Annotated in this window: 41 protein-coding genes and 1 tRNA gene (2 of these 42 running past the window's edge); 25 read left to right on the top strand and 17 right to left on the bottom strand. The window is 42.0% G+C overall.

The features are described from left to right. Both J3P43_RS11220 and J3P43_RS11215 read right to left on the bottom strand, forming a co-directional pair. Nucleotides 1-3,054 carry the 5' portion of a BamA/TamA family outer membrane protein gene (locus J3P43_RS11220; RefSeq protein ID WP_255902299.1) on the bottom strand. It extends 708 nt beyond the left edge of the window, so only the first 3,054 of its 3,762 coding nucleotides appear in the window; the start codon lies at nucleotides 3,052-3,054; its stop codon lies beyond the left edge, outside the window. Continuing rightward, complete coding sequence (locus J3P43_RS11215; protein WP_255902297.1) at nucleotides 3,044-3,943, bottom strand: SdiA-regulated domain-containing protein; 900 nt, start codon at nucleotides 3,941-3,943, stop codon at nucleotides 3,044-3,046. The genes J3P43_RS11220 and J3P43_RS11215 overlap by 11 nt, the downstream gene beginning before the upstream one ends. A 228-nt stretch (nucleotides 3,944-4,171) precedes the next feature. Between J3P43_RS11215 and J3P43_RS11210 the strand changes: the two genes are divergently transcribed. Continuing rightward, nucleotides 4,172-5,377 (top strand): Pycsar system effector family protein, encoded by a 1,206-nt coding sequence (locus J3P43_RS11210; protein ID WP_255902295.1) that lies wholly within the window; start codon nucleotides 4,172-4,174, stop codon nucleotides 5,375-5,377. Here J3P43_RS11210 and J3P43_RS11205 read toward each other — a convergent pair. After that, nucleotides 5,352-5,999 carry a DUF2652 domain-containing protein gene (locus J3P43_RS11205; RefSeq protein WP_255902293.1) on the bottom strand — a complete coding sequence of 216 codons (648 nt, stop codon included), beginning with the start codon at nucleotides 5,997-5,999 and terminating at the stop codon, nucleotides 5,352-5,354. The two genes, J3P43_RS11210 and J3P43_RS11205, sit on opposite strands and share 26 nt — an antisense overlap. 154 nt (nucleotides 6,000-6,153) lie before the next feature. On the opposite strand from J3P43_RS11205, the gene J3P43_RS11200 reads away from it, so the two are divergent. The 4 genes from J3P43_RS11200 to J3P43_RS11185 all read left to right on the top strand — a co-directional run bounded on the left by J3P43_RS11200 (nucleotide 6,154) and on the right by J3P43_RS11185 (nucleotide 10,977). Next, entirely contained in the window at nucleotides 6,154-8,121 is a 1,968-nt protein-coding gene (locus J3P43_RS11200) for a DUF1800 domain-containing protein (RefSeq protein WP_255902291.1), read from the top strand. Nucleotides 8,122-8,141: 20 nt separating this feature from the next. Further along, nucleotides 8,142-9,410 carry a DUF1501 domain-containing protein gene (locus J3P43_RS11195; protein WP_255902289.1) on the top strand — a complete coding sequence of 423 codons (1,269 nt, stop codon included), beginning with the start codon at nucleotides 8,142-8,144 and terminating at the stop codon, nucleotides 9,408-9,410. Nucleotides 9,411-9,574: 164 nt separating this feature from the next. Further along, the gene (locus tag J3P43_RS11190) at nucleotides 9,575-10,273 is read left to right on the top strand and encodes a hypothetical protein (RefSeq protein ID WP_255902287.1); all 699 of its coding nucleotides are present in this window, start codon (nucleotides 9,575-9,577) and stop codon (nucleotides 10,271-10,273) included. A 50-nt stretch (nucleotides 10,274-10,323) separates the two neighbouring features. Then, nucleotides 10,324-10,977 (top strand): YceH family protein, encoded by a 654-nt coding sequence (locus tag J3P43_RS11185; protein WP_255902285.1) that lies wholly within the window; start codon nucleotides 10,324-10,326, stop codon nucleotides 10,975-10,977. Nucleotides 10,978-11,065: 88 nt separating this feature from the next. Here J3P43_RS11185 and J3P43_RS11180 read toward each other — a convergent pair whose 3' ends face one another. The 5 genes from J3P43_RS11180 to J3P43_RS11160 all read right to left on the bottom strand — a co-directional run bounded on the left by J3P43_RS11180 (nucleotide 11,066) and on the right by J3P43_RS11160 (nucleotide 15,207). After that, nucleotides 11,066-11,326 (bottom strand): GIY-YIG nuclease family protein, encoded by a 261-nt coding sequence (locus tag J3P43_RS11180; RefSeq protein ID WP_255902283.1) that lies wholly within the window; start codon nucleotides 11,324-11,326, stop codon nucleotides 11,066-11,068. 223 nt (nucleotides 11,327-11,549) lie between these two features. Then, entirely contained in the window at nucleotides 11,550-13,214 is a 1,665-nt protein-coding gene (locus J3P43_RS11175) for an RICIN domain-containing protein (RefSeq protein ID WP_255902281.1), read from the bottom strand. Nucleotides 13,215-13,653: 439 nt separating this feature from the next. Then, the gene (locus tag J3P43_RS11170; RefSeq protein WP_255902279.1) at nucleotides 13,654-14,628 is read right to left on the bottom strand and encodes a hypothetical protein; all 975 of its coding nucleotides are present in this window, start codon (nucleotides 14,626-14,628) and stop codon (nucleotides 13,654-13,656) included. A 205-nt stretch (nucleotides 14,629-14,833) separates the two neighbouring features. Next, on the bottom strand, nucleotides 14,834-15,004 hold the full coding sequence (locus J3P43_RS11165; RefSeq protein ID WP_255902277.1) for a GIY-YIG nuclease family protein: 171 nt from the start codon (nucleotides 15,002-15,004) through the stop codon (nucleotides 14,834-14,836). Nucleotides 15,005-15,133: 129 nt separating this feature from the next. Continuing rightward, nucleotides 15,134-15,207 (bottom strand) — tRNA-Met (locus tag J3P43_RS11160). A gap of 182 nt (nucleotides 15,208-15,389) precedes the next feature. On the opposite strand from J3P43_RS11160, the gene J3P43_RS11155 reads away from it, so the two are divergent. The 3 genes from J3P43_RS11155 (at nucleotide 15,390) to J3P43_RS11145 (ending at nucleotide 18,519) form a co-directional block, all read left to right on the top strand. Continuing rightward, nucleotides 15,390-15,770, top strand: a complete 381-nt coding sequence (locus tag J3P43_RS11155) for an START-like domain-containing protein (RefSeq protein WP_255902275.1) — start codon at nucleotides 15,390-15,392, stop codon at nucleotides 15,768-15,770. A 26-nt stretch (nucleotides 15,771-15,796) separates the two neighbouring features. After that, entirely contained in the window at nucleotides 15,797-17,218 is a 1,422-nt protein-coding gene (locus J3P43_RS11150) for an LptF/LptG family permease (RefSeq protein ID WP_255902273.1), read from the top strand. A 68-nt stretch (nucleotides 17,219-17,286) separates the two neighbouring features. Then, nucleotides 17,287-18,519 carry a bifunctional 3,4-dihydroxy-2-butanone-4-phosphate synthase/GTP cyclohydrolase II gene (locus tag J3P43_RS11145; protein ID WP_255902271.1) on the top strand — a complete coding sequence of 411 codons (1,233 nt, stop codon included), beginning with the start codon at nucleotides 17,287-17,289 and terminating at the stop codon, nucleotides 18,517-18,519. Nucleotides 18,520-18,527: 8 nt separating this feature from the next. On the opposite strand, the gene J3P43_RS11140 is transcribed toward J3P43_RS11145, so the two are convergent. Continuing rightward, nucleotides 18,528-22,991 (bottom strand): translocation/assembly module TamB domain-containing protein, encoded by a 4,464-nt coding sequence (locus J3P43_RS11140; RefSeq protein ID WP_255902269.1) that lies wholly within the window; start codon nucleotides 22,989-22,991, stop codon nucleotides 18,528-18,530. A 107-nt stretch (nucleotides 22,992-23,098) separates the two neighbouring features. Here J3P43_RS11140 and tsaD point away from each other — a divergent pair, with 107 nt between their 5' ends. The 3 genes from tsaD to crtD are packed head-to-tail and all read left to right on the top strand — an operon-like array spanning nucleotide 23,099 to nucleotide 25,777. Next, entirely contained in the window at nucleotides 23,099-24,100 is a 1,002-nt protein-coding gene (gene tsaD / locus J3P43_RS11135; RefSeq protein WP_255902267.1) for a tRNA (adenosine(37)-N6)-threonylcarbamoyltransferase complex transferase subunit TsaD, read from the top strand. Between the two features lie 10 nt (nucleotides 24,101-24,110). Next, entirely contained in the window at nucleotides 24,111-24,281 is a 171-nt protein-coding gene (locus J3P43_RS11130) for a hypothetical protein (protein ID WP_255902265.1), read from the top strand. A 23-nt stretch (nucleotides 24,282-24,304) separates the two neighbouring features. After that, nucleotides 24,305-25,777 (top strand): 1-hydroxycarotenoid 3,4-desaturase CrtD, encoded by a 1,473-nt coding sequence (gene crtD / locus J3P43_RS11125; protein ID WP_255902262.1) that lies wholly within the window; start codon nucleotides 24,305-24,307, stop codon nucleotides 25,775-25,777. Nucleotides 25,778-25,786: 9 nt separating this feature from the next. Here the strand turns inward: crtD and J3P43_RS11120 are convergent, their stop codons facing one another. Then, complete coding sequence (locus tag J3P43_RS11120) at nucleotides 25,787-26,035, bottom strand: hypothetical protein (RefSeq protein WP_255902260.1); 249 nt, start codon at nucleotides 26,033-26,035, stop codon at nucleotides 25,787-25,789. Nucleotides 26,036-26,306: 271 nt separating this feature from the next. Between J3P43_RS11120 and J3P43_RS11115 the strand changes: the two genes are divergently transcribed. Beyond that, nucleotides 26,307-26,693: a nuclease A inhibitor family protein gene (locus J3P43_RS11115; protein WP_255902258.1), complete on the top strand. Its 387-nt coding sequence runs from the start codon at nucleotides 26,307-26,309 to the stop codon at nucleotides 26,691-26,693. 44 nt (nucleotides 26,694-26,737) lie between these two features. Here J3P43_RS11115 and J3P43_RS11110 read toward each other — a convergent pair whose 3' ends face one another. The 3 genes from J3P43_RS11110 to J3P43_RS11100 form a co-directional block, all read right to left on the bottom strand. After that, entirely contained in the window at nucleotides 26,738-27,262 is a 525-nt protein-coding gene (locus J3P43_RS11110; RefSeq protein WP_255902256.1) for a hypothetical protein, read from the bottom strand. A gap of 564 nt (nucleotides 27,263-27,826) precedes the next feature. Next, nucleotides 27,827-30,706, bottom strand: a complete 2,880-nt coding sequence (locus tag J3P43_RS11105; RefSeq protein ID WP_255902254.1) for a T9SS type A sorting domain-containing protein — start codon at nucleotides 30,704-30,706, stop codon at nucleotides 27,827-27,829. 22 nt (nucleotides 30,707-30,728) lie between these two features. Next, a complete protein-coding gene (locus tag J3P43_RS11100) occupies nucleotides 30,729-31,358 on the bottom strand; it encodes a hypothetical protein (protein ID WP_255902252.1) in 630 nt (209 codons plus the stop codon). Between the two features lie 204 nt (nucleotides 31,359-31,562). Here J3P43_RS11100 and J3P43_RS11095 point away from each other — a divergent pair, with 204 nt between their 5' ends. Next, the gene (locus J3P43_RS11095) at nucleotides 31,563-32,249 is read left to right on the top strand and encodes a response regulator transcription factor (protein WP_255902250.1); all 687 of its coding nucleotides are present in this window, start codon (nucleotides 31,563-31,565) and stop codon (nucleotides 32,247-32,249) included. 59 nt (nucleotides 32,250-32,308) lie between these two features. On the opposite strand, the gene J3P43_RS11090 is transcribed toward J3P43_RS11095, so the two are convergent. After that, nucleotides 32,309-33,307, bottom strand: coding sequence for a glycosyltransferase family protein (locus J3P43_RS11090; RefSeq protein ID WP_255902248.1), 999 nt, complete (start codon nucleotides 33,305-33,307; stop codon nucleotides 32,309-32,311). Between the two features lie 279 nt (nucleotides 33,308-33,586). On the opposite strand from J3P43_RS11090, the gene J3P43_RS11085 reads away from it, so the two are divergent. Then, entirely contained in the window at nucleotides 33,587-33,952 is a 366-nt protein-coding gene (locus J3P43_RS11085) for a hypothetical protein (RefSeq protein ID WP_255902246.1), read from the top strand. A gap of 164 nt (nucleotides 33,953-34,116) precedes the next feature. On the opposite strand, the gene J3P43_RS11080 is transcribed toward J3P43_RS11085, so the two are convergent. Next, nucleotides 34,117-36,462 (bottom strand): hybrid sensor histidine kinase/response regulator, encoded by a 2,346-nt coding sequence (locus J3P43_RS11080; protein ID WP_255902243.1) that lies wholly within the window; start codon nucleotides 36,460-36,462, stop codon nucleotides 34,117-34,119. Between the two features lie 315 nt (nucleotides 36,463-36,777). Here J3P43_RS11080 and J3P43_RS11075 point away from each other — a divergent pair, with 315 nt between their 5' ends. The 8 genes from J3P43_RS11075 to J3P43_RS11040 all read left to right on the top strand — a co-directional run bounded on the left by J3P43_RS11075 (nucleotide 36,778) and on the right by J3P43_RS11040 (nucleotide 49,254). Beyond that, on the top strand, nucleotides 36,778-38,394 hold the full coding sequence (locus tag J3P43_RS11075; protein WP_255902240.1) for a tetratricopeptide repeat protein: 1,617 nt from the start codon (nucleotides 36,778-36,780) through the stop codon (nucleotides 38,392-38,394). Between the two features lie 503 nt (nucleotides 38,395-38,897). Next, entirely contained in the window at nucleotides 38,898-41,924 is a 3,027-nt protein-coding gene (locus J3P43_RS11070) for a TonB-dependent receptor (RefSeq protein ID WP_255902238.1), read from the top strand. A 58-nt stretch (nucleotides 41,925-41,982) separates the two neighbouring features. Beyond that, nucleotides 41,983-43,371, top strand: a complete 1,389-nt coding sequence (locus J3P43_RS11065) for a purple acid phosphatase family protein (protein ID WP_255902236.1) — start codon at nucleotides 41,983-41,985, stop codon at nucleotides 43,369-43,371. Nucleotides 43,372-43,378: 7 nt separating this feature from the next. Beyond that, nucleotides 43,379-45,208, top strand: a complete 1,830-nt coding sequence (locus J3P43_RS19700; protein ID WP_255902234.1) for a cytochrome-c peroxidase — start codon at nucleotides 43,379-43,381, stop codon at nucleotides 45,206-45,208. Nucleotides 45,209-45,213: 5 nt separating this feature from the next. Beyond that, nucleotides 45,214-46,647, top strand: a complete 1,434-nt coding sequence (locus tag J3P43_RS11055) for a purple acid phosphatase family protein (RefSeq protein WP_255902232.1) — start codon at nucleotides 45,214-45,216, stop codon at nucleotides 46,645-46,647. Nucleotides 46,648-46,703: 56 nt separating this feature from the next. Continuing rightward, nucleotides 46,704-47,753: a phytase gene (locus J3P43_RS11050; RefSeq protein ID WP_255902230.1), complete on the top strand. Its 1,050-nt coding sequence runs from the start codon at nucleotides 46,704-46,706 to the stop codon at nucleotides 47,751-47,753. A 106-nt stretch (nucleotides 47,754-47,859) separates the two neighbouring features. After that, a complete protein-coding gene (locus J3P43_RS11045) occupies nucleotides 47,860-48,273 on the top strand; it encodes a response regulator transcription factor (protein WP_255902228.1) in 414 nt (137 codons plus the stop codon). 198 nt (nucleotides 48,274-48,471) lie between these two features. Then, nucleotides 48,472-49,254, top strand: a complete 783-nt coding sequence (locus tag J3P43_RS11040) for a hypothetical protein (RefSeq protein ID WP_255902226.1) — start codon at nucleotides 48,472-48,474, stop codon at nucleotides 49,252-49,254. A gap of 64 nt (nucleotides 49,255-49,318) precedes the next feature. On the opposite strand, the gene J3P43_RS11035 is transcribed toward J3P43_RS11040, so the two are convergent. Next, complete coding sequence (locus tag J3P43_RS11035) at nucleotides 49,319-51,085, bottom strand: cytochrome-c peroxidase (RefSeq protein WP_255902224.1); 1,767 nt, start codon at nucleotides 51,083-51,085, stop codon at nucleotides 49,319-49,321. 61 nt (nucleotides 51,086-51,146) lie between these two features. Then, a complete protein-coding gene (locus J3P43_RS11030) occupies nucleotides 51,147-52,616 on the bottom strand; it encodes a PhoX family protein (protein ID WP_255902222.1) in 1,470 nt (489 codons plus the stop codon). A 228-nt stretch (nucleotides 52,617-52,844) separates the two neighbouring features. On the opposite strand from J3P43_RS11030, the gene J3P43_RS11025 reads away from it, so the two are divergent. The 3 genes in view from J3P43_RS11025 to J3P43_RS11015 are tightly spaced (at most 41 nt apart) and all read left to right on the top strand, a layout consistent with a single transcriptional unit that may run on beyond the window. Next, the gene (locus J3P43_RS11025) at nucleotides 52,845-56,048 is read left to right on the top strand and encodes a SusC/RagA family TonB-linked outer membrane protein (RefSeq protein ID WP_255902220.1); all 3,204 of its coding nucleotides are present in this window, start codon (nucleotides 52,845-52,847) and stop codon (nucleotides 56,046-56,048) included. A 41-nt stretch (nucleotides 56,049-56,089) separates the two neighbouring features. Continuing rightward, nucleotides 56,090-57,553 (top strand): SusD/RagB family nutrient-binding outer membrane lipoprotein, encoded by a 1,464-nt coding sequence (locus J3P43_RS11020; RefSeq protein ID WP_255902218.1) that lies wholly within the window; start codon nucleotides 56,090-56,092, stop codon nucleotides 57,551-57,553. Nucleotides 57,554-57,561: 8 nt separating this feature from the next. Continuing rightward, nucleotides 57,562-57,671, top strand: the start of a protein-coding gene (locus J3P43_RS11015; protein WP_255902215.1) for a calcineurin-like phosphoesterase C-terminal domain-containing protein. The gene runs 1,384 nt beyond the window's last position; the window shows 110 of its 1,494 coding nt (coding positions 1-110); the start codon lies at nucleotides 57,562-57,564; its stop codon lies beyond the right edge, outside the window.

The raw sequence follows: 57,671 nt of genomic DNA, 5'->3' as shown, positions 1-57,671 counted from the left end.
AAAGGAAAGGTTTTTCGTTCTTATACGATAATAGTCGATATCATCTCCGACGTTTTGGGTTGAATTTCCTTGTCCGAAGTAATTGAATGTATATTTCGGACCGTTAAACTCTGCCTTTACAATAATGTCATTATTGCGGCCAAGGATGGAGTAAATATTACCTGTATAACTGATGCTGTTGGCGCCTGTTCGTGGTGCATAGTTTCCCTGAAGAAGGTGAGTATAACTGTAGGGCTCTTTTCTAAATCCGTAATGCTTAATGGAATAGCCTGCACCTATGAAAACCCCATCATCCACATTGTAATCAAAAGAGGGAATGAAATTTCGCTTGTCGTATTTAAAAGCATTCCTGTTATATTCATGAATAGTTTCGTACTTCGAGAGGTCTATTTTGGAACTGGAGCCATCGTGAATGGTGCCTGCATTATCATCCGAATCGAAAACTAATATATTTTTACCGCTTCCGGTTGTATTATCCACGAAGTAATCCGACCCTTCTCCGCCAACAATCCGAACCTTGATAGACGGGTTCTTTCCCCTAACTATAATGCTGTCGCGGCCATCTAAAGCAAAAACATTTAGTTCGCGGGTTTCGTCGCGGAAAAAGTCGCGCGAAAAAATTGGCTTCTCAATTTGACGCTCACTGTTAATCTTGTAAATAGCGAGCCTGGTATAGTCTTCACCGTTGTCTATTACCACAAATTCATGCTTATTCGTCCCGGTAACGGTAACTTCTTTGCTTAGAACTGTGTAATATTCTTCCGCTGCCTGTGTTAGTCCGTTTCGACGGGATTTTAATTTGCTGATGATTTCCTGCCCTGAAATACTAAACACTTCTGGCGGCATTTTTCTTACGGCGTCCTCAATAACCTTATCGGTTAATTTGGTTTGAACTTCAAAAGCAATTTGTAACCATTGTTCGTGAGTTAATTTATTGAGGAAATTACGGTCGAGATTTCTGGCGGCGATAGACAATTTCGCGACATCCTTAATTTCGTATTCAAACGACTGAAGATCGGGAACAACCTTGCTGATCACCCGTGGCAAAATTCCATCATATTTGGTAAAAGCCTGATCCCTGTCGCGGGGAATTGGCCTGTATATTGAGCCTTTTTCTTTCTTAAATTCAGCCCATCTCCACTGATCCTCATGCCGGTCCCAGTCGTTTATCAAAATATCAAAGAGCCGTGCTTTAAGGTACATCACCTGATCTACTTCATTGTCGTTATCCTTGTGGAGTTGCTCATACAATTTGTGGGTACTTATTGCATTTTTTGCGTTCCCGAACGATTTAAAGTCGGATACATCTTCATCTGGCCTTGCTTCAATGGTGCCGAGCTTTCCGCCCACTTGCTGTATGTAAGGCCCCAGCAAACGGGAATATGGCATATACACAAGCTGCGGGGTAACGTAATAAATTCCAATAGCTTTAGCCATGTCCGGAATCATCAATCCCCCGTAAGGGTGAGCGGACGAAATTTGATCCTGGAAAAAATCGTCAGCAAAAGTTCTGATAAAGCCTTGTGGTAAAAGCGTACTCGGATCTTTGCTAACGGTTCTGAATTGGTAAACGTTGCCATCTTTTCCTTGCAGTTGGAGGGAAGTAGTTTGTTTACCTCCTCCCATTTTTAAAGGCGTGAGACCTCCTGCAAAAGTGCTTAAATCCAGGTAGTTAACTTTTATTGGTGTTGCCCAGGTATCGCGGTAGTGTTCGCCGTACAGACTTCTCTTAAATGCGCTGGCTTCATACTGTGCACCAGCTGCCAGAACTTTAACACTGTCTTTATAGTTGATTTGTTTTTCTTCTCTTACTTCTGCGTTTCCTTTGGGGGGCAGAGCGTAAAGCGGGGTTCTATACATTAATTTGCCGGTACTACCGTCGCCTTCTGGCTCCCAAAACTCTACCCAGCTCTGACCGTTGTCGTAATAATTCACTTTTGCGAAGCCCTTTGTGCCATGGGCGAACAAGGCATCGTTACCCTTAGCCATGCTGTTAGATTTGGCTCCCGCTCCGCTGATGATGTGATTGATGTTTTCGAAGCGGTTAAATTGAAGCGCATGCTCGTGGCCTGCTGCGATCACAATATTTTTTTCTCCTTCGAGGATAGTTAAGAGCCCGCGTTTCAACTGCTGATAGTCTTTATTTGACAGGTCTTGTCTTGAGATTCCATATTGCCGCATAAAGGGGTAGATAGAGCCGATAACAGGCAAGGGAATGTAAAGTTGGTCGCGGACAAGAGTTAACGGGAAAATATAATCTTTTGCGGAGTAGTATCCACCGTGTTTGCCATTAGAGAATAGGGGATGATGCAGAGCGATGACCACGTGCTTTCCGCGATTTCTTACAATAATATCTTTAACTTGTTCCAGTATTTCCAGACGGTTTCCTGCGGTGCATCCGTTATCGGGAGCAATAGGCTTTTCATACTTATGTAACCACCATTCGCTATCTAAAACTATGACAACGAGGTCATCGTTTAGTTGCAATTCTACGGGGCCTGGACAGCCATTACTGGGAAGAAATACGTCAGCTGAATCGAGGTAATTCTCAACAAATTCCTCCTGACGGTTTACCGCTGCAAGGCCGCCAGGATAACTCTCGTTCCAGTCGTGATTTCCAGGAACGAAGATCTTTCTTCCTTTGAAATTTTTCACGATGTTCATTTGCTCGATTATCCGGCGTTCTTTTTCTTTACGGTCAGAATCGTCGGGTTCCGGTAATCCGGTGTTATAAATATTGTCTCCCAAAAACATTACAACGTCTTTAGGGCTGGAGGTATAAACTATGCTATCTTTCCCTCCGATTTTTATTTTCTTCGATTGGAAAATATGATTCTGAGCAAGTTTTAAGGTAGGCTCCTGCCGGCTGTCTTCGGGATTCCCGGCATCACCGATGAGAAATACTGTATATTTTAAATGGGATGAATCTGGTGGTACAGCTTTTTGCCAGGTTAATTCGCTTTTATCGTAATAAGGTTTCAGGGTAACACAGCCGGTTAAAAGAATAATAATAAAGCTGGTTATGGTAAATTGATTAAGTATTTTAATCTTCATATTTTAATTCTATAATATTTGCCTGCTTACCCTGACCTTCGTTTGAGACGAACAAACGACCGTCTTGTGTAAAGGCCAGACCTTCAGGTTGTATAAATTCTTTACCGTCGAGTTCAAGTACTTTGGTGATACTTCCTTTTTGATCCAGTACGGCAACGATGTTATTTAATGATGAAAGAACATAAAGTTCTCCGGTTTTAGGGTGAAATGCCAGTGCCGATGTTCTGAACACTTTGTTCAGATTTTGGTTTCCAACGGCCTTTAAAATCTTTTTCGATACTTCTTCTATTTCATCACCTTTGAAGAAAGTTTCAATCTCTGACAACCTTATAGAAAATACGGGCTGTATATTTAATGTTTTTGTTTTCAAATCAAAGGCATATATGTCTTTCTCTTTTTCATCGCCATCCATACTCAAATCTTTTACAGCGAGTAATAGCCGGTTATTTTTCTTGTCCAGAGCGAGTCCTTCAATATTGTTTTCCTCTTTTAGAACAGTTTTGAAAACATTCGGTTTTGATGGACCATTGTTGAAGTTTTTAAGTTCATATAACGCACCGGAGCTGTTTACAATCCATAAATCGTTGCCTACCACAGCCAGATCTTCGTAATCTTTTCCTTTCCAGAATTCGTATTGCCGGGTTATGGCCTCTTTATTTAAATCATAGAAAAATAATATGCCTTCTTCATCCTGCACAGCAACTAACACACTATCAGATACAAATGATATTCCGGAAATTTCTACCAACTCGGCCGGAACGGTATAAAGCTTTCCTCCTTTTGGTTCGAAAGTTTCTTTGGAAACGGTATCTTGTTTGCTTGTTTTCCTATCAGATGATCCACAAGAAATTAAAAAAATGGCTAACAAAAGCGGACTAATTCTGTTCATAGGGTGAAACCATAATTAATGTTGTAACAATCAAAGTTTTATTATAACTAAAATTGTACGTTATAGTTTGTTTCGAATATTTAACTGTGCCAGGATGAGGGGCTGTTTTTTGCAGGGGAGCACATTTATATTGATAAGAAAGATTAATCACATGCGTGAACTTGCTGCTTAAAACACCAGGAACAGCTTATGCAAGCTTCATAGCCGTTAAAAAACAATTATTCTCTAATGAAAAATGCAAACCCGATAATTAAAAGTGCAGAAGAGTACGTATTTAATTTATTCAAGGAAAAGCTACCGCCAGACCACGTATATCATAATTACAAGCATACATTTCAGACAGTCAAAGCCTGCAAAGATCTTGCAGATGCTTATAATTTAACAAGCCGGGATCTGGAGATCCTTTTACTGGCAGCCATATTTCACGATACCGGTTATATCGAAACGTATCAGGGGCATGAAGAAACCAGCATCAGGATCTTTAATGAGTTTATAAACGGCGATTACCCTTTGGAAGATATAAAAAAGGTAGAGGAACTAATACTTTCAACTAAGGCAGGAGCAGTGCCGGACGGTACTTTGCAGGAAATTTTACATGATGCGGACTATATCAATATCGGAAAGAAAAAATTTATTCAGCGTGCAGAACTGTTAAGAATTGAATGGGAGCGCTTGCTTAACAAAACTTATTCGGATCTGGAATGGGCCGAAATTCAGCTCAATTTTCTAATCTCAACCAATTTTGTTACTGAAGAAGCCATTGTGAAGCTCGATGACCAGCGCGAAGCAAATATCCGCATACAGCGCGAAAGAATTGAATTGCTACGTGTTGAACATGAGAAGTTGAGTGCTAAACTTGAGAAAAATAATCCTGATAAGCCTTTAAAAGAAGGCCGGGGTATTGAAACGCTTTATCGTTCTGTGTACGAGTATCATATAAATCTAAGCCAGATTGCTGATAATAAGGCGAATATTATGATAAGTATCAATACTATTATTGTGTCGTTGGTTATAACGTTATTTGGATCTGGTTATACGTTTTCGGGGCAGAATGAATTTGGAAGTTTGCGGTTTGTGATACCAATGGCAGTTTTGCTGGTAACGAGTTTGCTGGCAGTGGTTTTTGCTATATTGTCTTCACGTCCCAACGTAACTACAAAAGAGAGGTATGAATTATCCAAGAAAGATAGTAGCATCCTGTTTTTTGGCAATTTTGCGCAATTGCAGCTCCGTGAATTTGTAGGCCGTATTAATGAACTGAAATACAAAAAGGAGGAGCTTTATGATAGCATGTCGGTAGACATTTATCACTTAGGATCAGTTCTGGTTAAGAAATATCGCCTGTTAAGCTGGTCTTACAATATATTTATGGGTGGCCTGGTACTTTGTGCAGTGGCCTTTATAATTATTATGATGTTTTCTTATCAATCATAAGTACGTTTGAAAAGACTTCATTGATCTCGAAGGGGATGTATGAGTATTTTACTTCACCTAAATACTCATAGGTTTCTGAACCTTGCTTTACATCGCCCCAGGGAAACCAGGGGCTGATGTCCTTAACTTTAAGTTTGTTGATGTAATCTTGTGTTAACAAAACATATTCACCTTCCTGAATTTTATTTTTTAGCAGCTTATGGGCTATTATCACATTTTGCCCGATCAATTTGGTTCGCCCTTTGATATTAGCGGCCATTATCTCACCATAATGGATGATAATTTTTAAACCCATTTGTCCATCAGCAAGGTGTCTGGCAAAATTTTCCGGGTCGTCTTTTTCGACAGCCTTAAGGTAATCGTGAAAAGTTTGGAATAACAGCCTGCACTGTTTTGCAACCCTGTGTATAGAGGGGAGTCTGCCGGTTTTGTAGAAAAAGATGGCATCACCTTCAATTTCGCCTACATTCATATTGATGATGTTTGCACTTATCAGCCTTCTTAAAAGACCAGGTATAAAATCGCTACTAAATGATAAGTCGGAAGTTGCGATAAATTTTGTGAATCCAGTAATATCAGGAACACAGAAAAAAGCCCCCTGAATATCTTCGTTTTTTTCCATATCTAAGCGATAAAGATAAGCGTTTAAACAAGCTATTTGTTTGTCATTTCGAACAATAATGGTGCGGCTTAAATTTTTTATTGAGATAATTTTCGGCCGCTTTAATCCTTTAGTCTTATTTAATGTCATATCAATATCACAGTAAAAATATGGCATGAAAACTACTCGACATTTTCTCGGATTTACAACGGCAATTCTCGTCGCCGCTCTACTATTGCCTTCTTTTTTAAATGAGGCAGGGCCTTCTTATAAATTTGCCTATAAACAGGCCGGGCTAACAGAACAGCAAGCTGCAGCGCATCTTTTAAACAGGTTTAGCTACGGGCCGAAGGCAGGCGATATTGACGAAGTGGTTAAACTTGGTCTTGAAAAGTGGTTTGAGCAACAGCTCGAAGCTAATCAGCCCGACCAAATCCTTAACACTAAATTAAATAGTTATGATGCTATCAACTTATCGAATGCGGAAGTTGTAAGCAAATATCCGCAGGGAGGTTTAGTTCGCAGGATGGCGGAGAAGGAGGGGATAATGATACGTGACACTTCGGCTCAAGGAAAAAGAGATTCCAGAGAAAAGCTGCAGGCATATATGCAGCAAAAGGGATTTAAACCGCAGCAAGAGCTTTTCCGGCAATTTATAAGTCAAAAAATATTAAGAGCAGCTTATACCGAAAACCAGTTGCAGGAAGTACTTACCGATTTTTGGTTTAATCACTTTAACGTATCACTAAATAAAAATCAATGTGCAGAATTTATCCCGGCTTACGAGCGTGATGTAATCCGGCCGAACGTGCTGGGCAAATTTGAGGTTTTGCTTCTTGCTACCGCTAAGTCGCCGGCTATGCTGACCTATCTGGATAATTTCAGCAGCATGGGTACCAACGAGGAAATGCCACAGTCGATGAACGAACAGGCTATCAGGCGGATGCAGTCCCTTTCCAGTTCACGACCGGCCGATACAGCCATCAAAGCCCGTGTTCAAAAAGCTAAAAGCAGTCGCGGATTAAATGAAAATTATGCCAGGGAGGTAATGGAGCTGCATACCTTAGGAGTTGACGGAGGCTACACCCAAAATGACGTAACACAGGCCGCACGTGTTTTGACCGGCTGGACTATCAATCCGGCAATAAGAGCTTATGGTAATCAAATGCAGAAACCTGCAAAGCGAGGTCCTAAAGCAATTCTGGCGCAGAAAGGTTTTGTGCAGGAAGGGGATTTTCTTTTCGCCGCAAACCGGCACGATACAAAAGAAAAAATTGTTTTGGGTAGGAAATTTGCCGCTGGCAGAGGATATGATGAGGGTGTGGAACTTTTAACGATGCTGGCCCGGCATCCATCCACAGCAAGTTTTATCTCAAGGAAGCTTGCTGTCCGTTTTGTAAGCGACAATCCGCCTCAAAGACTGGTGGACCGGATGGCCCGCACCTTTTCGGAAACGAAGGGTGATATTAAACGGGTGCTAATTGCCATGACCGCCTCACCCGAGTTCTGGGAAAAAGAAGCTTTACGCGAAAAAACAAAGTCGCCTTTCGAATTGGCAATTAGTGCCGTAAGAGGTCTAAATGCAGAAATTGTAATGCCTTACCAGCTCTATACCTGGATCACTAAAATGGGACAGAAGATGTATTATTATCAGGCTCCAACAGGTTTCCCAGATAGAGGGCAGTATTGGATCAATACCGGCTCGCTTCTGAACCGGATGAATTTTGGCCTGGCTCTGGCCTCTCAAAGAATTCCGGGGATTCGCTTTAATCTTGCATCGTTAAACAGCAACCGCGAGCCTGAAAGTGCAGAAGCAGCCTTGCTGGTGTATAGCAAAATCATTATGCCCGAGCGCAATTTAGATGAAACCATTAAACGCCTGACACCAATGCTGAACGATCCGAATCTTTCCACAAAGATTCAGGAAGCTGCAAGCCGCGAAACTCCAAAAACGGAAATGAATTCTGGGATGATGAATGAGGACGCCCAAATTATGGATGAAACGCAATCGACTTTAGCGGCTCAAAAGCAAAAGAAAGCGAAGAATGGGCTTGCATCTATACAAAGCTCCCCTGGAAATAATACCATGCTTGCCCAGGTAGTAGGTGTGATCATTGGTTCGCCGGAGTTTCAACGTAAATAATTGACTTAAACCTTAACAACATGACAACCAGAAGAGGATTTATAAAATCAGGAGGCCTTGCACTATTCGGTATAGGTATCGGTGGGATTCCTGCCTTCCTTTCGGAAGCAGTAGCGGGTATCAAAGCTCCGGGACTTTTTCAAAGAAAGAAAATACTAGTCTGCATTTTTCAACGCGGGGCGATGGATGGCTTGATGGCCGTTACTCCATTTACCGACCAGTATTTAAAGGCTGCCAGGCCGACGTTATTCATGTCGGCGGCGAAGAACGGTAACAGAAAGCCTTTAATAGACCTGGATAACCGGTTTGGCTTGCATCCATCTATGAGCGCTTTCGAACCGATGTTTCGTGAAAAACAGCTGGCAATTGTACATGGCATAGGTTCTCCTAATAATACCCGTTCTCATTTCGATGCGCAGGATTATATGGAATCAGGTACACCATTTAAAAAGGGCACTGCCAGCGGTTGGTTAAATAGAGCAGTGGGTTTATTGGGACACGATGCCGCTACACCATTCCAGGCGGTAAGTTTAACCTCGTCTCTGCCCAGAGCTTTTTATGGGGATAATCCCGCCTTGGCGATCAGTAATTTGCAGGACTTCAATATCCAGATGCGGGGTAATCAGTCTGGCGCCAATATGGCTGCAAAAAGCTTTGAAGATCTGTATGACAAGACGTCGTCTGGTTTGCTAAAAAATACTGGAAAGGATAGTTTTGAGGCTATAAAGATGCTTCAGAAAACAGATACGAAAAATTATAAACCAACTAATGGGGCTGTTTATCCGGTAACGGCTTTAGGAAATTCATTAAAACAAATAGCCCAGCTAATTAAAATGGATGTTGGTTTAGAGGTTGCTTTCGCCGAGTCCGGCGGTTGGGATACACATTTTAATCAGGGAACAGACACGGGGATTTTTGCACGTAACGTAAACGATTTAAGTAATAGCATCATGGCATTCTGGACAGATATGGGAACTTTACAAGATGACGTAACGGTAATGACCATGACAGAATTCGGACGTACCGTGAAGCAAAATGGTACCGGCGGTACAGATCATGGCCGAGCTTCCTGCAATTTTATTTTAGGGAATGATGTGGAAGGCGGAATAGTACATGGAAAGCTGAATCCGCTGTCGGTAGAAAATCTTGAAGATGGGCGCGACCTTGCGGTAACAACTGATTTTAGGAGTGTCTTTAGTGAAGTAGCTGATAAACACCTAAAGATCAATAATGACAAGGTCTTGTTTCCCGATTGGAGGGGAGAGAAGATTGGCGTAATGAAAGGCTAATTTAGTTATCAGAGAAAGAGCGATTTATCGCGTGCAGGCGTTTATCTCTTTCGTTGTATTCCTCAAAATAAGCTTAAGACCTAAACAAATCCGGCGGTTTTTGGTATTTACTGATAAGTAAAGTGCTATTTATTTTGAAGTATAAGTTGTAAAAACATCCGACTTTGAACACGCTTAAGATTATTTATATTTCTTTCTTATATTTTTTTTTAGTGAATGATGCTGCCGGGCAGATAGTGATAAACGGCCGCAGTCCGGTACGTTATTCCTCTGCCGGACACAAAAATTCGCTAAGCATTTCTTATGGTAATATTTTCTGGGTGGACGGAAAAAATGTGCCCTTAAGCGGTTCGAGCTATTCCCTCAGATCATCTTATAACCCCGGTTTTGAAGATAATACGAACCACTCAATGGGAATAACAGTTGGTTATGAACGGACGGTCGCCAGGAGATTTACTTTGCGAACCGCTTTTTCGCGATCGAAGCTGGCAACCGGTATGAGAAACCGCGCAGATCTCATCACTACCGACAGATCACGGATCACTCAATTGGCCCTTTATTCTCAATACAGCTTAACCAGAAATATTAATCGACGGTTTCAGTTCCAATGGCTGGCCGGCCCCGAACTCATCTACGTTAAGAAAGATGTTCTGGTACATGATTACGTGGATGGCGAGGGCGATCCAAAGCACTACCGGCAGAATATAGCGATATTAGAAGGCGGTATCGTATCTGGCCTGGGTGCGTCGTTTCAGATCTCAGACTCGTTTTGTTTATTCTCCAATGCCATGGTGGGTGTCTCACTTCCCGGACGGGGCTTTACAGCAACCAGCTCGGGCCTGGGCTTGAAGTATATGTGGTAATTCAATTAGCCTGTTTGGCGGAGTTTTGTTCTGAATAATTATCTTCGTTTATGGATTCTGAACTGATACTCCCGATTCTTGATGCTACAGAGCAACGCGTCCTTGGGGCTTTAATGGAAAAATGCAAAACTACTCCCGACTATTACCCGATGACCCTGAATGCTCTTACTGCAGCATGCAACCAGAAAACCTCCCGTAAGCCGGTTGTTAATTATGATGAAGAAACGGTGGTTCTTGCACTTAACTCTTTAAAGAAGAGAGGTCTCGTTTCAACGGCAACAGGCGGCTCGAGTAGGGTTGTAAAATACAAGCATAATTTCGCTATTGCTTTTCCTGTCCTGCCTTCGGAGGTCGCACTAATTTGTTTGCTGCTATTACGGGGGCCACAAACACCGGGAGAGCTGAATACCAACTCCGGCAGGCTGCACGAGTTCGAATCGCTCGAGGAAGTTCAGGAGGTTCTGGAAAAACTGTCTGCCCCACCCATGCCTTATTTAGTACAGCTTCCGCGCCGGCCGGGTCAAAAAGAAGTTCGGTTTATGCATCTTTTGGGAGGCCTGCCCGAAATAGATGAAGAAGATTTTGCCGAAGAGCCGGCCAGAAAATCTGTCGGCGAACTTGAAGCCCGTGTTACTAGACTAGAGGAAGAGCTCGCAGAACTTAAAGAGGCGTTTGATAAATTGATGAAGGATCTAACGGGTTGACTCGGGTAGGCAGAAGCGCGAAATTAAGGCTTGGTAGATTGCCTATACCAGCGCTACGACAACCCTGCCGTAAGCGCACTCTTATGGCTTAGATAATTCTTGGCCGATTTCTGATCATGTTCCAGAGATATTCCCTCCCCTGGTCGGTTTTTAACTCCTGCTCGCGTGCGATAGCCTCTTCTTTTGTTTCGTATTCTTCGAAATAGAATAACTCCCAGGTGCGATATCTGATAGGATTTTCCTTGGTGGCTAAGGCGTTATGAGACCGCAGCCGGTTTTCCAGATCAGCCGTATGATTGATATAGATTTTTTTATATACCGTAGAATACAAAACGTATACTGTAAACATCGTCTGCTTTAAAAGTAAGGATAGCGGAGAGAAACTGCAAGTGCAGCTTCAAAAAGTAGTAAGGCGAATAGAAATACCTGGTAGCGTGAAGCGATAAATATCGATCGGGAACAAAAACGATTTTTTAACAGGAGAAGCGGGGGATGTTAATGGAAGAATATTTAGAAAAAAGAGGCTGCTAAAAAATTAAGATGCAGCCTCTTTTTTCTAAATGGCTGAAGCGTTACTCCACCACTATTTTTTCTTTATATGTTTTGGTGCCATCGTCTACGATGAGGAAGTAAAAACCTTCGCTCAGCGACTCGATATTCAATGCATGACTTGAGCCTGAAATAGACCCTTTATGAACTGTTCTTCCAGCCGCATCAAGAAGTTTAACTGCTGCTCCGTTCTTAGATTGAGAGGGTAAAGAAATGTTTAATACATTGGATGCCGGATTTGGATATGCCATCAGCTCATTATTCTCGTCAATCTGTCTTAGCGCTAGTTCTTCACTGCTATTGGAAGATGCTATACTTGATCCGGAAACGGGGATTAGTTCCCACTGGGCGTTTACATGAGTCGTGTTTGCCCACTGGCCACAGGCACTTCCGTTGGCGGTTCGCCCCATACCATCGATATATAATCCGGTACCGCGGTTCTGAATCCTGTTATAATTACCGCTGTATAGCTGTACGCTCCATTGCGAGTTTACGTGTGTTGTGTTTGCCCACTGGCCCAGATCTGCACCATTGGAGGTCGAACCCATGCCGTCCAGAAACAAACCTGTACCTCTGTTACGGAGTTGGTAATAAGTTCCTGCGGCAATCATTTCCCATTGCGAGTTTACATGGGTGGTATTTGCATATTGGCCGCAAGCGCTACCATTGGTGGTTCTTCCCATGCCATCCAGATACAATCCTGTACCTCGGTTTCGTATCTGATAATAGCTTGAACTTGTTGCGCAGCTATTACTTACATTAGCATAGCTGCCAGATCCGGAAACGGCGACTCCTGAATTGGTGCATCCGGCTTTTACGCTGCAGTTTGTAACATTCTCAAGCCAAATGCCAATATCGGTGCAATCGGTAATTTCGGCATTGTTCAGATGGTTATTGTTACTGCCTGTCAGCACAAAGTATCCTCTGCCGCATTCACGGGCAATCAGTTTTTCGGTCGTTACGTTACCGCAATTATTTGCCAATCGCAGTCCCGCGTACCCGCCGCCGTAGCTGCATCGATAGGCATCTACTGTGCCGAGTGTTCCGTTAACCGTTTTATTGAGCAGCACTCCGCATTCGCCCATGTTCCGGGCAACAATTCCATATGCTTTGAAACCGTCCACACCGTATGTCTCCAGTCCGTGGCTGCTTCCGTTCTCAAACCTGCAATCTTGTACATGTAGGTTATAGACCCACCGGCCTTCTTCATACGGACGGCTCGGATGACTGTCTACGCGGATGCCGATGCTGCCTCCGTAGATTTTGACATTCTGAATGTAAATGTCGCTCGCCCGGCTTATCCTGATCCCCATGTTTGAATTATTGTTGAAGGTCATGTCGTAGATCTTTATCGGGCCCGAACCGTCTCTGAAGAACCCATAACCGGTGTGATTCTTATTAAAAGTAACGTTATGGCAGTACATTGTGAGGCCGGGCTGAAGGTTGATCTGTTCTGAGAGAGTTCCGCCGGATAAAATATGGATCTCGCGGTTGCCGGTTCCGATACAGTTATTAATCGCGGTCGCAAGGCTGCTCGTGCTCCCCTGGTCCACATCGTTGATGCGCCAGATATAACTACTGCCAGACTGCCTAACCTCGTTGGTATAGGCTTGTGCTTTGTTTGCAAAAACTGTGTGCAGGCCGAGCGACAGCAAACTTGTGCACATAAACCAAAGAAGCTTTCTCATGAATTTTGTATTCAGATTCGAATACCTGTGTTGCGGGAATTTTTGATTGTAATTGTGTTCCATTGTGGTTAATAATTGGTGTGACAAAAATTTTATTTTCTTAAGCGAGAGCTGCAATCGTTTACTTGTCGAAAAACGTGTATCCTATTAGCATCCAATGTACCCCTTGGGGCGGCTAAACTATGCCCCTATAAATCAAAAAAATAATCGGAAACGAAAATTCCACTGAGCGTAAAACTTCTTCAAGAATCTAATTCTAATAATTGGTTGTTTTTCAAATGCCTAATATATAGTGATTTGAAAAGGTTTAATAGTCTGGCGAGAGCTGCCTGGAACGTTGACTTATTAAAATTAATAATTTTTAATTAAAAGGAGCACTAACTAAAAAAAAACCGTGGAAGGGGAGCGGATCGAACTGCTGTTTAGTATCGAACTGATTTTATTCCACACCTCTCACATTTATAAATACGATTGTCGAATGTGGCATGCCAAAGGTTTTCCCCGGTTGTGTGTCTATATAGGCAGATAGATAGCCGTTTATTATCCCTCGTATAGTGCTTTTGATGCGGTTCTCAAACTCAGGCATTATTAAGACACGGGAACGATGAAATAGTATTTTGCCTTCCTCGTTAATAACTGCGGAAAAAGAGTAACTGAACGATTTATAAGATTTTTTTATCGTGATATCATATTCCGGAATAAGGTTATCAGAATCGGAGGTTTTGTTAATGGTCAACAAGCTACTCTTGGATTTCAATATCGCTTGTTCGTGAGCAGGAAATGCTTTCGAAGTATCTGTATTGGCCACACGAATTCTATCCTTTATAAAAATTGTGTCCCGGCTGGTTGGCTTCACCAGGTCTGCAAGGTTCTTTTTTAACTTATATTTGATATAGTCATCTGAATACAACGTCATGTATATATTCGACTGTTTCCTTACAACCCTTTGGTCTTTCACTTTCATCACTTGAAAGAGAATGCTATCCTTTGAAAGTTTTCTTACGCGTAGCCACGCCCAGGCAAAATTATAAATCGAATCGTGATCAAATTGAATATGAGCAGTTACAAACCGGTTCATTTTTGGGCTGTAGATACTAACAGTTGTGTCAGACAATATTTTAAATCTCCATTCTGGCTTGAGCTGGTGGCCAAAGTCGTTAAAAACTACGCCTGATTCAAAAGTCCTTCGAACCTCAGTGAAAGAGATATTCCATGTTTCTTTCCATGATGGGGTATTCTTCTTTTCTTCCTTTTCGACACAGCCTGGAAAGGCAAGAATTACTGTTAGTAGTATTGACAATCCCAAAAAGAGGTTAGGATAAGTGCGGATTTGGCTAAATATCAACTCTATGGTTGGCTTGTTAATCATTAGTGGGCCGGCCTTGCTTAGTCTTACATAAATACTGATTTTCATAGACAACTAAAAATGTGAGCAAGACTTATAAGTATAGGTCTGTGGTCTTTCGGATTCGCCTTCAGTTGGACTTCAGCTTTTTTAAACGTTTTTAGCTCAAATTAGGGTTTTATCAATAGATTGGTTTTATCGTTGGAGATTTAGCCTTGTAACGGTAAATATATCGAACTGCCGTCCGCCCGCTGGCGGATATGAATCCTACGCTCTAACCATTTGAGCCGCTTGAAATGAGATTCCAGATGAATTCTCTCCCTTTTGCAGATTTCAACTGTTTTTCGCGAGCCATCGCTTGTGGCTTGGTTTCATGCTCCTCAGAGTAGTTGCCATGGCGATATTTGATCGTATAACCTTTTGTGCCCAGGAGGTTGTGCGACAATAATCGATTTTTGATATCAGAAGTGTAAACCGATATAGATTTTGTTATAGGTTGACGAATATAGGACGTAGACGTAAACACGATTAGGTCAGATAGTAGCAAAAAAGCCACCCGAAGGTGGCTTTAAAGTAGCGGGGAGCAGGATCGAACTGCCGACCTTAGGGTTATGAATCCTACGCTCTAACCATCTGAGCTACCCCGCCATATTTTCGAGTTTTTATTAAGCAGTCTCGAACTGCCGTCTACCCCGCCGCAATTTTCCTCGAATTGTTCAGAGATTTTTGATTACCCTGAAAATTGGTTTGCAAATATAGTTTAATTTACTTTCCTTTAAAAAGAAATCGAAAAAACTCCCCCGAAGCGGTTTTAGAAAAAGGAATCAAGAATGTCAGAGAAAAAGAAGTTCAGTCTGGAATACGAAATTAAATCATCCCCTAAAATATTGTTCAGTTTTTTGAACGAACCTAACGGCCTCGCTCAATGGTTTGCTGATGATGTTCATTATAAAGACCAGATCTATACATTCGTATGGGATGGCGAAGATCATAAAGCAAAGCTTCTGTCCATTAAGGAGAATAAGATGGTGAAATTCAGATGGATTGACGATGATCCTGCTTGTTATTTCGAGATGGAGATTCTTCAGGACGAACTGACCAACGACGTTGCATTGTCTATCACCGATTTTGCTCCACCCGAACTTGTGGAAGAAAGAAGACTTATATGGGACAACCAAATTGAATATTTGATTAGTGTTTTAGGCGCATAGGGTTTAAAAATCCCTATTTTTGTATTGTGAAAAAAATACACCTGCTGGTTTTGAAGGCCTTCACCAGGCCATTCATTGTTACCTTTTTCATTGTGATGTTCGTGTTGCTGATGCTATTTTTATTCAAATACATCGACGATCTCATTGGTAAAGGTTTTCCGTGGTATGTTATTTTGCAATTAATGTGGTATGCATCCGCTACCAACGTGGCAATGGCGCTGCCCTTGGCCATGCTGCTGTCTTCTATCATGACTTTCGGGAGCCTTGGGGAGAATTACGAGCTGGTGGCGATAAAATCTGCGGGTATTTCATTGCAGAAGGCGATGGCTCCACTGGTGGTTGCGGTTTCGGTGTTAAGTATTTGCGCCTTTCTCTTTGCCGACTATATGCTCCCGGTAGCTAACCTCAAATTTGGGTCTTTACTATGGGATGTAAGAAACCAGAAAAGCGCCTTTTTGATAAATGAAGGAGTTTTTAACAACAGCATATCCGGCTATTCTATCCGCGTAGAGAAGAAAGACCCCGACGAACGCACTCTTCATAATATTATTATTTACGATCATAGTTCTGGAGGAAATGTAGTATTACGTGCTAAGACCGGTACCATGGATAAGACGCCGGATGAGAGCTATCTGATTCTGAATTTGCGTGATGGAGTAAGATATCAGGAGGATTCGGGCGAGGGCAGTTACAACCCGCGCCAGCGCTTCACTCGCTATCGCTTTAAAGAAACCACTCAGAAATTTGATCTTTCTGCATTTAAGCCTAAACGCACCGACGAAAACTTGTTTAAAAGCAGTTACGCGATGATGAATCTGAAGCAGTTAAAGTACTATCAGGATTCGACCACAAAGGTGGCCGACAGCACCGTAAAGACTTATCCCCAACTGCTGCTGCCACTGTATCGTATTTATTCTTCTCAACTACTGGTGGATAAGAAAGCTGTAAAAGATGCGCCAGGGTATAAAAATAATTTGTTGGAACGTATCCCTGAAATCGATCGCTCGGCCGCCCTATCCTTCGCTCAAACAGAAATTCAAACGATAAAAGAGACCCTGAATGCAAAGGCTACAGAAAAAACTGACTACAAGAAAAGCATTCTCAGGTTTATTGTAGAGTATCAAAAGAAATTTACGCTGGCGGTATCCTGTTTGATTCTGTTTTCAATCGGAGCACCTCTTGGAGCAATTATACGTAAAGGCGGATTAGGGCTGCCAGTGGTAACCTCGGTGATTTTCTTCCTGATTTATCATATAATATCACAGATTGGTGAAAAATCGGCGAAAGCTGGTACAATGGATCCAATTTTAGGAATGTGGATTTCCATTATTGTTTTGGCCCCACTCGGTATCTTTCTTACCTACAAAGCTGCCGTAGATTCGGCCATTTTTGATTCCGAATTATACAAACAGAAATTTCTTAAACTGTTCAAAAGGAAAAAGGCGTAATATCTTTTACTCCCAGATTATATTCCCGCCGTTTAGAATTAGTTTCAGAACCGTAATTTTGAAGTACAATGGATATTAAGCTCAATACAATTGAAGAGGCTATTGAAGATATAAAAGCCGGAAAGATTATTATTGTTGTTGATGATGAAGACAGAGAAAATGAAGGCGACTTCTTAACAGCTGCCCGTAATGCCAGTCCGGAAGTGGTGAACTTTATGGCTAAATACGGACGTGGTTTGATCTGTGTTCCGCTTACCAATAAGCGCTGCGATGAATTGAATCTCGAGCCCATGGTTGGGAAAAACACAACCTCGCATGAAACTAATTTTACTGTTTCTGTAGACTTAATTGGGTATGGCTGCACCACAGGGATCTCTGCATCCGATCGTTCCAAAACGATTCAGGCATTAATTAATGACCAAACCACACCCGACGAATTAGGAAGGCCCGGACACATTTTCCCTTTGAGGGCAAAAGACGGCGGAGTGTTACGGCGCGCCGGACACACAGAAGCGGCGATTGACCTAGCTGCTATGGCCGGATTTGAACCTGCAGGCCTTATTGTTGAAATTATGAACGAAGAGGGCGAGATGGCCCGTCTGCCCGAATTAATGGTGATGGCGAAGCAGTTCGATATGAAGATTGTTTCGATCAAGGATCTGATCGCCTATCGCCTATGTAAGGAAACGCTGATCAAAAAAGAAGTGTCGGTAAAATTGCCTACAGAATGGGGGGACTTTGAAATGGCAGCCTATACACAGATCGATTCCGGTGACCATCATATAGCTTTGGTAAAAGGTACCTGGGAGGAGAACGAACCGGTCCTTGTCCGTGTACACAGTTCCTGCATTACAGGGGATATTTTTGGATCCTGCAGGTGCGATTGTGGCCCTCAGTTACATAAGGCCATGGAAATGATCGACAAGGAGGGAAAAGGTGTAATTATCTACATGAACCAGGAGGGCAGAGGCATTGGGTTAATTAATAAGCTTCATGCATACAACCTCCAGGAAAATGGTTTCGATACGGTAGACGCAAATCTTAAACTTGGCTTTAAAATGGATCAGCGCGATTATGGATTAGGAGCCCAGATTCTACGCAGTCTTGGTGTGAAGAAGATGCGCCTGATGTCTAATAATCCCACTAAGCGCGCTGGTTTAACCGGATATGGTATCGAGATAATAGAGAATGTGCCCATCGAGATTAAATCGAATGTGCATAATGAACTATACCTTAAAGCTAAACGCGACAGGATGGGGCATACTATTATGAAAGGCAGGGGAGAAGAAGAACAGCTCTAGGCTGTTTTTTACTTATTCGCTGCCTTTTTTTGAGCATTTTGCTCTGACGGGGCCGGAACAATTACGATAGCAGGATTTGTATTGACCGGAGGTGGAGGTCCCTGAGGTTTATCCTCTTCTTCTTTCTCTTCTTTAGTGCCTTTGCCGATCAGGGCTCTTAAGAATTCCCCCAGGGTGTCGAAATCTTTTGTATATACTAATCCCAGAGAGCTTACATACTCCTGGTTTCTGTTCAACATCATTCTGTTGTTCAGTCGGTTAGATGCCCTGGCAATAAGACTGCTATTTGCATCTTTTTTTATGAAGAATTGAGCCTCGGCGTCCCGCGAAAAAGAGTTTCCTATCACATCGAAGCCGCCCACATTATCGCGGGTATCCGTAATTCCGCCTGTTAACAATACACGGTCATTAAAAAGGCTGACGGTTGCTCGGGCATCGTTCAGTGAACGCACATTCAAATCAACCGAGGGCAGGTTAAGCGCTTGAGCCAATATGTCATTTATCCGGTTAAACGTTACCTCCGTGAAAACGTTTACGAATGTCTCGTTAACAGCATCCAGCTTCATTCCTGTGTTAGAAGCGAATGAACCGCGGGCAATAAAGCTTAATGCCTGCTGAGTTCTGTTGCTGGCCTCGCTTAAATAACTGTTTAATTCGTCTTTGACATATGGATCCTGAGGAAAGTTAATGTCAAATTTTATATCAGGGCGCAACAGGTTTCCGCTCAAAGTCATCACAGCTTCTGACACAATGCTTTGATTATGTTCTGTTCCGCTGTATCCGGCTGCTTCGTATAACTTTCCAACATTAGCTCGGTTTGAGTAAACTGCATTGAGGGTAATGTCCGCCTCCACCGGATCCCCGGTCCAGCGGATGGAGCCTCCCTGGCTTATCTGGAAAATTTTGCTGATGTATTCCTGGGCTGTGTATTGAAATTTTCCGCTCTTAATCAGGTAGGTTCCAAACATCCGGAAATCTCCTAAACTCGAAATCTCAAGCCTTAACTCCTGCGAATTACCACGGCCGCTTAGCTTACCTAAGTCGGTAATGATATTCACAACCGAAGCTTCATCTACCTCCAGGACCAGAGTCATGGTTAACCCGCTAAAAGTAGGAGCTTTCGCTGGTGCTAAAGTAGAATCTTTCGCCACAAACGTAATCATGTCATTGCTTGACACTCTTTCCGCTGCATTTAGCGGAATATTGAAAACTGTACCTTCTTCGGTTTTAGCGTCGATAACAATTTCCATATTGTTGGTAGGGCCTTTAAACGTAAACGTGCCGGTACCATAGGCCGTTCCGTAGTACAGCGCATTATCCTTCGAGGTTGTATTCAGTACCATAAATGGTCTTTCGGCCTCTATTTCAATGTCGACAACCGGAATAAGCGGATTCTTCAGGTTTATGGTACCTACTGCCTGCGCGGTGTTATTTCGAATATCCATAAGTTCCAGCCTGCCGAGATCAATAATGCTGTTGCTGATTCTCAAATCATCATTTATTCTGTATCTGGTTTTAAGGTAGTTGATCACCAGATCCGCGTCTTTTAATCTGGCTGTTCCATTTATCTGCGGGTCGAAAACGTTGCCGGTGATCTTTAAATTCGATGAAATTTTGCCAGACAAGTTAGAAACCAGGTGTTTGATAAATGGCTGAAAGACAACCAGTTCACTGTCGTCCATTACCACATCAAGATTCAGGGTGTTTTTATCCGTATTGGCATCATAATTACCCGCAATGTTCATGGTTTCTTTACCATCCTTCTGGATGTTAACTACCATATCAACCAGCCTGGTACGGTTGTCGAGGTTCGCCACCATTGTCATCTCCCCGATATAAGTGTCGTTCATTACCAGTGAGTCGATCACCAGGTCGGATTCTAATTTTGGTGTTTTAGTTACAGATGATAAAATGATGCTGCCGTTCAACTCACCTCCCAATGTAACTCTCTTCTCCTGACTGCTTTTTTTGACCGGCATCAGAGGATTAAAAGTTTCGAGCCTGAATTGTTTAAAGCCGGCATTTAGCTTATCGGCCGGGTCGTTTGAAATGATACCGTCCAGCGTCAAATATTGGTTGTCGCGAACTAAGGCGAAATTCTTAATCGCAAGTTTGCCTTTGTTATAGTCAATTTGAACCTGCTCCAAAATTCTCCAGACCTCTTTATTGATGATCACATCGGATGGAAGAAGGCTCAGTCTTGCAAAAGTTTCGGTATCAAATTCAACCAGTCCGTTTAAATCGAGCTGATTTACGGCATCTTTATCCGACAGTTTAACGTTTAGCGACAAGCTGTCGTTGCGGAATACATTTAAGACGTTGACATTTTTAATATATAAATTATCGTTTATGTCAACTCTGTCGGAAGTGACAAAAACGTTCAGGGCACTTGCAGTCGTCGACTCATCAATGATCAGGTTGTTGACTTTTATATTATTATACTCAATCAGAGAACTTGTCCCCGTAAGGGTAGCAATATTCTCTGCGGAAACGAAACGGCCTTGAAAATCAGCGCCTTCTGGTATTTTAAGTGCCGGGATAAACATTACACTGATAGGCTCGAAGTATTTAAGACTCAGTGTAAAATCGAAGTTTTGTACTCCCCTGGGCCCGCCTTTCGATTTTAGAGAGGGAATATATTGCTTTATTACAGAGGTGAAATAATTGGGCAGTTTATTCAGATCGTACTGGCCCTTTATTCCAGCATCCAGAATGTCTGAATTTATGGTGAGAGAGCGCGAATTGCCAACCCCTTTTGCCAAAACATATACCGAGTCTACCACCATCGAATGCTGAGGTGTAGTAACCCGAATTTTTTTTAATTGAAGGTTTCCCTGGATATTATTAAGATTATTGCCGGTAAAGTCTGTATGAAAATCGGCATCTATCTGAACTGTATCTTTAGTGAAACCCAGTTTATGAAGGTTGGTATTTCTTAGCCTGGCATCGAAGTTAAAAGTGGGGAGTTTGGATGCAAAGTTGATGCCGCCCAGAAAATTTAACTTTAAATTTCTGTCGTTTATATCAATGTTACCGTTGAACAGATTTTTGTTATAGCGGCCTTTTACGTCAACGTTAGTATACCGGTAACCATTATAATCGATGTAAGTAACATTCGCAATAATATTCTCCTCTATATTTCCCAAAGAAAATCCTTTGCCTACCACATTTGCAGACAGGGTAGTATAACCCAAATCTTTTCGGTCCAAAAGCTTTCCAAGATTAAAATCGTAGGCCTTAATTCTTCCCGAATATCTTGGTCCTCCGTTCATTACGAGTGTAGCATCGGTATTAACCCGTCCTAAAGCAGTTTTGAATTGCCCGTTAACGTCAACCTTTTCCAGCGATGTTTTTAGTTTTCCATCAGCTCTGTATTGCTTTATCAATGTTATAATTTCCCCGCCGAAGGATACGTTTCCAAATTTTGCCACTACAGCAGGTATCAGGTTGCTTTTACCGGTAAAAAGTTTGGCTAATCGATCAGCGTCTTTTGCATTGCTGTACAGGCGGTCGACTTTTGAGAAGAGAGAAATGCCTTTGTTTGTGCCCAGACCTTTTATGTCAAAGTTTCCTTTAACATAAGTAGCCTGTCCGGCAGAAGCTGTGAAATTGCGTGCTTTGATATCGGTAACATAACCGCTCACATTACCTTTTAATTTTACTTCCAGATTTTGGGGAAGGTTATCTGCAAAAAAGGCAAGGTCTCTGGAGTGGATATGAGTGTTTTTTAACCGGGCATTTAAGTAGACTTTGCTTACAAACTTGTTCAGATCTTTGAAGTTTTTGTATTTGAGAAGAAGGTAGTCGGCCACCTGACTACTTGGGGTTTGCAAAACCAGACCCTTAAACTCCATCTGATTAGTATCGATGGCAGCCTTCGCGCTTAAGTTTTTCAGATAAAAGCCGCTTTTTTCCCGAAAGTTGAGGTTTTGGACGTCAGCCTGAAACAAATGCGTTTTTGAGTTGACGTTTAACACCGTTGTATTAACATTCCTTAAGTGAAGATCGTCGAAGTTTATCCGCTTCAAAACACTGTTTCTGTTATAGTTCTTGTATTTAAAGTCAATGTTATTCAGAACAACTTTATCGATGCTTACATCATATCTCCGTTTTGGTGTTGTACTCGGCCTTGGTGTGCCGGTATCAAAATAATTTATGATAAACTGAAGGTTTGTTTCGCCAGTCTTATATGTTTTTAGGAAGAATTTTCCATCATCCATTTGAACGGTATTCACAGAAACGACGCGTTCTTTCAACGAAAAGTAATTAAGGTCTACTGTAAACTTTGGCGAATGCAACAGCGTATCTTTGTCGAGATCCTGAACATACAATCCTTCGAGTACTATAGATTTGAAGGGTTTGATATATAAGCTTTCGATTGAAACGGTAGTATTAAGCTCCTTAGAGAGGTATTTGGCCGCTCTTTTCGCGATAACAGTTTGAACCGGTTTAAACTGGAGGGAAAATATCAAAGCCGCCGTCAATAAAATAATTACTGTCAGTGTCCAGAGCGTTATTTTGAGTACTTTTTTGATATTTTTACGGTTTAAAAAACAAACAAATTATTTAACATCCAGTTTTGGCAATAATCCTTGGTATCGAATCCTCTTGTGATGAAACTTCTGCATCTATATGTAAAGACGGAGAAATACTGTCAAATATTATAGCAAATCAAACAGTTCATCAAAAATATGGTGGTGTGGTTCCCGAACTAGCATCGAGGGCACATCAGCAAAATATCATTCCTGTTGTACAAGAAGCATTTGCAGCAGCAAAAATAAGTAAAAAAGACGTTAGCGCAGTAGCTTTTACCCGGGGGCCGGGTTTACTGGGTTCGTTATTGGTTGGGACTTCGTTCTCGAAGGCCTTTGCGCTTGCCAATGGCATCCCCCTGGTCGAGGTAAATCATATGCAGGCGCATATCCTTGCGCATTTTATTAAGCAACCTAAACCAACTTTTCCCTTTTTATGCCTCACGGTGTCTGGCGGCCATACGCAGATTGTGCTGGTGAAAGATTACTTTGACATGGAGATTGTAGGGCAAACAACAGACGATGCTGCAGGCGAGGCTTTTGATAAAACTGCTAAAATTCTGAATCTTCCCTATCCGGGCGGACCATTGATCGATAAATATGCCAGGGAAGGTAATCCTCTTGCCTATTCGTTTCCCGAACCGCAGATCCCAGGCCTTGATTTTAGTTTCAGCGGATTAAAAACGGCTATATTATATTTTATCAGAGATAATAAGAAACTCGACGAAAACTTTGTGGAGAGTAATCTGGCTGATATTTGCGCTTCTGTTCAGCATCGTATAGTTACTATCTTGCTGGCTAAAGTTAAACGGGCTTCTAAGCAATATAATATTAAAGATATCGCCATTGCCGGCGGTGTTTCTGCTAATTCGGGCCTGCGCAATACGTTGCACCAAGCTGCAGAGCAGTACGGCTGGAACGTGTTTATTCCTGATTTCGAATACTGTACGGATAACGCCGCTATGATAGCGATAGCAGGTTACTACAAATATCTCGCGAAGGACTTTGCAGGACAGGATATTGCACCTTTGGCCAGAATGAGCTTTTAATTAATTAAAAATGAAAACCACATCATTAATATTCGGACTTCTAATTGTAGTTCCACTTATCATTGTTATTTACTCTATTGTTTTAAAAGATAAAAAGAACGGTAAGCTGGGCGCATTGGTGGTGGGAATCACGTTTATCGTAGCTATTCTCATCTCTTATTATGTTAACCGGTCAAAATAGCCGTCTTTGTTGTTGAAATTTCAATGAAAGATGCCATCGTTATTGGTGCCGGAATCGCCGGAATAGCAAGCGCAATACGTCTGGCGGTAAAAGGATATCGGGTTACTGTTTACGAGGTAAATGCTTACCCGGGTGGGAAGCTCTCCGAGATTTTAGAAGATGGTTATCGTTTTGATGCCGGTCCAAGCTTGTTTACTATGCCACAATATGTGGATGAATTGTTTCAGCTGACCGGAAAGAATCCCGGAAGCTATGGGTTTGAATATAAGCGACTGGACGTATTATGCAATTATTTCTACCCTGATGGTACTCGAATTAAAGCATGGTCGCAACCAGAGAAGTTCGCTGCTGAAATAGCCGCAAAGACAACCGACTCGGCAGAGTCGGTTTCGAAATTTCTGGCCAAAAGCCGACGGATCTACTGTGTTACCAATCACGTTTTTCTGGAAAAATCTTTGCACCGGCTAAAGACCTATCTCAGCGTACACACATTGAAATCGGTACTCAGAATTGCAGAAATTGATTCTATGCGAAGTATGAATCAGGCAAACGAATCACTATTCAAAGATGAGAAAACCATCCAGCTCTTCAATCGCTACGCAACGTATAACGGTTCTAATCCTTACAAAGCTCCCGCTACACTAAATGTCATTCCGCATCTTGAATATCATTACGGGGCCTACTTCCCATTAGATGGGATGAACAGCATCACAAGCAGTCTGATTAAGTTAGCCGAAGATTGTGGCGTTAAATTCTTATATAACTCGCCCGTAAATGAGATAGTGGTCAAAAGCAGAGCTGTAGAAGGTGTGCGTGTCCATAACGATTTTCATTCCGCATCTATAGTTGTTTCGAACATGGATGTCTGGTTTACTTATAAAAAGCTTCTGCCTAAGATTAAAGCACCAACTCGAACACTTAATCAGGAGAGAAGCAGCTCCGCTTTGATTTTCTATTGGGGTATAAATTCAGAGTTTCCGAAACTCGATCTTCACAATATTTTCTTCTCGGCAAATTATAAAGCCGAATTTGAGACAATATGGGGTCATAAAACGATTTACTCAGACCCGACGGTATACCTCAACATCAGCTCAAAATATAAACAGGATGATGCACCCCCCGGTTGTGAGAACTGGTTCGTGATGATTAACGTTCCATCTAATCAGGGACAAAACTGGGATGAATTAATTGCTACAGCAAAGCAGAACATCCTGCGAAAGCTAAGCCTCGCCCTGAATACAGAGCTTGGGCCTCTTATACAGACCGAGTCGATACTCGATCCAAGAACCATAGAATCCAGAACATCCTCGTACCAGGGGGCATTATATGGCACCAGCTCGAATAGTCGCTTTGCTGCGTTTCTTCGACATCCGAACTTTTTACGGGGGATAAAAGGTCTGTACTTTGCAGGTGGTAGTGTCCACCCGGGCGGCGGAATTCCACTGGCTTTGTTGTCGGCTAAGATTGTGGGTGATATGGTGTCTTCAGCCGATTAAACTTATCGCTTAACCTGCGATTTTAAAAGACCTGAGTGTTCCCAGAAATTCATCAATCGCGATTCCGATAGTTTCAATTGAGTATGCCGGAAGTGTGGCATCCATATCCTGCCAATTCTCATCCTTATCTTTATATACTCTTCCAAGTTCCTGATCGTCTAATAAGAGTTCAAAATGTTTCCTTCTTGGGATAATCATCAGAGAAACGCATCCTCCTAAGCTGAGAAGCTCAACATCTAACCAAAACTCATTTTCCATAAGATAAAGTGAGGCATTTAATATGTGGTTTATTTTAACAGTGTGTTAAGTTATGCTTGCAAGCGCCTGGACAAGCGATTAGTGATCCCGGCAATTTCAGAATGCAGGAAAATTCCTCTCAACCGTCAGTGTATTGTTTATTAATCGACAGATAATATCCAATTAACAGTATCGCCATATTTCTTTTTGAGATTTGGTTATAATTCCTTTGGTAAGCCCATATCCCTCCCGCAGGGATTTACGGTGTTTTTTTAAATTTATAACCCGACGTATGGAAAGTACAAAAACAAAACTTGAAAAAGCCTGCCTTGGCGTAATGATGATGAGTGAGACAGATTATCCTTTTGAGTATTTTTCCTTAGCAGAGGATGATCATAATGAGAACAATATTTTCATCTACTCCAACAGGCTTAATGGTCCCGTTGAAATTATCAGTCTGGAGTATCTGTTCAGGAATATGATGAAGGTTTATTCCGATTCGTCAGACGAGGAAGAGGAGTCGGCTGAAAGGTTTCAGAACCTGATGAATGTGCTGAATGCCGAATTAAGATCTGTTAAAGTGTATAGAATCGGTATAATGAAGGTGGAGGTATACATTGCAGGAATATCCCTGGAAGGAGTGGTTGAAGGGCTTAAAACCAGGCTTATTGAAACATAGCAAACCAGCCCCACCGTGTTTGCCGGTGAGATCTGGTTTTGCAATTATTGTTCAGGAACTGGCACGACCGAAGTTGCAGTTTCTTCAGTTTTGGCTTTCGGACTCCTCACAACGGGTGTTGTTGTAGAAATCTTGGCTTTTACGGGTCTTTTCTGCAATGGCGGAGGGCCAGGGATAGTACCCTTATTGCTGGTGCTTTCTAGATGGTTGACTTTGGCATTATCTGTTTTACCGACCTTCGAGCCCCTTGATACTGCAATGCCAGTTTTTACTTTTTGACTGGCGGGCTGTTTAGAGCCGTTCGAATCTTCCTTGGCAGGTCCGTTAATAGCTGTTACTTCAATCTCTGTATTCATAGCCAGTAGCGTTTGCCGGTTATATTCAAGCTTATTGCTTACTTTTTTGGCGAGCTTTTTTGCGCCTTTTTCTATTTCTTTTCTCAGTTTTTTTGAGCTCTGCTCCTGATCGGCCACTCTTGTTTCCAGTACAGAAGCCAGCTCTGATTGGAGCGACTTTCTGACCGAGGTCCGGGCTGATTTTAATAGGGCCTTTAGCGTTATTTTTTTCATTGTGATTGGGTTAAAAACCTAAATTAGGTCGCGATGGGGTTAAATCAATATTATCATTACGTTAAGCAACGAAATTCTGTTAACATTGAAGAAAGAAATGCGGTGATAGGGGTACTAGAGCCGGTCTTTGCTTAAACGTTTTAAAAGATTTCGGATATACTATGAACAGGAGTTACCAGAAAGCCATCCAGACTATTGGAGAATTTGGGGTCTACGTTAAAGCAAATGATTTTTGAGTTTAGCGTCTCGTACTGCCTGAGCATTACGGGTACCTTAATGTGTGTTATCTCGTTCAGATATCAGCTTATCACGAGATTGTATGCTTTCTTTGTCGGCTAACAACAGTAAAGGAAACTTACCAAGTTGAGTTATCTTGATGGTATCTTCTTTGGAAACGATACTATATTCGGTCTGAATAAGGATCTAAATATTAAAAAATCCCGTTGCTATAATCAGCAACGGGAGAGAAAGGTTATAAAAACACTTTATAATGGTCGAGAAGATAGATGTGGTTTGATGTTAATTAATAGTTAAACTTAGCATATTGTCTGTGCGCCTTGTACATCAATGTTGTAGGATAATTTGTTTCTTGACTGTTTTTTTGCCGTCCTTTATATGCACAAAATAGATTCCATTCGCAATGTTTCTAACATCTAGAGAGACCTGGCTTTCGTCATACATTTCTTTGTGTTTTAACACCTTCCCCTTGTCGTCCAATAACATGATATCAATCTTACGAGAGGTATACTTTACAGTTTTATCTTTTGTGTTGTTATTCCCTTTTGATACGATGATTTCTTCGCTAGCAGGATTAGGATACATCGCGAATTGATATCCATAAATATAAAAGACATCGCTTAGAGTATTAGTATTGCCGCAAGGATCGGTTATCGTGAGCCATACATAGAGATTTCCCTTGTCTAGCGTATAAAAATCAATACTTGATTGATCTGTACGGGAATATACATCAATCGGGCCGTCTACAACCCAGCTATAAGTCCAATTTGGATGCGGAGTAGGTTGAATAAAATAAATACTTCGCTCTTGTCCGACTTCCAAATCCTGGGCCCAAAATGTTCCGTCCAATACACTGATAGTTACAGGTACAGCATAACTGCTGGATGTGCAACCAGGCCAGGTAAGTGTTACTGTTCCATTAAAAGTTCCGGAACTACCTGAACTCACTTTAATATTGTTAGTGCCCTGACCACTTACAATTTGAACAGGAGCTGGAAAACTCCAATTAATTGTTACCCCAGTCGGTGCATTTGACATGGTTATACCTCTTTCACCATTAGAGCAGTTATTGAAATTCTGATTAAAAGACGGTATCGAACTACAAAGGCTTGAACATGATGCCGGAGGTACAGCACCTATAATTTTTGTGAAAATCCAATTGCTAATTATGGCAGTCATATCTAAGTGCTCCTGGCTCGCACTCACCGGATAGAGAATGTCATCAAATGGTGTAATATTATTGGCTAAAACCGACGTATGATTTGAAGAGACATCGTAATAGGGGTTTCTAGATATATAAAATCCATTTTGAGTATAACTTTGATTGTTTAAATCTAATGCCGATACCGTGGGTACAAATGTCGTTATCCTTCTCTCAAATAATTCCAAGTCGGGATCATCATCTTGGCTTCTGAAACCGTCCCGTAGATTTTCTCCATAAATGGAATGCATACGCTCCGTACTCCCAGGCAGCGTTTCATGTAGTACTTCAGCGGCATAACTAATTGAGGAAGAATAATTTTTTAAACCTTTCAGGCCAAAGGTCGCTGCGATCCCTTTGTTACTTAAATAGGAGACGTCTGATCTGGAAGTGTTTACAGCCCATAGTTTTTGTGTGTGTTTTAATGCTCTTCTGACGACATTATTAACCTCTGCATAAAAGTGTATTAATTGGGCACCTGCCGGATATCCTAATCCTATTCCATCACCACGCCCATTTGCAATTGCATATTTATTACACTGAGCAGGGTATCCTTTATTATGATATGCAGAAGCAAAGCTGCTTCTGCCGGAGTTGGTTGATGTGAGTTGCAATAACTGCTTGGCAGCAGTTGAATTTAACTTTGTCAAAATCCTTTTTACAAGCTCGTTTTCCCTGATATCTTTAACGGCATAGCTTGCATCGCTTATCAGGTGCTGCAAGCCCACCGGCACATAAGCACCCTGGTGAGGAGAATCATAAGAAAAATAATTTTCCACGTTATGAATGAGACTGTTATCTTCCATATCTTTCAGACAGTACTTTGCTATTAAGCCACCCATGCTTAATCCAATAACATTGAGCTTATGGTTTCCCGATTTTGAATTGTTAATTGAAATAATAGCGCTTCTTAAAGCTGAAGCGTTTTGCAGGATACTTGCCGTGTTGTCGGAAAATTTAATGACCATGAAATCATAGCCCTGATTTTGTAGTTGAGTTACCAATCCATTTCTATTCAATCCATCTAATATTGTCTCGGAATCCATATCGTCTTGTATTTCAAAGCCTTCTATAATGAGTATTGGCTTGTCAAGTGTCCTGTCACAACCTAAGAATTGTGTAATCACTGCCTGTGACGAAAATGTGTTGGTTCCAAAAGCTTGAAAAAATGAGGTTTCAAAGAATATATCTCGTTTAACGAAATCAAATTCAGAAGTACTCACCATGCTTCCTTGTTTTACTTTGATGATCTTAATGCCTGAACTGTTATAGTTTACCGTTTTGGAAGTATTTATAGTAACGTACTGATATCCATTCCCATCGCCAAAATCAACCTCGATTTGACCGGAAAGAGTGTCTGTAAAGTGTAGGTTATCGGGCGCAATAAAGAACTTAACCTCTCCTAAAGATCTATAGGGACGGTTTTTACTGTAGGCAGTAGTTATAAAGACACGTTTTTGGCTATAGGGGGATGTCGTTCTGTTAGGATTATCATATAAAATTGTGCTATCACTATTAGTTGTAAAAAGGCCATCAAACAGCGCATTTTGTTTGATGGTATTATAACTCCTATTCAGCAAAATCAAGGGAATATAACCCTGATCTTCCCAAGTTTTAGCACTTACACTTAGCTCTGTAGGATGCACGATGGCGTAAGATGCGGCAGTATCGAGTGCAGAGTAATAAATTGTGTTATAGAGGCTGTAAAAGTGGCCGACTGATTTAATTATTTTATCATCATTGTTCTTGCCGTCGAAGTACTCAGGTTCAAAGGAGCTTAGGGACCTTTCGAGTAAGTAGTTAGTAGATACTTGACTGAAAGCTAAATTTCCAAAGACATAGTTTACATATTCATCATGAGTAAACCATAAAGAATCTGTTCGCTGAATACCATTTTGAGCTGTATTGGTTATTCTTAGAGTTTGGGCTTGTATATTGATACAAACTAATAAAGTAAATAAGCATAGCATTCCACCACGCCAAAAGACATGTTTAAAATTGTACATACGAATAAGGTTTAGGATAATATTAAGGTGCTATAAGAAAGCTTTCCGGACCACGATCGACGATTCCATCGAAGCGGCCCTCACCGAGAGTATATTTAACGGTGTGTATGAATTCTATATCAAATTTCCCTGGAATAATGTAAGGATGAATTGGGTTTGTTATAGTGCCATAATTCGAATCACGTAAGACCCTGACATTACCTATAGTTAATACACCGGTACCCTTGCCATACTTAACTTCAGCATTAGAAGAAGAAAAACCACAATAATTAGTAGTGCCGTCCAGTGCAAATGATCGCTTATCTAATTTCACTAGATCTTCGTCTTTTGAAATAGTGACCCCTTTCAGTACGAAATAAATCTCTCGCGGCCCGTCAAGCAGTAAACTATCAGTCTTGTACCGGCCATTTAATATTAATATAATGGAATCTCCGGAAGGATAGCTATATACTTCTAACGTTTGTTCTGGTTGGAATACGAAAGGTGTTCTTGTTAACCATGCATTTCCATTGATATAAACACCTCCCGAATTGTTTCCTCTTTCAGAGTATTCGGGTAAATCTGGGAAAGCCCGGTCTGGTTTCGGATCTTTTCTGCAAGACGTAGATAAAATTATAGAGAATAGTAGAGTTGGTAGTAACAATTTTCTCATAAGCAATAGAAGAATTTTTTTTCAAGTATAAAGCCTCTATTTAACTTATAAGTTAATTTCTGATTGCTTTATTGTATTCGGGTGCCGGATAACACGGATGCATTAGTGCCAATACAACCTCATGGACTTCCATTTTTCTTGCTGATGATAATAACTTAATACAGGCTTAATCTTTTCTTGCTTCTGCGATAATACTTTCGCAACATGAGTTCTCGAAAGCAAAAGATCCTGATTGTAGATGATGAGCCCGATATCAGGGAGCTTCTGGAGTATTACCTCAGGAAGGAAGATTTTTTGGTTTATACCGCATCAAATGGAGAAGAAGGTATTGCTGAAGCTATCAAGCACCGCCCCAGCCTGATTATAATGGATATCATGATGCCAGTTATGGATGGAATTGAAGCGTGTGGCATTATAAAGAAAATGAGTGAATTTAGAAACACCTATGTGGTGATCTTGTCTGCCAGGGGTGAAGAATATTCGGAAGTGGCCGGGTTTGGTGCCGGAGCTGACGACTATATCTCAAAGCCTATCAAACCCTTCGCACTTATAAGCCGGATTAACGCCATCCTAAAGCGACGAAATCTTTCCGAGGAGCCAAAATCTCTAACCATAGAAGTATCAGACCTGAAGATCGACAGGGAAACTTACCTGGTTCATAAAGGAGGCGACAAGATAATTTTTGCAAAAAAAGAATTCGAGCTTCTTTATTTGCTTGCATCCAGGCCCGGTAAAGTATTTACCCGTGAGCTGATCTTAAAAAATATCTGGGATAACACTGCTGTAATTACAGATCGCACGATCGACGTCCACATCCGTAAGGTGAGAGAAAAGCTGGGCGAGGACTACATAAGTACTGTGAAAGGAGTTGGTTATAAATTTGCTGTTTAGAGCGTTGAGTAGTATTCCTTCAGTTTGATTTGGCCTCAACTTAAAGATTGACCATCACTTCAATAGCCGGTAGACGCGTGATTTTTTACTATCTCGTCGATGATCTCCTGGGTAATATCTGGATAGTTAACGGGTATAGTAACGCCATTATTCAGCCAGTTATTCAACGCTTCTTCGTGTTTCGGCTTTAAACTTTTAATAACTGGTACCCCTAAATCTTTTAAAGCAGCGGCGTTTAGATGCTGCTCGTATTGATTCTTCATCGGAATAACCAGGAGCTTTTTCTTGAGAAATAGAGCTTCGGCTGGTGTTTCAAAGCCGGCCCCGCATAACACGCCTGATGACGATGCCATGCTTTCAGTGAATTTCTCATTATTTATCGGTTGAATCGTGATGTTTCTATAAACAGTTTTTCTGTAGTTGTGCTTCGAAAATACCTGCCATTTTATATCCGGGAATACAGAAAGTCTCTTTATTAATAGCTTATCGTCGTACGAGGGGAGGTAAACGGTATAATGTCCCTCATCGGTAATTTGATGCTGCCTTACCTGTTGCCTGATCACAGGGGTATAAATGTTTTCATTATCACCCGAAAAGTGGAAGCCATATTTAAAGCTGGCCGGGGCGTATTGCTCTAAAATCAGTTTACCTATTCTATCTACACTGTCGGGGATTGCGTAGTTACTGTTTAACACAGCAGCCTGATGACTTAAAGCTACACATGCTTTGTTTTTGAAATAGCATGCCCATGCTGATACCGGCTCAAAATCACTAATTACCAGATTGTATTCTTCAACGGGCAGGCTATTGTAGTCTTTAACAAATTTCCTTAGATGAGCTTTAGCAAGGGTTTTCCATAGGTTTACGCCACCCTTTTTTCCAAAGATGAAGCTCATTCCCCGAAGCTGATATTTAATTGGGAAGGACAATTTTATGTCGCCCTGGATTCCACTGATCAGGATATCTACCTGGCCATGTTTCTGTAAACACGGAATGATGTCCATGGCACGGCTTAAATGGCCGTTACCTGTGCCTTGTATTGCGTAGAGTATTTTCATCGTATGCCCCTCTGTTTTTCGAAATCTAAGTTTAAGGAGCCTGTGTCGGTTCAGAGCCGCCTTGTGATTCAAAATAGTAATCGGTTTTTTAGCCGGTATGTCAGATTAACCTTGTGTCCGCGAATCCTGACTCTATCCGATGCACAAAAGAAATTAACAGGAATTAGGTCAGTGTTAAGCTCTTATTAGGAAATTGCTTCATCGTACACCAAATTGAAAGAAAAGATAATGTTCAGTTAATATTCACTTTCTTAATTTGTGGTTCTCAAAAAAAATACGATGGCAGCTCAATTTAAAAACTCCTCTTTTTTTTACACCTGTAAAGAAAATTATTTTCTGAGCATTTTACCAGCCGATCCTCAGTCCAGGAACAAAGATGGCTACAAAGCTTTAGTAAAAATTGCCAGGACGTATTTTTCCGCCGATTTGTATGAACCTATTGCTCAATACTTAACAGAAGGCCGTTATCTAGTTAAATTATGGTCGGCATATTTAACATTGGAGTATGGCAGCCCGGATAGTGAACTTCGGGAAAGCTGTATTGAAGCAATCGAGAGCACCCTGAGTAAATCTGCCCATGAACTATCGGCCGAACAGAACGAATTTTTTCAGGCCTATCTCCAAAAGAGTTTAAAGACGGCTTAATTAATTGTTACGTTTCATTACCATTCGCCAGGTCAGCCTGGTGGCAAAGCAACTTCGCCGCTCCGCTTAAATGATGCTGGCAGGGGACTGTTCACCAGCTCCCAGGGCAGATTATCAATGAAAGCCCGTCTCCGCTAAAGCGCTGATTACATATCTGCACACTCCTAAACGTTTGCAAGTTCAGAAGCCTTTTTTAGCGATTTTAAGAGTTCTTCTAAATTAATGGGCTTGCACAAATAGTCGTCCATTCCAGCATTAAAACATTTTTCCTTATCCTCCGGAAGTGCATTGGCGGTTAAGGCGATGATAACGGGTTGATTATGGTAAGTCCTGCGGATGATTTCTGTTGTTTCAAGTCCGTCAAGTTCAGGCATTTGCATGTCCATCAGGATGACCTCGTAATTCTTTTCGTTCAGTCTCTCAAGAGCTTCTTTGCCATGATTTGCCAGATCGGGCTGGTAGCCAAGTTTACTTAAGATTTTTAGGATTAACTTTTGATTGATGAGGTTATCCTCGGCTATTAAAATTTCTAAAGGATGTTGAATCGCAAATTCCTCCGCAAGCAGATTATTGGATGGCTCCGGGCTGGCTGATTTCTCCGTGGTTTTCTTGATGCCCGACTGAACAGCTTTCATAAGCTGCATTTGCTTTACAGGCTTGGTGAGAATAGATGAAAACAGCTCGGGGTACTTTTTCTTTGTTTCATCTCCTATGGAACTTAATAATATTATAGGAAGGGTGGGTGAAATGGCCTTAATCTCCCTGCTCAGGTCTGCACCACTCATCTCCGGCATTTGCATATCTGTGATCACCAGATCAAACCTGCTATTGTGATTTAATACAAATAAAGCCTCTCGTCCCGAAAGAGCAGTTAATACATTCAATCCCCAGTTTTCCAATTGAGCTTTTAATATCCTAAGATTAGTTTTGTTATCATCTATAATTAAAACCGTTTTCCCCTCACAGTCCCGAAGACCAACATTTACATCGATTGTTGAAGCCCGAATACCGGTTTCCGCCTCAATCGTAAAGTTAAACGAGCTTCCCCTGCCTTCAATACTTTCTACCGAGATTTCGCCACCCATTAAATCAACCAGACGCTCGCTTATTACAAGGCCCAGACCCGTGCCACCATACTTGCGGGTAGTAGATGAATCTACTTGCGAAAAAGCTTTAAACAACTTCGATATCTTATCCTGGGCAATACCAATTCCGCTGTCTTTCACCTCGAAAGCGATTGTAAGGCGCCCGTCCGATTCGCGTTTGATCAACTTTATGGACACAAAGATCTCGCCCTTATCAGTAAACTTAGTTGCGTTTGCGATGAGGTTTATCAAAACCTGACGTAGCCTCATTCCGTCGGCCACAAGCTGTACAGGGATTTGAGGATCTATTTGATAAATAAGGTCGAGGCCTTTCTCTGCAGCTTTCACCGAGAAAAGATCCATGACATCCTCGACACAACTGCGTAACTCGAAATTATGGGGATCAAGTTCAAGGCTTCCCGACTCAATTTTCGAAAAGTCAAGAATATCATTAATAACAGTTAACAGGTTTTCTCCGCTGGTGTGAATAACCTCTAAATATTCCTGCTGCTCCTTGCTGAGAATCGTTTCTGATAGTAAGGATGTCATTCCAAGAACACCATTCATAGGCGTTCTGATCTCGTGGCTCATAGTGGCAAGAAAGGCACTCTTGGCTTGGTTGGCTTTATCAGCTTCCTCTCGGGCCTGCTTTTCCTGCTCTTTTTGAAATAACAGTGCCTTATTTATCTCAACCAGTTCCGCTTGCTGAGATTCCAGCTCTTCTGCCTGTACCTGAGTAGTTTCAAATAGATTTTGAAGTTTGATGTTGGCCAGATTTGTCCGGTCTTCAATTAATTTCTGACGAATGAATGTTCTTTTTATATAGCGGAATAGTATATACACCAGAGATAAAATGATGGCTATCGCAACGCCAAGGAACATTAATGTGTGCCGGGCGTTCTGCTTACTGGTAGATCTTCTTTCACTTAACAGGATTTCTTCGGAAAGCTTAAAGCTGCTGACGCTGTTCTCTACATCCACCATGGTACTGTCTGCAATAATTTCCTGTTTTGCTTCATCTGTGCCGCCGCGGTTATAAGCCCATAAAATTTTGCTTAAAGCGAAAAGTTTGTGTGAAGCATGAGTCTTGATCGTTTCGGCGCGTTCGGCCTGCAATCCTTCATCAGCAACCAAAGATTTAAGCCTGTCTATAGAGGGCATGATTTTACTGAGAGATTCGTTATACAGATCAAAATATCTCCTGTCGCCGGTGGTGATATATGCCCGGCAGCTGCTTTCGGCGCGGCTAATGCTAAACAGAATCACGTTAGAAAGCTTTATAACTTCCTGCGCCTGGTCCACAGAAATATTGTCTTTTTCCATCTCATCTATGCGGATGTAAGAGATGATTCCAACAGAAAAAACAAATGCCAGTGTAATTGTAAACCCTGCTAATACCTGTTGCTGGAAACTGAATTTTTTCATACAAATGTTAAGCGTGTGATAAGGATATTGAGTTAACCTCGTTTTTTCTGCAAATTTATAAAGCCCCCCGCGCAAGCGTGGTTAAGAAGTATTATGTTATTGTTAAATATTTTATTTGGAATGCAGAACGGGTACTCGAGCGGCGGCAGTTTGAATTTGAAAGATAAAAAGAAGTTTAAGCAGGACTTAATCCATTCGGCGTTAAAGTCTGAAAGGCACGATGACTATGCAACACTTTAACTATACAAACTCTTAAATTTCCCGTAACATTCAAGCGGTACCTTTATCGCATATGATGGTTTATCAATGTTTGATATGTATACGGGGTTGACCGATCTGTTTCAATCTATCCCGCGACTTCTTTTTATTATCTTTCTTTTGTTTCCTAAGGATGGATCTGCCGGGCAGTTGAATGATCTTGCTGGCCATCAAGCCAAGTCCGGGGCAGACTCCATATTTGTAGTAATTAAGGCAAAGCTGGATAGTTCTCTGGCAGTAAAAGATCTCAAGCATGCAGGGGTGTTCTATATGCAAATGGCTGAAATCCTTTTCAATGAAGGCGCAATTGTGCAGGCTCTGGAGTACTATCTTAAAGCTTATAAGTTATTCGGGCAGGAAAGGGACCTGTCTAATCTGGCTAAAACTCAAAACCGGATAGGCAATATCCACTTTAAAAGTCAACGATACACTCTGGCACTAAAGAATTTTAAGCAATCACTGAACATTTTTAAACAGCTTGAAGATAAGAATGGTATTGCGGATAGCTATTCTTCCATCGGGACTGCCTATCTAAGACAGGGTATTCCTGATAGTTCTTCCCATTTTTTCAAAAAGGCTCTGGACGAATTTAAAAAGGTTCAGCCTGGAAAGGAGACCATAGACGGTTATGAAAAGATGGGCAAGATTTACGAAGATCTGGGCGACTTTAACCAGGCGTTAGAAAACTATTTGTCGGCTCAAAAATTATATGCAAAAAAAGGCGTCGCAGCAGACGCTGGCTTGCTAAACAATATCGGCGACATACATCGAAAAACCGGTAATTTCAGGAGTGCATTAACCTATAGTAAAAGTGCAGAACAACAAGCTTTTAAAATACATGATGTGCGTGAGCTAAGTAGCGCCCATCGCGATTTAGCCAAAACCTATAGCAGCCTCGGCAAATACGATAGTGCTTACCATTACAGTGAAAAGGCGCGATCTTCATATGCTAAAATATTCAACCAGGAGAATAATGAACAGCTTTACCTCCTGCAAACACTCTTTGAGTTCCAGCAAAAAGATAATGAGATATCGATATTAGAAAATGAGCGGGATAGAGACAGGATTTTATCCATGTCTATGACAGCTATAAGCATACTCGGTGGGTTCTTAGGTTTTTCCGTGATAAGCAGGCAGCGCTTAAAAATGGATAATGAGAGAAGAATCCACCAGTCGGAACAAAAGTCCATGCAACTCGAACTACATAATAAACATTTACTTCAGGAAAGTTTAAAGGATGAGCTGGAATTAAAAAGCAGGGAGCTAACAAGTCATACTTTGCATATCATTCAGAAAAATCAGTTTCTTGAAGATCTGAAGAATGAAATTGCGAAATTAGTTAAAGATGATAAAAGAGATCAAAGAAAGGAATTGAAGCAGGTGATTGGCCTGATCAACTCCAGCAGCAATCTGGACACTAAGTGGGAGGATTTTCGGGTGGTCTTCGAGAATGTTCATCGGGATTTCTTTGAAAAATTAAACAAACACTCCTCATCATTAACAGCTACCGACCTGAGGTTTCTGGCACTATTAAAAATGAATCTGAGTTCACCGGATATTGCCACTATGCTTGGGGTTTCACCCGACAGCTTGCGAACAACCCGTTATCGCATCAGAAAGAAACTTCAGCTGCATGAGGAGGCCAGCTTGCACAGTTTTATTCAAGGTATTTAAAAACCCAAAGCCCCCAGTCTTTCTGATACACTAATCGCCTCAAATGATCTTACTTTTAGAACAGCGATTCGTGTTTCGACGGTGTCCTTAATCACATGAATGGCTGAGTGTCCGCAACCGCGCGTTAAACTTCCCTGATCATCAAAAAGCTATATCATTGCCGGTTCGGCCGGATTAATCCTTACTGTTCCGCCTGCGTTGACTCCGGTTTTCAACTTAATACTAAATGGGTAGTCCTTTTATTGATTCATTAAGTATTTAGCGTATTTTTTAATGAATTGGTAATACAAACTTAATGGCTAAACGTAAAGCTGTAAGTGGTTTATAATCAGTTAGTTATTTGTGGTTTTAAAGCTTTGTAGATCATTTGTATACGTGTTTAGAGGCCTTGTAGCCCTTCTGCTACGCCCGGGAGTTTGCTCCTTTATTTTTCTATGTAACCTTTGTCGAAATTAAATTAAAGAGCAACAGCTCAAGCAAAATCAGTCGTAAAGAAATTAATCATGAGAAAAATTTACAAACGTTTAGACCGACTATCAAACGTATTCAGAAAATCGTTACTACCGCTGGTAGTGTTTATCTCGGCCAGTGCAGGAGCCCAGATTAATTCGCAGACAAAACCGGCACCGAAGATTAGCGATGGTCAATCTATTGAAGCGATAGCCGCTCTCTGGGGTAAAGTAACTGATGAGCAAACCGGTGAAAGCCTTGTTGGGGTTAGTTTAGCTTTGAAAGGAACTTCATTTAAAGCTATCACTGATGTGGAAGGTCGGTTCAGGTTCGCTAAACTACCCGCTGGAAATCAAACCTTGTTAATATCATACATTGGCTATAAGACAAAAGCTGTTGAGATTAGTGAAACAACCGGGCAATTAAGTATCGCTCTTGAATCGAGTTCAACGAATTTAGGGCAAGTTACTATCACCGGCCTCAGAAGAAGTCAGATACAAAGTATTAATCAGAAAAAGCAGGCATTAAATATTAAAGAAGTTATTACTGCTAACGAGGCAGGGAAATTACCTGATATAAACGTTGCCGAAGCAACTCAGCGAGTATCCGGGGTATCTATCGAAACAGACCGCGGCGAAGGCCAGTTCGTATCCATCCGCGGTATTCAACCATCGCTCAATAACGTTACTTTAAACAATACCACATTGGCTTCGACTACCAACAGCAGGGCCACAGCCTTGGATCTATTACCTACTGAGATCATTTCAAGTATTGAAATTGTTAAATCAACTACCCCCGATATGGAAGGAAACGCAATAGGTGGTAGTATAAATATTAATACCCTGTCGGCCTTTTCAAAACCGAAGCCATTTTTTATTGCTTCTCTAGATGGACTTCACCAGGTACAGCAAGTTAACTTATCTGGCTTTGATAAGATTAAAACGCCGTTTAGAGGGGCTGTTACAGCAGGTAAAAAGTTTGGCGCTAAAGAACAATTTGGCGCCGTAATATCTGCAAATTATTTTAGAAGAGACTTTAGCGCATCAGTTTTAGATCCCGATGGATGGGAATACAATAAGTATTTTTACCCGAATGAAATTGAGCTGCAGATTGAAGGTAATGAACGTGACAGGATGGGGATATCGGCCGATTTTGAATTCAGGCCTACACTTAACAACTCGGTTTACTTAAAAACCCTTTATACCCGTACCAACGAAATTGCAAAGAACTCAGAATTTGAATTAACTATGCAAATAAGCGGTGCACAACCACTTGATCAAACGGCAACAAGCGGTCGCTTCGCCAAAGGCTCTGGAGAATTAGATCAGGCTTATAGCGATGAAACCGAGAATCTTTATAATTACACTCTGGGAACAAGAAATAGGTTTGGACGCTTATCAACTGATGTATACGGTACTTATTCGAGAGCAAAAACCTTGTTGGATAATTTCGACGGTACCTTCGAAAACCCAAAAAGCACAGAGCCTCAGTTATCGTTGAAGTACAATACTCAACCCTTTTTCTTTGAGATTACTCCAGAGAACCCTGAGTTTGCAAGTAACCCTGAAATATATAAGTTAAGGAACCTCAACTTTACAACTGGAACCGTATTGGAAGACGTCTACGAATTTAGTGCCGATCTTAAATACGATTTCAATCTGGGCTCGATACCTGCATACTTGAAATTTGGAGGGCGATACCGCGACCGGTCGAAGGTGGTTGATCGTGCTACAGATGCTTACGATTTAAAATACGGAGACGTTAACATCGCAAATGAAGATGCTTACTCTTTGACGCCCTTCTATTTTCCAACATCGGCCCCGGCTCAAGGTGGAGCAATGCCCTTTGTTCATGGTAACGTAAATAAATTCAAGGATTTTGCATACAATCCTGCTAATACAAATAATGAAAGCAAAATAGTACGGGATAAACTTGAGACCGCCATTAGGGCTTATGAAAACGACTTGAATAACAGTGAAACCGTAAGTGCCGGGTATGTTATGGGGGTAATGAATTTCAAAAAAATAACCGCGATTGGAGGATTGAGAGTAGAGCGGACAAGCACCGAATCGAACAATGCTGAAGTGATTGTAGATGAGGAAGAAAGCGAAGTGGAGAACGCCTTATTAGTTAAAAACGCACGCTTAACCAATTCGTATACTAATTTCTTGCCCTCATTGCAGTTGAAAGCAAATATAACACCCAATTTCATAGCGCGTGCAGCATGGACAAATACCATCGGACGTCCTGATTATTCACAACTCTCAGCCACTACCCAGTATAATTATGCCGCACTGGATGAGGAGGATGAAAACGATATCAACTTTCCCGACCAGACGCACTACGAAGGAGATGTTACTCTAGCTAATCCTGGACTAAAACCTTATTATTCCAGTAATTTTGACATATCTCTCGAGCGATATTTTTCTAAAGGAGGAATGATCGCTATTGGTGGATTCTATAAAAGGATAAAAAATCCAATATACGAAATTGAAACCCCGTCAAAAGCGATGTTCTACGAGGGGAAATATTATGAAGAACTAACATTTTCTCAGGATCTGAATGCGGGTAACGCTAATCTCCTTGGTTTGGAGGTTTCATACGATCAACCATTAACCTTTCTGCCCGGTGTGTTTAACGGTTTGGGTATCGGCGCAAACTTTGCATTGATAGAATCTAAAGTAAACCTGTCTAATTTTAATCGTACCGATGATATTCCAATGTTCCGTCAGGCTAATAATGTCTACAACGCAGCATTGTATTATCAAAAAAAGGGATACGAATTGCGTTTGGCAACCAGCCATCGCAGTAAGTATCTAACTAGTGTCGCTAATCCCGCGGATTACGAAGAAGAGCTGAAATCCGGGATTTCTGTCAGCGAGTTTGATCGTTACGAAGCTCCCCGTACTACTTATGATCTATCTGGAAGCTACTCTTTCAAAAAGCATTACAGAATAACAGCACAGGTTCGTAACCTAACCAATGAAGCTGAACAGGCTTATCAGGGTAGAGCCAGCCGTTATGATAGGCACGATTTAACAGGAAGAAGTTTCTTCCTGGGCATGTCAATGAGTTTTTAAATATAAATGCCTTTACAGCAAAAGCTCTCAACAGAGCTTTTGCTATTTTATAATCATCATGAGATACGTACCACAACTATTTTTTAGCTTATTGTTTCTATTTAATATCAATGTAGCCGTAAGCCAGAATTCATATCCGGATAATCCAGTATTTCCATCCTCCTGGAGCAAACCCACCGAGCAGCCCGACCACATCATCCTGACTTTTTCTGGAGATCCAACAACTACTCAAAGTGTAACATGGCGAACAAATACTTCTATAAAAAACGCGGTAGCTCAAATTACTATAGCGCATGCGGCTCCGAGACTGAGAAAAACCGCCAAAGACGTGCAGGCAAAAACTGAAACAATGGATGCAGGTAATGTAAGAGAAGCAGAATTGAGTGCTAACTACCATTCTGTAACTTTTGAAGGGCTCTTGCCTGATACAATTTATGCTTATAGAGTTGGCGATGGTACACACTGGAGTGAGTGGTTTCAGTTTCGTACCGCAAGTAAGAAACCAGAGCCCTTCTCCTTTTTATATGTAGGTGATGCTCAAAATTACATCCTTGAGCTTTGGTCGAGGTTAATCAGAGCTGGTTTCGGTAAAGCGCCAGATGCAAGGTTTATTGTGCATGCCGGCGATTTGGTTTCCACAGCGCACAGCGAACGTCAATGGCACGAATGGTTTACCGCGGGAGGCTGGCTGCATGGTATGTTGCCAAGTGTACCGGTTCCGGGAAATCATGAATACAATTTCAAAACTAAAGAAGATTCGGTTAGCAGAACCCGTAGCCTGTCTGTACAATGGAAGCCACAGTTTACTCTTCCCGAAAACGGACCGAAAGGGCAATCAGAAACGGCATATTATTTCGATTACCAGGGAGCAAGAATAATTGGCTTAAATTCCAACAGCAGTCAGCAGGAACAGGCAGTTTGGCTGGAATCAGTATTGAAAAACAATCCGAATAAATGGACCATCCTCACGTTTCACCATCCCATCTTTTCTACAGCTAACGAGCGTGATAATAAAGAGTTGCGCGAACTTTGGAAGCCGATTTTTGATAAATACAAAGTAGATCTGGTATTGCAGGGGCACGACCATACCTACGCAAGGGGGCAAGCTGGTTCGGTTACTAAAAATTTCCTTGCGGGGATAAATAAACTTGATCCGAATGCAGGAACAGTGTATGTAGTTAGCGTAAGTGGTGGGAAGATGTACAATTTTAAGAAGGACTTGTGGAACAACTATGATGCAAATCTGGAACGTAAAGCAGAAAATACACAGCTGTTTCAGGTAGTGAAAATAGATGGTGACCAATTAAGTTTCGAAGCCTATACCGTTACCGGTGAATTATACGACGCTTTCGACTTGAAAAAGTCGGGCAACGGCCCTAATAAATTTACGGAAAGAGTTCCGGCTACGACCGAAAGGCTGCACCTGAATACAATTCCTAAGTATTAGTCTCGGCGTGCAAACTAAGCTGCTCATACTTTCTATTGTTCTGGGGTTCGTCCTGGTGTCTTTTAGCTTTAGCGAGCGTAAAAGCTTTATCGGCGTTGATGCAACCATAGCGTTCTACAAGCACGAGGCATTATCATTTGCCGCAACGCTCGAAGATCTCGATAAGGCCGTTAAGGAGATAAGTACAGATAGTGTCAGTATAAAAAAGGCCCGGCTTGCTTTGATAGCATGCCGGTTAACATACAAGCGAATAGAGTTCTTTACTTCCTATTTTTTTCCAAGTGAAACGCGCTTTTATAATGCTGCTCCAAAGTTTGAAGTAGAAGAACCAACACTTGAATTGGTTGAGCCGATGGGATTACAGCAAATGGAGTCGCTGCTTTTTGGGGAAGATGTAGAGGCAAATAAAGGCTTGTTGCTTGCTCACACAGAAGCATTGTTTTCTTCAGCTAAGATTTTGCCAGACTTGTTGTATGATTTCGAGGTGAATGATATGCAGGTTCTCGAAAGCATCAGGCTGCAGTTGCTGAGAATGTCGGTGCTGTCTATCTCTGGCTATGATGCCCCTTTGTTAAAAACCGGGATTATTGAAATTGCAGAGACAACGGAAGCATTGTCCCGGGTTTTGGGACCTTATCTCCAACTCCCCTCCACCGAGGCAGAATCAATCAAGGGTTTACTGAAAGGATCATTGGAATACCTGAGGAAAAATCCTGACTTCGATTCGTTTAACCGTATGGAATATATTACCAAATATGCGCTGCCGCTTCAAAAGCATTTCGGGGTTTTTCTTAAACAGCAAAAACTGGAGATTAATACTACGGTATTTTTAAACTATGACGCGGAGCACATTTACAGTCCTGATGCAATAAAGAATTTACAACCCGGTACTTTGAACAAGTCGGATCAAAAGGCACTGATTGCTTTTGGTAGCAAGCTGTTTTTCGATAAATCGCTTTCAGGTAATTCATCAGTTAGCTGTGCATCCTGCCACCAGCCTGAGAACTATTTCGCAGACCTTTTAGCAATAAGTAGATCTATCAATCAAGATTCAGTACTAAAGCGAAATACGCCCACGCTTTTTTATGCCGGACGGCAACATATGCAGTTCTGGGATGGAGGCGCAGGCGATTTAACAAGCCAGATTCACGAGGTTATTTTAAATCCCTTAGAAATGAACGGCTCTACTGGAAAATTGAACGAAAAGGTCTTTTCGAACAATGCTTACAGCGATCTGGTGACAGCCTCTTTTCCTGGAAAAAACCCAGAGACTATGGGAATGGACGAGATTACCTCGGCTATAGCAGCTTTCGTTAATGACTTGAATCCAATGAATTCGGCTTTCGACAAATACCTGGCAGGGCAGGTTGAGGCTATGGATGCCGATCAGGTAAAAGGATTTAATTTGTTTATGGGGAAGGCACAATGTGGCACATGTCATTTTCCTCCGTATTTCAATTCCTTGTTGCCACCTCTGTACGATGTTTCTGAGGTAGAAGTGCTGGGCACACCAAAGAATTCAGATTTTAAAACCCCGCTTCTGGGCGACGATCTGGGCCGGTACAACCTCTATCAGATTAGATATTACGAACGGGCCTTTAAAACACCAACGGTCCGCAACTCTGCCAAAACAGCGCCCTATATGCACAACGGCTCATTCAGTTCGCTTGCTAAAGTAGTAGAGTTTTATAACCTCGGCGGTGGCAAGGGTATAGGCCTGGACGTCCCTGCGCAAACACTGGCTGCAACTCCACTAAACTTATCAGAAACTGAAATCAACAATCTTATCTCTTTCATCGAATCGTTAACCGATTCTCCTACGAACATTAAAAATTAACTTATATGCAATCATTTAGAATCTTATTTTTTCTTTTAGTCTGCCCCTTTGTTTTGTCGGCTCAAGATGCTGCAGTCAAGCCGGTAAAAAAAGTCAGACGACCGCTAATGGGAATACAGGCAGATTTAATCCGTGGCCCATATCTTCAAATGGCAACTCCTACCAGCATGACCATAAGATGGCGCACCGGCGTTTACGATAGAAGCAGGGTGAAATACGGGCTGAGTAGTGATAACCTGAACATGAGAACTGATGATTCAACCCTGGTTAACGAGCATATTATTAACCTTACGGGACTCAAACCTTTCACCAAATACTATTACACCATAGGTAACCTGGCAGATACAACCCTGCAGGGCGACGCCGACAACTTTTTTTACACTTTACCAGAGAAAGACAGCGAGCAGTTTATAAGAATTGCGGGTTTTGGCGATTGCGGCAACAACTCGATAAACCAGCGGATTGTGAGGGATCAGGTGCTGAAATATCTGGGCGATAATCATTTAAATGCCTGGATATTGATGGGCGATAATGCCTACTCTGATGGTACCGATGCAGAGTATCAGGCCAAATTTTTTAATATCTACAAAGACGATCTGTTAAAGAAATATCCATTATATCCAGCACCAGGCAATCATGATTATCACGATTTCCATTCAGCCTCGGCAGCTGACCAAAATAAAATGGCCTACTATCAGAACTTCAGTATGCCTACTAAAGGGGAGGCAGGAGGTGTCCCGTCGGGCACGGAGTCATATTACTCATATGACATTGGCAACGTACACTTCCTTTCGCTAGATTCTTATGGTCCGGATAATAAAGGCTTGCGCATGTATGAAGAAATGGGCGAGCAAGTGGAATGGGTAAAGAAAGATCTGCAAGCAAATAAGAGTAAATGGGTTGTTGCGTATTGGCACCATCCTCCCTATACCATGGGCTCGCATGATTCGGACAAAGAATCTCTTCTGGTTAAAATCAGGGAAAACTTCCTGAAAACGATCGAAGAGTACGGCGTAGATCTTGTTCTTTGCGGCCATAGCCACGTATACGAGCGCACCAAACTTATTAAAGGCTACTACGGCATGGAAGCAGATTTTGATCCGAAAAAGCATGAGTTAAATTCTTCAACAGCACTGAGTGATGGAAGCAAGAACTCAGCTCCCTACATGAAAAGTTCGAAAGACAATAAGGGAACAGTTTATGTTGTTAGCGGATCTGCAGGTGCCCTGGGTGGTAAAAAAGCAACCTATCCCCATAATGCAATGTTTTATTCAAACAATGAGGTGGGCGGTGTTGTGATACTGGAAGTTCAGGGAAATAGACTCAATTTAAAATGGGTAAGTTCTGATGGTAAAATATACGACCAGTTTACTATGATGAAGGATGTTGACAAAGCTCAATTGAAAGCGTTGAAACAAGACAAAGAAATCACCAAATAATCCTTATAATTTAATTTCCCGGTCTGGCCTTCGCCAGCCGGGTTTACATGTTAAAAATGCGAAACAATATATACCTTCTTTTTTTACCACTCTGTACCCTCTCTTGCCAGGGCAATTTTGCTCCTGTTGCCGAAAATGCCTTAAAACCAGTAGTTATAACCGAGGTCGCTTCTCATGATACAGATGATCCTGCTATTTGGATAAATCCTGAAGATGCAACAAAAAGCCTTGTTGTTGGAACTGATAAAGACAGTGACGGGGCCTTGTATCTCTACGATCTGACCGGCAAGGTGATAAAGAAATCGATCCCTTTAAAAAGGCCGAACAATGTTGACATCGCCTACGGAATGATGATAAATAATCAACCTACGGCTATTGCAGTAACTACAGAAAGGGAAAACAATAAGCTTAGAATTTTCTCAATGCCTGGTTTGGTGCCCATAGATGGTGTAGGCATTGAAGTATTTACCGATGAAACAGAACGTGGTCCGATGGGGGTAGCGCTTTATACCCGGCCTTCGGATAAAAAAATCTTCGCAATTGTGGGACGCAAATCAGGACCGAAAGAAGATTACCTATGGCAGTACGAACTCATTGGAAACCCAAACGGAATGGTTAGTGCCAGGCTTGTAAGAAAATTTGGCTCGTATAGTGAAACAAACGAAATAGAAGCCATAGCGGTCGATAACTCCATGGGTTTTGTTTATTATTCGGACGAAGGAGTTGGAATCCGTAAGTATCAGGCTGATCCGGACAAGCGGGATAACAACCAATTGGCCCTGTTTGGGGATAAGGACTTTAAAGAGGATCACGAGGGCATTTCCATTTATCATACTTCCGACAGTACCGGATACATCCTGGTGTCAAACCAGCAAATGAATAGCTTTATGGTTTATAAGCGCGAGGGAGAAAAAGACAATCCGCATGCTCACAAGCTAGTAAAAGAAATACCTTTTTCAACCCTGGAAAGCGACGGTTCGGATGTAAGCAATTTAAGTTTGGGAGTTAAGTTTCCCAAGGGAATGTTTGTAGCCATGAGCAATGGTAAAGTTTTTCATTTTTATGATTGGAGGGATATTGAATCCTTTCTGAACAACACAAAATAGACATTCATCGCTCACGATTTTATGGAAAGATTGAGGCCGTAGACCTGATATAAGGCTATCCGGCATTTATTACAATCATAATAATTGCTTAACCCCTTTCATCATTATGAGCTCTACATTAGCCCTGACTATGGCATCTGTAACTCAGAAAATTCTTATTGTCGATGATGAACCCGATATCAGAGATTTGCTTTCGCATTGTCTAAAGAAAGTAGGCTATTCGGTTGATACTGCGGCTAACGGCCAGGACGGAATTTTCGCGGCTATTCAATTTCGCCCTCATTTAATTATAATGGATTTGATGATGCCGGTGATGGGAGGTTTAGAAGCATGTAGCATCCTGCGAAATATGGTCGATTTTAGAAATACATTTATCATCTTCCTTACTGCACGTAATGATGAGCAGTCGGAGGTCAAAGCGCTCGATTCAGGAGCAGACGATTATATAGTAAAGCCTGTAAAACCTCAGGTTATAGTAAACCGAATCAATGCTATTTTAAGAAGAGAAATTAGGAAATAGATGAAGGATGAAGGCAGTTTCGCAGTGATACGGCACTGATACGGAGCGAGACAGAAAGGACTTTAAAGTATCCTTAAAGCATCCTTGAAGTACCGTTTAAGTATATCAACAGTATATTTTAGAGAGATAGAGTAATAATATATTGACTTTAGGTTAATTTATTTATATTTTAGTATTTTCAACCTATTCATTATATCTATGGCTTTCTTAAAAGGCGACTTTGAATTTACCGGTAGCATGGGAAATGTCACCGGCTACAAACTTCCTGGCATTAAAGATACTGTTATTCGGACGAAAGGCGGGGCAAGCAAAAAGAAAATTTATAAAGCGGATAATTTCAAGCTTACGCGTCAAAACTTTACTGAGTTCAGCGGCTGCGGCAAGATGGGTGGAGCGATTCGCCGATCCATGCTTCCCATGGTGCCGATGGCGGATTACAACTTTACGCCCGTACTAAATTCCTTCTCAAAAACAATCCAATTGCTTGACTCCGAAAGTCTCCGTGGGGAACGCAATATTTATTTATCCCGTCACAAACACCTCCTGAACGGATTTAGCTTAAACAGGAATATCGCCTTTGAAAGTATTATCAGGCATCCCCTCAAGGCACGCATTGATGCCCACGCGGGTAAGGCCGATGTTCAGCTTCCCGAATTAATGCCCGGAGTGAATCTGGTACTTAACCGGCAAGCTCCTATGTTCCGTTTTGTGATTAATCTGGGATCTGTGGCAGATGCTTTATATACCAGCAGAGGATATCTAATTGAAAATATAGAGGGGTGCTGCACTTATAGCGGTTGGTATCATGCCACGCAGTTATTTAGCGCCACCGAGCTCTCGGTTGAACTGAATAACTTTTCAGCGCAACCAGATCGCACGCTAATCCTTTCTTTGGGGATTCAAATGGGTACACCTATTACAGACGCGGTAATTAACCCCCTGAAATATGGAGGCTGTGCAAAAATAATTGCTATAGGCTAAGTTTGACATGCTGAGCCTTTACCTAACAGCGATCGCAGATTTTCAACTGGTTGCCTTGCTGCTGTTACATATCCGTCAGTGTGTTTAGAAAAGCAATAATAGCTTCTTGCTCTTTTTTGGATAAATTAAGCTTATCTGTAGATAGTGTCTGATTCTCCAGCTCAAAGCCCAGGCCTGCGCCGCCGCCATTATTGTAAAATTCCATTACTTCCTCCAAAGTGCTGAAGGCACCATTATGCATATAAGGGGCGGTTTTTCCCACATTACGAACCGTTGGAGTTTTGAAAGAGAATTTAAGCTCGTCAATTTTATTGTGTGCATACCTTCCCTGGTCAGCATCAATTAGTCGGCCATTGGGTGTTGCAGGAACACCCAATACTTCAGCTTCTGTATTTGTAAATGCCGGTGGGGCGGTTCCATTAAATAATGGCATAAAGTGGCAACTTCCACATTTTCCTTTACCCATAAACAGGTTAAATCCGGCAACTTCTTTAGCATTCATTTGGGTAGAGTCGCCGCGCATGTATTTGTCAAACCGGGAGTTAAACGGAGCCAGAGACCGCAGGTAAGTGGCGAGGGCAATCATCACATACCTTGGTTTAATTTCAGCTTCCATAGTTGGGAAAGCGGATTTAAATTTTTTTCGGTATTCCTGATGACTGTTCAATCGCTTTGCCGCATCTTCAACTGAAGCATGCATCTCGTCTTTATTAGCGATTACATCCATGGCCTGGTTTTCCAGGGATGGGGCTCGCATATCATAAAACTGAGCTTGTTGCAAACCCGCATAGTACAGCGTTGGCGCATTACGCTTTACAAATGTTCCTGGTATAATGGCAGGGCTTTTGGCAAGGCCATCCGTAAATGCGAGCTCTGGTTTATGACAACTTTGACAACTGCGGACACTTCCGGACAGCACCGGGTCTGAGAATAATTGCTTCCCCAGCAATGCCTTTTGGCTGGTGTAGGATGCTTCGCTATTTTCTGCAAAGAAGTTGGGATTGAAAAGATTCGGATCAAATAAGGTTTCGCTTCTGGTATAGATTGCAAGCTCAGTTTTAAGCGGTTCTACATTCAATTGTTTTTCCCATCGTTTTAACTCAACAGTTAGAGGATTTGAAAACCGGGTAAGGAATTCCATCCTGTTAAAGCTATCAAAATCTGGGTTTTTATCAATGTACCTGCCGGCAGCAACTATTAAGTTTTCTATTTTGTCGTTATCACCAAAAATCCTGACGATAGACAGCATTGCGTTTAGTGAGGCTTTTGCTTCGATCAGGCCGGTTTTAGACAGCGGAGTATCGAAACCTGTTATGCCCAGGGCGTTGATGCGGAAAATCTGCAGTTTACAGGCGTCGAGAATGTGTGCATCCGTAAATTCAGTATCTTCTAAAACAGAACGCGCTCGCTTAAGCTTAGATTGAAAAGCTTTTATCTCCCGCATCAGATGGGGCCTGTTAGCTTCCTCAAAAGGAAATATATACTCTTCGATTACCTGCAGGCCTCCGGGTTCAAACGCTTTGGTTTCCTCGATTTCGATTTCGGGCAGCGGAGGACCGTTCAGGAGTCTGCTGGCTCCGGGAGCGTAATATTCTGTAAACCATTCCAATTTTTTATACGCCAGCCGAGTATTAATAAAAGCCTTCTTTAAGTCAGTTGCATTTCCGTGCCGTGCCAGCTTAAACAGCGTGTCGGCGGTAATCGATTCAAGCTCCGTAAATTGCTGGTTGAGAAGATCTTTTACCTTGCTGGTAGCAGACTGGGTCGCTACCGAGCAATAGGTTAGTATGCCCAGGAAAGATAGAATTAGTATCAGACGTAATCTTATCATCAAATTTAAAACAAAAAAGCCTTCCGCGCTAGCGGAAGGCCAGAAGAAGTTTAGGTGAAAATTATTTATCGACTCCGGTGATGATAACTGTTTGCCCACCTTCTTTATTAGTAGTTATTCCACTACCGTCGGCATTAGCAAATTTATCATCTGTCCAGGTGTGTGGGTGAATATTTACCACAAATGTGTTTGGTTTGCCGATCAGATCAGATATATCGTACATCGCACCATATTCCCATGAACTTAAATTGGTAGAATTATTAGGATTGTATTTTGCGTTGAAAATAGCATCTGTGCGGCGATGATTCATTTCGAGCATAGGTTTCATTGCTTTTGTAGCGATGTTGTACTGCCAGATTCTTCCGTCGTGCTTGTTGTTTTTGTAATAAGAATCCCCGTCTTCCTGGATGTACAGGTAATTTTTAGTTACACAAATGTTATCGGGATTTACAATATGATTTCCCGGATCAACTTCTCCATCCATTAAGGGGGTTAGTTTACCTTTCAGGATGTTATTGGCATCGAGTTCCAGTTTGTAAACTCTGCCCCACATGGTTTTTCCTTCTACGGGGGTTATTTTGTCGGCCTGACTCACTCCGGTAGAAACAAAATATAACGTTCTGTTGGCTTCGGTACTTCCTTTACCGTAGTCTAAGTCTTCTACACGTGCCAGCTGCAATGCACCCTTGGTCACGGTTTGTGCAGCAAGCTGAGCTCCGGTGCTGGTGCTTACATTATCATATTCAACAAATTCTACATCGTAGCCGGTATTAACAGCCATATCCGTTTCAACAGAATTTAGGTTAGTGCGGCGCATCATGTATAAGTTGCCATTTGTGAGGTCGCCAACAGTATTGGACACATACAGGTTGATTTGGCCATTGCTATCGTCCTCGCCAATAAAGATTGCTGTTTTACCGGGATACGCATTTTTAGGAAGTGGAACAGCATTTTCTGCAATACATTTTCCCAGAGCAGGGATAGTACGATTTGTCGTTTTAAGATTTACAGAACCAAAGGGATCGATCTGGTGAATCATTGATTCAGCACCCGATTCGCCGGCAGTTAAAAATAAGGGTCCGAAGCCGTGTTCCTGGGCGGTTACCATGGTTGCCGAACACAGTCGCATGCCTCCGCCTTTTGCGTCGACAATATATTCTCCTTTTAATGGCTTCAGGTTTTTATCCAGATATACTCTGGATACCGAGAACAAGATCTCGTGATTGTTGATCATGACATACCCATCGCTATTCGGATCCTTTAAAATTCCGGCTCCATCGGGTTGTGCGCCATAAACAAAGTCTGGAGAGCCTTCCAGTTTATCGTCGCTGCTTATCAGGGGGTATATTTGCAAGCCCTCAAAACCTGCGAGTGATTTAACAAGAGACGGCGTTACCGAATAATCTTTAAGTGTAACAGTTCCTTGTCGGTGGCCTCCTTTGTTCTCCTTCTGACAAGCAGTAATAATAGCTGCTGCTGTAATAGCTGTTAAGGTGATAGCTCCAAGTTTGCTTTGTACAAAATGTTTCATTATGCGTTTTTTTGACAAACCTAAGTTTGGTGTGTCACCATAAAATTATCCGGGCTTTAAGTTTAGATAAAGGATTGCTGCTGATATGCACTTCCGTCAGGAAGATAGCTCAGGTAACTTAACAAAAGCTTAAAAAACCATCCCCAATTTCCCGGAAATCTTAATACAGCATTAGTATTTCAGTAATACTGGCGGCATAGTTTCGCATCGGTTTAAAATTAAAATCTGATGTTATATCTTAATTCTTTAAAGCGAAGCATACTGTGTGTATGTTTATTGTTTTTCTCGCTGGCATCCGTATTTGCGCAGCAAAATTCTGTTTCTGGTATTGTTACCGATGAGAACGACCAGCCCCTTGCAGGTGTTACGGTCTTATTAAAAGGTACAGCAATTTCCACAGCCAGTGACGAAAACGGCAGGTATCGTTTATCTGTTGACAAGAACTTCAGCACGAATGATGTTATCGAGTTTAGGTATCTGGGCTTTAAGACCGCTACCATAAAATACTCGGGGAGTAATTTAATCAACGTTAAACTCTCTGAAGATGCGCAGGCTCTTAAAGAAGTAGTAGTAACAACAGCTCTGGGCATTAAACGCGAGCAAAAATCCCTTGGCTATGCAACTCAGAATATTACTTCAGAGCAACTAAACGATGCACGCTCTAACAACTGGGTTGGCGCACTCTCTGGCAAGGTAGCTGGGTTAACACTCATCTCGCCAGGGTCGGGCCCATTAAATTCTACCCGGGTAACGCTAAGAGGAAATACTTCTTTAAACCCCGACGGAAACTTTGCCTTAATAGTTTTGGATGGAGTTCCAATGAACAGCGGCATGACAAGCGCTGGCGTTACTAACGCTTATGGGGCCGGTTCAGGAAACGATGCTCCCATAGATTTCGGTAATGGCATCGCGGATATAAATCCTGATGATATTGAAAGCATCAACGTTCTTAAGGGAGCAAGTGCTACAGCTCTTTATGGAAGCCGTGCGGCAAACGGTGCATTGATTATCACAACAAAATCTGGTTCCAGGAAAAATAATGGAATAGGTATTTCAGTAAACTCTAATGTGAGTTTCAATGATGTGTTGAAATGGCCCGACTTTCAGCACGAGTACGGGCAGGGAACGATGGGGCCAAACGAAAACCTTTTACCTGCCGGTCAGAAATATTACTCTTATGGTATAACTGCCGACGGGGCAGCGACTCATGGAACGAGCAGTGCATTCGGTCCCAAATTCAATGGACAAATGTATTATCAATACAATCCGGCCTTACAAGGCGCAGGTACGGAGCGCACTTTATGGAGGCCATACGAGAACAACGTAAAAGGCTTTTTCAGAACTGGCTCCACCATTACAAATAGTGTAGCCGTTGAGGGCGGAAGTGAGAAAGCTTCGGCGCGGGCATCGGTTACACACTCCAAAAACCAGTGGATCATGCCGAATACAGGTTATGAACGTTTGACAGCGGCATTGAGCCTCAACTACACCGTGTCTGATAAGTTAAAGCTGAATTCGAAGGTCAACTTCACTAATAAGAACAGTGATAACCTTCCTGCAACCGGATATAATAACCAGACGATATCCTATTTCATGATCTTCCAAAACCCTAACGTGGATTTAGCCTGGTATCAGGACAGATGGAAGAGGGGTGCCGAGCAGGTAGAGCAAATACATCCGTTCAGCTCATTTATCGATAATCCTTTTTTAATTGCACATGAAATGACGAACGCCGTAGACAGTTATAGCACTGTTGGGAATATTTCGGCAACGTATGAATTTTCTAAAAAACTGAACCTGTTGCTGCGTTCGAGCCTGGACATGTCGACCGAAGAACGTGATACCAGAAGGCCATATAATACCGCCAACTTTCAGCGTGGATATTACAAACAGCAGAACTTATACGACTACGAAATTAATACAGACGCGTTATTAAATTTCAAGCATGATTTGAGTTCTTCAATTAATCTGAGTGCTTCACTTGGAGGCAACTTAAGAAACCAGCGTTCAAGAGAATTAGGCAGGTCTGTTGATGGTCTGGTCACTCCTGGAGTCTACAAACTTTCGAATGGCGTGAGTCTTCCTCTGTCCAACACTGTTTATGGTAACAAGAAAGTAAACAGTCTGTACGCAATTGCCTCTTTTGGCTATAAAAGCCAGGTGTTTGTGGACGTTACAGGAAGAAATGACTGGTCCAGCGCGCTGCCGGTACAGAATAACTCATTCTTTTATCCATCCATCAGCTCCAGCTTTATTCTGAACGAGATGTTTCAACTTCCTGATGCGATTTCTTATGCAAAGTTACGGCTGTCAGCCGCGCAGGTAGGAAATGATACCGAGCCGTACAGAACCAGCAAGTATTATTCAGTGAGTAACTTTCCTAGTTCAGCGGTGGCGCCTACCACGCTTTTTAACGCCGACTTTAAGCCTGAAATCACCACAAGCTACGAAGGTGGTTTGGAATATAATCTCTTCAAGAACCGTTTCGGGATGGACCTAACGCTTTATAGTAACACCACCGAAAATCAGATTCTTGAGGTTCCACTAGAGCCCTCAACCGGTTTTACCCGGGCAGTACTGAATGCGGGCACGGTAAGAAATCAGGGCATTGAATTGGTATTGAGAGGTAGTCCAATAAAGTCTGATGCCTTTAGCTGGAACACCACTCTTACCTGGGCGAAAAATAAAAACAAGGTGTTAAAACTTGCAGAAGGCATGACCGAAAGCCAGGACATCGGCTATGGTGGTAATGCCACAATACAGGCAAGAGTAGGCGGATCTACAGGCGCTATTTACGGGTTTAACTTTGTGAGATCGCCTGAGGGCCAGATCGTATATACTACAGATGGTTTTCCTGCACGCCCTGCGGAGATCCAGTACATTGGCGAAGCGTATGCCGATTGGAAAGGCGGTATTCAAAACGAGTTTGCTTATAAGAATTTCAGATTTAGCTTTTTGCTGGATGGACAGTATGGAGGATTGGTTTATTCACAGACGCATCATAAAATGGCCGAACAGGGCAAGCTGAAAAGCACCCTGCCGGGGAGAGAAGATGGGTTTATCATTGGAGACGGAGTGGTGAAAAACGCTGATGGAAGTTACTCTCCGAATACAAAAAAGGTTCCGGTAGGGAACTACTACGCTGATTACTATCGCAGGGCTAATGTGGAGTCTAACTCATTCGACGCATCTTTTTTGAAGCTAAGAGAGTTGCGCTTTGAATATGCGCTTCCGAAAAGCCTGACCACGAAAATTAAGGTGAACAATGCCAAGCTTGCGGTATATGGACGTGACTTAGCCATGATTACAAAGTTCCCCATGTTCGATCCGGAAACAGCAGCGCTGAACGGCTCAACATTATTGCCTGGAGTAGAAATGGGCCAAATGCCATCTACAAGGACTTTCGGGATGAATCTGACATTTAATTTCTAACAACACTCTAATTAGGGATACCAATCCAATAACAAACGAAAATGGCTATATTAAAAAAGATTGCCTGCATGATAGGTGTATTCACCATCATCTCAACCTCCTGCACAGAGAAATTCGATGAACTCAATACCGATCCTAATCGTCTGGATCGGGTTAGCCCCGGGACCTTACTAAATCCGGTCATCTACAGTATGGCCAGCTTTAATACAGAAAGAAGTGCTGATTTTACCTTCCAATTTATGCAGGTTTCGTTACCTTTTCCAAGTGTTTCTGGCGGCTTGCATCGCTACGACATGAGCGAAAGCGCTGGTAACTCTACCTGGAATACCTACTACAGATGGGTAAAGAACATCAAGGAAATGAAAGCTGCTGCTGACGCCGTAAATGACCCGAATTATCAGGCCATCGCGCTAACGCTTAATGCATGGGCTTATTCCTTATTGACAGATAGTTTTGGCGATGTTCCAATGAGCCAGGCGGGAAGTGCCGATGAAGGAATTCTTCGCCCTGCCTTTGATACTCAAAAGGATATTTATATCAAACTGTTAGGTGATCTAGAGACAGCCAATAGCTTGTTTGTGCCCACAAAAGCAATGATTTACGGCACCGAGCTTTTATACAACAATAATGTAAGCAACTGGCAGAAATTCTGTAATTCACTTCATTTACGTCTGCTTCTTCGGGTTTCGAATCGCGCAGAGATGAATGCCGGGGCGAAGATGGCTGCTATAATTAACGACCCGGCAAAATACCCGGTCTTTACTAAAGTGGATGAAAGCGCTATCTTGAAAATAACAGGAGTTGAACCAAATATATCTCCATGGGGGCGTTCAATCGATTTTACTAACGGACGTGCCGCAGCATCATACTTTGTCGATAACCTCAATGGCTTCAATGATCCGCGCAGAGCTAAAGTCCTATCGCAAGCAACACGTTTAGATCCGGTTACCAAGAAAAATGTGGCAATTGGTTATAAGGGAATTCCAAGCGCATATTCGGGTGCGGATTCTCAATTCGATTATACACCTTCCAATATGATCAGGGCGCTGGTAGAGGCGCCGATGGTAGCTCCGGTGATGACTTATGCTGAAGTTGAATTCATTAAAGCGGAGCTTGCCCAAAAAGGAATAATTACATCAAGCGCTCAGACTCATTATCAAAATGGCGTAAAGGCCGCTATTGAGCAATGGGGATTGACCATGCCTGCAGATTATTTCACCAATGCAAGCTATGCTGCCAATACAGCCTACGACGGCTCATTAGAGCGGATCATCCTTCAAAAGTATTATGCGCTGATCTTTACTGATTATCAGCAATGGTTTGAATATCGTCGCACAGGCCTGCCCAGTTTGCCTAAAGGCCCTGGCTTAAGAAATAATGGAATTATGCCGGTTCGCTTCAAGTATCCCACAACAGTAGCGACAAACAATAACGCCAATTATAAACTCGCGGTTCAGTCTATGGGCGGAGATGATATCAATACTAAAGTTTGGTGGGAGAAATAACAATAGCCATGATAAGAAGAGACTTTTTAAAAAATATGACCATTATGGGTGTAGCAGTTGCTGCACCCGTAGCTATCGCAGAAGCAGCAGAAAACCGAGCAACGGTAACGGATCTTTC

It is taken from the genome of Paradesertivirga mongoliensis (assembly GCF_024436395.1).
Taxonomy (GTDB): domain Bacteria; phylum Bacteroidota; class Bacteroidia; order Sphingobacteriales; family Sphingobacteriaceae; genus Paradesertivirga; species Paradesertivirga mongoliensis.
Note: the sequence above shows the minus strand (reverse complement) of the source record. Positions and strands in the feature narration are given on the sequence as shown.

What these genes read in the sequence shown, in the direction of transcription:
- J3P43_RS11215 (WP_255902297.1), bottom strand. Translation starts at nt 3,943, where the DNA reads ATGAACAGAATTAGTCCGCTTTTGTTAGCCATTTTTTTAATTTCTTGT.
- J3P43_RS11210 (WP_255902295.1), top strand. Translation starts at nt 4,172, where the DNA reads ATGAAAAATGCAAACCCGATAATTAAAAGTGCAGAAGAGTACGTATTT.
- J3P43_RS11205 (WP_255902293.1), bottom strand. Translation starts at nt 5,999, where the DNA reads ATGGAAAAAAACGAAGATATTCAGGGGGCTTTTTTCTGTGTTCCTGAT.
- J3P43_RS11200 (WP_255902291.1), top strand. Translation starts at nt 6,154, where the DNA reads ATGAAAACTACTCGACATTTTCTCGGATTTACAACGGCAATTCTCGTC.
- J3P43_RS11195 (WP_255902289.1), top strand. Translation starts at nt 8,142, where the DNA reads ATGACAACCAGAAGAGGATTTATAAAATCAGGAGGCCTTGCACTATTC.
- J3P43_RS11185 (WP_255902285.1), top strand. Translation starts at nt 10,324, where the DNA reads ATGGATTCTGAACTGATACTCCCGATTCTTGATGCTACAGAGCAACGC.
- J3P43_RS11180 (WP_255902283.1), bottom strand. Translation starts at nt 11,326, where the DNA reads ATGTTTACAGTATACGTTTTGTATTCTACGGTATATAAAAAAATCTAT.
- J3P43_RS11175 (WP_255902281.1), bottom strand. Translation starts at nt 13,214, where the DNA reads ATGAGAAAGCTTCTTTGGTTTATGTGCACAAGTTTGCTGTCGCTCGGC.
- J3P43_RS11170 (WP_255902279.1), bottom strand. Translation starts at nt 14,628, where the DNA reads ATGAAAATCAGTATTTATGTAAGACTAAGCAAGGCCGGCCCACTAATG.
- J3P43_RS11155 (WP_255902275.1), top strand. Translation starts at nt 15,390, where the DNA reads ATGTCAGAGAAAAAGAAGTTCAGTCTGGAATACGAAATTAAATCATCC.
- J3P43_RS11145 (WP_255902271.1), top strand. Translation starts at nt 17,287, where the DNA reads ATGGATATTAAGCTCAATACAATTGAAGAGGCTATTGAAGATATAAAA.
- J3P43_RS11130 (WP_255902265.1), top strand. Translation starts at nt 24,111, where the DNA reads ATGAAAACCACATCATTAATATTCGGACTTCTAATTGTAGTTCCACTT.
- crtD (WP_255902262.1), top strand. Translation starts at nt 24,305, where the DNA reads ATGAAAGATGCCATCGTTATTGGTGCCGGAATCGCCGGAATAGCAAGC.
- J3P43_RS11120 (WP_255902260.1), bottom strand. Translation starts at nt 26,035, where the DNA reads ATGGAAAATGAGTTTTGGTTAGATGTTGAGCTTCTCAGCTTAGGAGGA.
- J3P43_RS11115 (WP_255902258.1), top strand. Translation starts at nt 26,307, where the DNA reads ATGGAAAGTACAAAAACAAAACTTGAAAAAGCCTGCCTTGGCGTAATG.
- J3P43_RS11110 (WP_255902256.1), bottom strand. Translation starts at nt 27,262, where the DNA reads ATGAAAAAAATAACGCTAAAGGCCCTATTAAAATCAGCCCGGACCTCG.
- J3P43_RS11105 (WP_255902254.1), bottom strand. Translation starts at nt 30,706, where the DNA reads ATGTACAATTTTAAACATGTCTTTTGGCGTGGTGGAATGCTATGCTTA.
- J3P43_RS11100 (WP_255902252.1), bottom strand. Translation starts at nt 31,358, where the DNA reads ATGAGAAAATTGTTACTACCAACTCTACTATTCTCTATAATTTTATCT.
- J3P43_RS11095 (WP_255902250.1), top strand. Translation starts at nt 31,563, where the DNA reads ATGAGTTCTCGAAAGCAAAAGATCCTGATTGTAGATGATGAGCCCGAT.
- J3P43_RS11090 (WP_255902248.1), bottom strand. Translation starts at nt 33,307, where the DNA reads ATGAAAATACTCTACGCAATACAAGGCACAGGTAACGGCCATTTAAGC.
- J3P43_RS11085 (WP_255902246.1), top strand. Translation starts at nt 33,587, where the DNA reads ATGGCAGCTCAATTTAAAAACTCCTCTTTTTTTTACACCTGTAAAGAA.
- J3P43_RS11080 (WP_255902243.1), bottom strand. Translation starts at nt 36,462, where the DNA reads ATGAAAAAATTCAGTTTCCAGCAACAGGTATTAGCAGGGTTTACAATT.
- J3P43_RS11075 (WP_255902240.1), top strand. Translation starts at nt 36,778, where the DNA reads ATGTATACGGGGTTGACCGATCTGTTTCAATCTATCCCGCGACTTCTT.
- J3P43_RS11070 (WP_255902238.1), top strand. Translation starts at nt 38,898, where the DNA reads ATGAGAAAAATTTACAAACGTTTAGACCGACTATCAAACGTATTCAGA.
- J3P43_RS11065 (WP_255902236.1), top strand. Translation starts at nt 41,983, where the DNA reads ATGAGATACGTACCACAACTATTTTTTAGCTTATTGTTTCTATTTAAT.
- J3P43_RS11055 (WP_255902232.1), top strand. Translation starts at nt 45,214, where the DNA reads ATGCAATCATTTAGAATCTTATTTTTTCTTTTAGTCTGCCCCTTTGTT.
- J3P43_RS11050 (WP_255902230.1), top strand. Translation starts at nt 46,704, where the DNA reads ATGCGAAACAATATATACCTTCTTTTTTTACCACTCTGTACCCTCTCT.
- J3P43_RS11045 (WP_255902228.1), top strand. Translation starts at nt 47,860, where the DNA reads ATGAGCTCTACATTAGCCCTGACTATGGCATCTGTAACTCAGAAAATT.
- J3P43_RS11040 (WP_255902226.1), top strand. Translation starts at nt 48,472, where the DNA reads ATGGCTTTCTTAAAAGGCGACTTTGAATTTACCGGTAGCATGGGAAAT.
- J3P43_RS11035 (WP_255902224.1), bottom strand. Translation starts at nt 51,085, where the DNA reads ATGATAAGATTACGTCTGATACTAATTCTATCTTTCCTGGGCATACTA.
- J3P43_RS11030 (WP_255902222.1), bottom strand. Translation starts at nt 52,616, where the DNA reads ATGAAACATTTTGTACAAAGCAAACTTGGAGCTATCACCTTAACAGCT.
- J3P43_RS11025 (WP_255902220.1), top strand. Translation starts at nt 52,845, where the DNA reads ATGTTATATCTTAATTCTTTAAAGCGAAGCATACTGTGTGTATGTTTA.
- J3P43_RS11020 (WP_255902218.1), top strand. Translation starts at nt 56,090, where the DNA reads ATGGCTATATTAAAAAAGATTGCCTGCATGATAGGTGTATTCACCATC.